The sequence below is a fragment of the Oenococcus oeni DSM 20252 = AWRIB129 genome (assembly GCF_000372485.1).
Lineage (GTDB): Bacteria > Bacillota > Bacilli > Lactobacillales > Lactobacillaceae > Oenococcus > Oenococcus oeni.
Map to the genome: position 1 here is coordinate 115,343 of NZ_AQVA01000002.1, position 57,671 is coordinate 173,013.

Sequence of the window (57,671 nt, forward strand, 5' to 3'; positions counted from 1 at the left end):
CCTGGATAATCAAAAATACCCATGCCTTTATGCAATTTCAGGATAAGGCAACAACTTTTAAAAGCGCTATAAATAACTTGTTGATGATAGGCGCAGCGCAAGTATTGATTATCGTTGCTTTTCTTTTATTTTCTTAAAAAATATATTGCGAAAATCAGAAAAACAAATATTAAGCATGCTATCCAGTCATTCACTTTAAATTTTAATCGATTAAATTTTGTTCTTTTAGCAGCTCCGCGATAACCGCGTGATTCCATTGCCGTTGCCAATTCATCGGCTCGATTAAAACTGGCGATAAATTGGGGAATAAAAATCGGTACAAGCGATCTCATTTGTTGGAAAATATTTCCTTCGCCGAAATCAACTCCGCGAGCTCGTTGGGCATTCATAATTTTACCTGTTTCATCCATTAGAGTTGGTACAAATCTGAGGGAGAGGGCAAGCATTAGCGATATTTCATCGATGGGGAGATGGAAAAATTTTAATGGTTTTAAAAGACTGGATAATCCGTTTGCCAAATTTGTTGGCGAGGTTGTCAAAGTCAATAATGTTGAAATAAAAATAATTAAAACGAAGCGCAAAAAAACGATTATTCCAGAATTGATACCGTACTGTGATATTGTCAACCACCCCCAATGCCAGTAAAGGTGTCCGCCGGTTAGGAAAAGAACCTGCATCATAACTGTGAAAATGATCAGCCAGAGCATCGGCCGTAAACCGTTTAAAAAAAAGCCAAAGCGAATTTTTGCAATCAAAACACAAAAAAAGATGAAGGCAAACAGTAATAGATTGGATTGCCAATTATCAGCGAAAAAAGTTAGAAAAATAAAGGCCAGTGTGATCACTAATTTTACCCGTGGATCAAGTCGATGAATCAGTGTTTTTCCAGGCAAATATCGGCCAATTAATAAGCGGTCAACATTCATTTTTTATCCTTCTCAATTTCAAACTGCTTTTTAATTTCTCTTAACAGCTCTCGCTTATTTTTGATTGAAACATTAATTGGAAAACCAACTTTTTTCAATTGCTTGGCAAAATCGATTGCCGAGGGTAAACGCAATTTTTCTTTGCGTAAATAACTTTCATCGGAAAATATTTCTTCCGGACTACCGACTTTTGAAATCCTGCCAGCGTTTAAAACGATTATTTGATCGGAATAATCGGCGACATCATCCATTTCGTGACTTACCATTACAATCGTTTTTCCCTGCTGGTTGAGTCTGCTAAAAAGATTCATTATTTCATCCTTGCTGCCCGGATCCAAACCAATGACCGGTTCGTCAAGCAAAAGCAGCTGCGGATCGGAAATTAGAATCGATGCAATCGCGACCCGTCTCCTTTGGCCGCCGGAAAGGTCTAGTGGTGATTTTTGCAAAAATGATTCCGGTAAATTAACAATTTTAAGAACTTTCCGCGCTTTTTCTTTGGCGATTTTTTCTTCGACGCCAAAATTTTTTGGTCCGAAAATCAAATCTTTTTCAACCGTTTCCTCAAATAGTTGATTTTCGGAAAACTGAAAAATAAAACCGACATTTTTCCGGAATTTCTTTAAATGCTTTGCATTGCTGCCGGAATTCATTTGAAAGCTTCCAGCTTGTATGTGACCTTTTTCTGGGATTAGAAGTCCATCGATAAGTTGAAGAACTGTCGATTTGCCACTACCCGTATGTCCGACAATAGAGGTGAAGGATCCATCTGGTATATCGAAACTGACATCTTTTAAGGCAGCAGTCGAAAATGGCGTATTTAATTGGTAACTAAAACTTACGTTCCTGAAATTGATTTCCATAGAAAATTAACCAGCTCCCTTTGATGATTGTATTCTTGTGTAAAATTGATTCCACTTTCACGCAAATCTTTTTGCAGTTGTTGCAAAAAAGGAAGTTTAAGATCGTTTTTTGATAGAAGCTCACTATCAGAAAAGAGTTGGTTAATTTTTGTATCAGCGGCAATTTTTCCATCATTTAACAAAATTACTCGATCGGATAAATTAAGTTCATTCAAATCATGGTTAACTGATATGACGGTCAAATTTTGCTGTTCTTTTAATTTTTTGATTGTCTGCCAGACTTCATCGCGTCCATCCGGATCAAGCATACTGGCCGCTTCGTCCAAAATTAAAATTTTCGGCTGAATTGCCAAAACACCGGCGATTGCTACTCGCTGTTTTTGTCCACCTGACAGGCGAACTGGCGATTTTTCGGCAAAATCGATCATTCCGACAGTTTTTAAAGCCTGTTGAGCACGTACCAACATTTCTTCTTGTGGAATTTGATAATTCTCCATTCCAAAGGCAACATCTTCTATCACGCTACCGGACACAAATTGATTATCGGGATTTTGAAAAACGATTCCAATTTTTTTGCGAATTTCCCAGAGAGTTTTTTCTGAAAGGGTTAGTCCATCGATGATTATCTTTCCTGAATCAGCTTTAAGCAAGCCGTCTAAAAGGCGAATCAAGGTACTTTTACCGGAACCGTTTTTCCCGACTATCGTTATCCATTCACCATCTAAGACAGAAAAATTAACATTCTCGATACTTCTTATCGATGACTGAGTGTAACTATAATTTAAATTTTTTGTTTCGATTATTTTCATTTCAGGATTGCCGATCCAATAATTCCCTCGTGATATCGATTAAAGCTTTCTTTGCAGGTTTGTCAGGAAGATCATTAATTTGTATAAGTGCTTTTTTTGTATAGGTTTCAGCATATTTTTTGGCCTTTTTAATCCCATCGAATTCGATAACCAGCTTAGCAATTTCTTCAGTATCATGATCAGTCATTTTGTTCTTCTTTTTCAAAAAAGGGAAAAAAAGATCTTTATGTTGAGCCATCGCCAGAATCAAAGGGGCTGAATAAACACCTTCACGCATGTCGTTATGAACCGGCTTGCCGATCTGTTGGCTATTATCGGTATAATCCAAAATATCATCCATTAATTGAAAAGATACGCCGATATTCAGGCCGATTTTTTCGGCATTTTTCGCGAATTTAATTTTATTTCCGCTTTCGTAGGCACCGAGAAAAGTTGCTAGGGAAAATAATTGCCCGGTTTTTCCGGAGATTTGTTTAAAATACTGGTCAATGGAAATGTTTAGATCATAACGCTCGACCATCTGTGTCATTTCACCATTTAAAATCGCATTCATATGGTGACCGTATTGCTGAATTCCACGGAAATCGCTGGCGTATTCGGCTAACAAGTTAAAACATACAACAAACAAATAATCACCGGAATAGACAGCTGTACTTTGTCCGAACTGTTTTTGAATCGATGACATTCCCCGTCGAGTTGGCGACTCATCGATTACGTCATCGTGAATCAAAGTCGCCATATGGAGAATTTCAATCGCTGCTGCCAAGGCAATAATTTTATTGCGATCGGTTTTTTGGAACATTGAAAACAACAATAAATAAGCTGGCCGGAGCAATTTTCCGCCGGAATTAATCATCTCCAAAATCGCTTTTGAAACGGGCTCGTTGTCAGTTTTAATATTTTTTTGCATCAAAGCTAAAGTAAGCCCCAACTCATGTTTGATAAGCGGATACTTATCCCACATCGGATTTATTTTCATATTTTTACTCGTTAAATCCTTTCTTTGACATTTGAATACTCAAAACGCAGACGAGACAGTGTACGGACATGTTCGAAGAGAAAATTAGCTGCGATGCCAACGGCAATTCCGGCTAAAATTCCAATGAAGGAAAGAATCGGCATATACAGCATTACAGTCCAAGAGCCGGCAATCCAACTTGCAACACTTAATTGGCCAATATTAAACAGTATTCCTCCAGCAGCTGAAATCCCAATCATAGAAACGTGTTTTTCTCCAAGCTGTTTGATTAAGAGCATCCCAAGCCAAGAAAGAAAAGAACCGGCAACAGAATACATAAAAGTCGACATTGTTCCACCAAGCAGCGTCGTTAGAACCAAACGCATCAGCATCAATAAGAAACTTTCCGAAACTGGGAGGGTATAAATCGATACGATTGTAATAATGTTGGCCAAGCCTAATTTTGCTCCTGGCGCGAAGGCGAAGGGAAAAGGAATCATTCGTTCAATGAGGCCGATGATAACTCCTTGAGCACAAAGCAGGGAAATATAGACATATTGTCGTGTCTTTTCCGAAGAATAATTCAATTAACAATTCCTCCGAAGGTACGCCCATCACTGGATTTTATTTCGACGATTAATTTATGTGGCAGGCAAACGATCGATTGTCCTGCTTTGCCAATTGCCGCATGCTGAACGCAAATCTGATCCGGACAGTTAGCTTCGACGATTTTAACTTTTTTTCCTGTTGCAACTACCACGTTGTATGCTTTTCCATTCGTAAAACGATACTTTGTTGTTCCAGTATGTCCTGTTAATTTGATTTTGTGGACAACTTTTCCTTTATGAGTGATCACGGCAGTTAATATTTCCTGGGCCCCCGCTGATTGTTCTTTTTGTTCTTGAAGCGAGAAAACTCTCAAGGGTGCAAAGGAAAGTAAGATCAAAAGAACCACAATCATCAGATCAAGAGGTTTGATCATCTTCAAATATTTTTTTGCAGCAGCAGAAAGTCTCATCTTTTATAATTTCCAATTATTTGTAAATTGATTTTTCTTTTCCATACCACCAATTTACAAAATGTTCTCTAATCCATGGAATTATATATTTGTCAAGGCCGAAAATTCTGCCAGCACCGTTCATGGCTGCAATCGCCATTGGGATCATCCATATATTTGTCCAGTAAAACATCGAGCTCAAAGAAAATATTGCAACGAAGGCAACCGAGGCAGCGGATGCCAGCCAGGTGAATAGGCCGAAGACAAGCGCCAATCCGATTAATAATTCAAAAATAGTCATTGCTTTTTGCATGAAAAAAGCAACATCGGTATTTGGAATCATGAATTTAGTTATATTGTAATACCATTTCGGCATGTGTTTGAAGATCAACATCGGCTGGTTGCCATATTCATAGGAGAGAGAAAAAGTCGCTTTGGCTGTTGTTGCAGTCGAAGAAGTTGCATCGCTTCCGGCTGCCGAAGCTCCGGACGTCGTATTGGCTACCAACCAGTCAAAGCTCGTCAGCCGCAGCTTGTTTGCAAACCAGGAACCTTTTCCACTAATTTTTTGGGAAACATCGACAAGCCAGGTTGTGCCAAGGAAGAGGCGGGCCGGAAGCGACCACAGTACGTTTCCTTGCCTGCTTATATAACCGTGGAACATGTTTCGTTCATTTCGAGTATTGAAGAATTCATGTCGTAGATACCTAAGGAAATAATAAGCGTTTGTAATCTGGAAAAAATACATGAAATTGATCATGTGTTTAACTGCTTGAGCAAAAAAACCACTTAAATGAGTATTTTTGCCGAGATGGGCAACGGCGTATTTCGAACCAATCGATACAACAAAACCGGAATATTTTCCTTCGAATTCAGCTGTTGTCTTTTGCCCGGAAATTGCGAGGGCAATATTTTTCGCTGCAACTTTCGAACCGGCCTCGGCTCCTTGAACTGTTTGTGGTTGGCCTTTTCCTGAACCGTCTTCATCAGTTAACGAGACGTCGCCAAGAACATAGATTTTTTCGTCATCGAGAGACTGGCCTTGTTTGTTGACTAAAATCCTTCCGCCGCGTCCCTGTTGTAAACCAAATTTGTTTACTTGATCCGGCGCTTTGATCCCGGCTGTCCAGATCAAAGTCGAAGTTGAAAATTTACTGCCGTCTTTGAAATCGATTGAATCATCCCCGATACTAACCACGCTGGTATTCTTAAGGATTTCCACACCGTGCTTTATTAGATATTTTTCTCCTTTATCGGCGTCTTTTCGATCGAGCATATTCATCAAAGTTGGAGCCATTTCGATTAAGGTTAATTTAATTTCCGATGGATCGATCTTGTTTTTTTGCAAGAATTTTCTTCCAATCGATTAATTCACCGATCATTTCAATTCCGGTAAAACCGGATCCAACAACTGCTAGAGTCAACAGGCTTTTGCGTTTACTTGAATCTGTTTCGACAGCGCCAAGGCGAATATGCTCTTCGATTGCATGCTTCAATTTAATAGCTTGTTCCAGTGAACCAAGGGTATAACCATATTTTTCGACTCCCGGTGTTGAAAAACTGTTTGGTTCTGATCCGGCACTTAAAACCAGATAATCATAAGGGTAGCTACCGTTTTTTGTAATAACTTGCTTGTTTTTGCGATCAATATTCCTTACTTCGTCGGTCACGATATTGACATTTTTTCTATGACAAAACAGTTTTTGCAAATCGTATTGAATGGCATCGGCATCCACGCGATCGGCAGCGACTTCATATAATTCAGTCATATAAGTCATATATGAATTCTTATCGATTAAAGTAATTTTTACGCCGGAATTCTTTTTGAATTTCTTTGCGAGGTTCTTAACGGTATAAATTCCCCCGAAACCACCTCCGACAACGACAATGTTGCTATCTGACATTTTGGCAACTCCTCCAAATTGTTATGAATTTAACTAACTTCCTAATTGTAAGCCTTTTCATGTAAGCTTGTCTAGCTATTTTTTTGAAGACGAAATAATTCTTTGTAAAAAAATATTGTATTTTCCGGTCTTTTTAAAAGATAAAAAATTGCTTATTTTATAGTTTGTATCAATTTACTCATAAAAAAAATGAACAAGTAGAATGGAGTAATGAAGCAATTTAATTTAATCGCAACTTCCGGACAGGGAATCGAAGCACTCGTTGCCAAAGAACTGAATAATTTAGGTTATCAAACACGAACCGAAAATGGGTTTGTCCGCTTTTCCGGTAATCAAAGAGATATCTTGAAAACCAATATTTGGCTGAGAACAGCCGATCGGATCAAAATTCTTGTTGGAGAATTTCATACCTTGCGTTTCGACGATCTTTTTGAATCGGTTAAAGCGCTCCCTTGGAGTGAACTCATTAACTGGGATGATCAGTTCCCGGTAATGGAAGCTCATAGTCGCGATTCGCAGTTGTTTAGTGTACCTGATATTCAACGAATTACTAAAAAAGCGATTGTCGAGGCTTTGAGATCGCAGACTGGCCACGAAGATCTTCCTGAAACCGGAAAGCATGTCGGTATTGACATACGAATTGATAAAAATAACGTCCGAATTATGATCGATACAAGCGGCGAATCACTTTTTAAACGCGGCTATCGTACGGAACACGGTGGGGCTCCATTGAAGGAAAATTTTGCTGCCGCTTTGGTTTTATTGACGAACTGGTTTACAGATAATCCCTTCGTTGATCCGGTCTGTGGATCGGGAACGATTCCGATTGAAGCGGCTCTGATTGGAAAAAATATTGCACCAGGGATTAATCGAACTTTTGAAATCGAGTCATGGGCTTGGTTTGACAAAAAACTCAGTCAGGATGTTAGAGAAGAAGCTGATATTCTGGCAAAATACGATCAACCTTTGGATATTAGCGGCTATGACATTGATGGTAATATGATCAGAATTTCCAAAGAAAATGCAAAAAAGGCCGGACTTTATAATGACATTGCCTTTAAACAGTTGGCAGTCAAAGATTGGCAAACTGATAAAATTAATGGAATTTTGGTAGCTAATCCGCCCTATGGCCAAAGACTTGGCGAAATCGAGGATGCACGACAGATTTATCAACAAATGGGTTCGATATATAATCAAATGTCGACCTGGAGCAAATATATTTTGACCAGCGATGAGAAATTCGAACAATTTTATGGTAAGAAAGCGACGAAGAAAAGGAAATTATACAATGGTCCGATTCGAACAGATTTATATCAATATTGGGGTAAGAAGGTTCGCTGATTTATAATAGATGAAATGAGAAGTAAACACTTAATAACTTATTATCAGGACTTAACTTTTAAAGGACAAATTACCTTGATTTGGTTGGCGATCTTTGGGCTTTTTGCTTTGGTTGTTCAGCTGGAGTTCTCACGCCTGGCTCTTGGTGCCTTCATTGTTTGGGGCCTGTTTTTGTTTACAGTTGTTTTTTATGTCTTTCGTTTACGTTTGTTATTGGATGACGACCGTATTCTTTTTCAGGGAGTTTTTTTTGGCAGCGATCTGGATATTGAGATAAAAGACATCAAAATCGTTAAAATATTTCCAAAAAAACGGTTTGTCGAGTTTACTTTCGATAATCGAAATTATCGAATACTTACAAGCAAAAAAGCAGTTAAGTATTTCCAAAAGATAAATGACGGTTCAAATGAAAAATAAGCAAATTTTAGAAAGTACAATCGTCAATCAAAGTGGAAGGTTAGACAAAATTTTAGCAACCGATTTTTCTGCTTTTTCTCGAAATCAGATCAAAAAATTAATTGATCAGGATAGAGTGATTGTCAACGGAAAGCCTGTTCTTGCAAAGTATCTTGTTCAAGATGGAGATCATGTCGTTATCAAAGTTCCACCTGTTAAAAAAACCGAATTGTTGCCTGAAAAAATTCCACTCGATATTGTCTATGAAGACGACGACCTTATTGTTGTAAATAAGCCTCAGGGAATGGTCGTCCATCCGAGTGCCGGCCATTCGGAACATACACTTGTTAATGCTCTGCTTAGCCATGCCCCCTTATCGACCATCAATGGCGAGTTCCGTCCTGGAATTGTCCACCGAATCGATAAAGATACCAGCGGATTGTTAATGGTAGCTAAAAATAATTTTGCTCATGAACATCTGTCGCTTGATTTGAAATCTCACAAAACGGGACGAAAATACTTAGCAATTGTTCATGGGAATTTTTCTGAGAAAAGAGGCACGATTAAAGCACCAATCGATCGTGATCCAAAAAATCGTCAAAAGCAGGCCGTCGTCGCTAACGGCCGGGAAGCAATAACGCACTTTAAGGTTTTGGAAAGTTTTTCAAATTATTCGTTAATCGAAGCTGTTTTGGAAACCGGTCGTACCCATCAAATTCGAGTCCATATGGCTTATATTGGCCATCCGGTCGCTGGCGATCCTTTATACGGACCCCGAAAAACTTTGCCCGGCAGGGGACAGTATCTTTTTGCAAGCAGCTTATCTTTGACACAGCCGCATACCGGAAAAGAATTAAGTTTTAGTGCGCCTTTACCTGATTATTTTCAAAAAATGCTTTTAAAATTGCGGAATCTAAATGAGTAAAAATTACGAAAAACTTAGCCGAAATTACTATGACAAAATTGCCGGTCACTTCGATTTCTCGATCTCGGGCTTTTTTTCCTATCCATTTAAACGTTTAATAAATCACAACTTAAAATTAAAAGATAACGATCGTTTGTTGGATATCGGTTGTGCCAATGGCCGTTTACTAGGATTACTTGGAAAACAAGCCAATATTATTGGTGAAGGGATTGATATATCGGGAAAAATGGTTTCTGTCGCCAAACAAAAATATCCTGATTATCGTTTTGTCTGTGCTTCTTCAGAATCAATTCCATTCAAAAATGAAAAGTTTGATTACATTATTTGTTCTGCATCTTTTCATCATTTTTCAGATCCAGACCATTTTTTGAATTCGATCAAACATTTTCTAAAAGCAGACGGCCGTTTAATAATAGCCGAAATTAATATTCCGTTTTTCCATAATCTTTATAATAATCTGATCGTATCCCAATCCAAAGAGGGAGATGTCAAAGCCTATAAAACGAGTGAATTAATAAATTTATTTCAGGAAAACTCTTTTAAAATTTTAAAAAAAGAAATTATTTTCCAAATTCAATATTACGAACTAAGCCTTTAATTCTTCAACTAATTTTCGGTTCGGAGTAACGTAAATTGTTTGCTGACCTTCAAAAACGACAAAACCAGGTTTCGACCCGTTTGGTTTTCTTAATCTGCCAACGGGAAGATAATCGACAGCGACATTGGCCGAATTTTTCGCTTTGCTGAAATAAGCTGCTAATTTGGCGGCTTCAATGAGGGTCTTATCACTTGGGTTATTGGAATGAATAATGACATGAGAGCCTGGAATCTTTTGTACATGAAGCCAAATATCATCCTTTTTAGGATTTTTCATACTTAGTTGATCATTTTGAAAATTATTTTTGCCGACCTCAATTAAAGTACCATCATTAGCAATAAAACGATCAGGTTTGGCAACTTTAGATCTTTTTTTGGCAGGTTTTTTATCGCTTTTTTTATCTTTTAAATATCCTTCTTTGAGCAATTCGATTTTAATTTGATCAAGATCTTTAGGCGAGGCATTTTTTAATTGCTCTTCGATATTTTCAAAGTAATCCAGCTCTTTACTTGCCAGCCTAATTTGTTCATCGAGATATTTAACTGATTTTTTTAGTTTTTGATATTTTGTAAAATATTTTTGAGCATTGGCATTTGCCGATATTTTTGGGTCTAAAGTAATTTCGATTGCTTTCCCATCGTAATAATTATTCAAGCTAATCGAGTTGTTGCCGCGAATTACTTTGTTTTGAAAAGTTGTTAACAATTCGCCCTTGATCCGATAATTATCGGCTCCTTTTGTTTTGATCAAATCATTATTTAAGTTTTGTAATTTTCGGCGGTTCCTATGTAATTCGTTTTTCACAATTTGATCAATTTGCGATGAAAGTTCGTGGACTCGCGACTGATTAGCCGATTGAGCATAATAGGCATCCAAAAGATCTGATAGTAAAGGGAAGAATGTTTTTTCGCCTATAACGCTTTTATAAGGAAAAGCCGTGAATTCGGATTTTTTTTCATTGATTTTTGTCAGCGTTGCCTGAGGTTGATCGAATTTCTTGAACCAATCTGTCAAATATTCGGCGTCAGCAGCTTCTCTTGCCGACACCATTGACATTCCTTGATAATGGTCCGCCAGTATCCGTGGATCATTTGAAGTAAATTCGCTTGATTCGAAAGGATTAATTAAATCCTGCTTTGGCGGTCTTTGGTATTGAGCGCCGGGAAGCAGGATGCGAACGCGATTCTCAAAGGCCGGAACATGTTTTATCAGCTCGATGATTTTATTTTCCGAATCAAGGAAAAATATATTTGAATGGCGGCCCATGATTTCAAGTACGATCTTATATGAAACTGCGTCGCCAATTTCATTTGCATTGGCAACTAAAATTTCCAGAATTCGATCATTTGCAATTTGTCTGAAGGCTAATATCTTGCCGCCTTGAAGATAACGTCTCAGTACCATGACAAAGTTTGGTGCTGTAATAGGGTTTTCGAAATCAACTTTTGTAATTTGTGCACGAGCCATAACGGGATGAGCTGAAAGTAAAAGTTTTCGGTTTTTTCGAAAAGAGCGAACTGTCAAAATAATTTCGTGTGGAAAAGGGAAGGCGATTTTTGTGATTCTGCCTCCGGCCAATTCCTTATTTAATTCTTTTGTCATTGAATGGAGAAAAAGTCCGTCGAAAGCCATAAATCCAGTCTAGAACAAATTTAGAAGATTTTCTGAAAAGAATTTTTTTGCTCTCTTGTATAGTACAATTACTTTGTTTATAATTTATTGCAGTATACAAGAGTTTATTTATGAAGACAGCATTGGAAAGTTTAAGAAACGCGAGCGCGCTATATAACGAAAAACTCGTCAAATTGATGAAGTCTTTTGGTATGACAATTGCCGAGCATCGCCTTCTTTTATTGATTGAGTCCGGTCTTGACACTCAAGAAAAAATATCTCTGGCAACAAAACTTGATACTTCGACTCTTAGCCGGCAACTTAAATCTGCAGTAAGAAAAGAACTTTTAGACAAAGTAGCGACTGGTCGTGATAAACGTCAATTGATTTATTCCGTTACCGAAAAAGGTCAAAGCGATTTAAAAGGAATTGCAGCCGAACTTGCCAGGATCGACGCGAATGTCTTTTCCGATTGGAACCAAAACGATCGAGCACTTCTGGACCAACTGCTTGATAAATTGGAAAAATCAATCTAGCTATTTTTTCTCCTTATTGGTGACAGTTTTATTTTTATTTTTCGGATCTTTTTGGCCAAGAGCTTTTTTCCTCGAGTTTTTTGTCTGTTCGTCCTCGGGCATAATGAAGAGATCGTCTAATTTTTTATATGGATCATTTTCCATTTTTTGAATTTTTGCCATTTTTTCCTCTTTTTCCTCGTTAGTTAAATTTTATCGGATTTTGCCGAAACATCAAAGATTAGATAAAAGAGCCAGTATAAAGCGAAAGTCATTGTTGAAAAGAGAACAACAAAACCCAAGGTATGGGAATTGATCTGATCCAATGCAATTTTGAATAAATAGTCCGGACGCCTGATAATATCCCATGAATTAAATCTTGGGAAACGTCCGAGGAAGACACCGAATCCTGACAGAAGGCTTACAATCATCGAGAAAATCCAGGCCGTTATAGTACCAGATTTTTTTCTAATTATTTGAGAAACCAGGTAAAAAGAGAGCATACCCATTAAAACGCCGGTGATAATCGAAAAGGTTGCAAAAAGAACACCTAACCAAGCCGAATGGAAGGTTGAAATATCGAGTCCATAAGAAACATGATATAAATTCAAATGGGCCAAATCAGTCACCATATAGGGTGAATTGGGAAAAAGAATCAACCAAATTATTCCGATCAAAAGAGAAAGAAACTGATTTTCTTTTTTATAGAATAAAAAGTCAATTAAAAGAGCACATAAGAGAGGCAATAGAGCAAGGAAAATATTCCAGATGTAACCGTTGGCCAATGGTATATATCTATGGAAAATTATCGAAACGACAACCAGAATGGTATAGGTGAAAATCAGACCGATTGTCAGGCGATATATTCGATTGTTATTCATGTCGGACACTAAAACTCATTTTAACTTAGATTCGTTTATAATTTTATCGTGGCATCAGAGTTAATTGAACAAAAATTGGCTTTATTGCCTTCCCAACCTGGTTCTTACCAAATGAAAGACAAAAACGGCAAGATCATTTATGTTGGTAAAGCAAAAAATCTGAAAAATCGCGTTCGTTCGTATTTCAAAGCCGAGCATACCGGAAAGACAGCCGAATTGGTTGCAAATATTCATGATTTCGAATTTATTGTGACTAATTCCGATAAAGAAGCTTTTCTTTTGGAAAATACTTTGATTAAACGTTATCGGCCTTATTTTAATATTCGTTTAAAATTTTCCGGTTCTTACCCCTATATCGAGATTACGAATGAACGTGATCCGCGTTTAATATTGGCAAATACTTTAAAACACGATCACGGAACTTATTTTGGACCGTATCCGAATGTATACGCCGCTTCGGAAACTCTGCATTTTTTGGAAATGACTTATCCTTTGCGTCGATGCAACGGTTATCAGGGACGTCCTTGTTTGTATTATTCGATGGGTCAATGTTTGGGAGCCTGCTGGCGAACCGTTCCACAAGAGGAATATCAAAAAAACATTGATGCAATTACTCGTTTCTTAAATGGTGAAACCGGAAAAGCGATTTCCGATATTAAAAAGAAGATGAAAAGAGCTTCTGATTCGACGGAATATGAATTAGCAGCCGATTTCCGCGATCGTTTAAAATTCATCGATCAAACGGTGGAAAGTCAACGTGTTTTGCAAAACGACCATACTCCAAGGGATTTGTTTAATTTCTATATGGATAAAGGTTGGATGACTATTGAAATATTTTTCCTGCGTCAAGGTCGGCTCTTGCGCCAACAAAAGGAGACACTTGCTTTAGCGGATTCCGTTAAAGAAGAGCTGGAATCATATATTCAACAATTCTATAGCCAGAAGAATGCTCAGAAACCTAAAGAAGTATTGGTGCCCAAGAATGTCGATACAAAGCTGCTTGCGGAGACACTTGAAATCCCAGTCAGAACTCCGGTTCGAGGTGAAAAAAGAGATTTGCTGAAACTGGCTGCCAAAAACGCTCGAATTACATTGGAAGACAAATTCCGCTTGATGGAATTAAACGAAGAGAAGACGACGGGTGCCATGAAGGAAATAACCGATGCTTTAAAAATCCCTCATGGATATCGTTTTGAGGCTTTTGATCATTCCAATACACAAGGAAGCAATTATGTCTCTGCTTTGGTTGTTTTTGAGGATGGGCTGCCGAATAAAAATCTTTACAGGCGATACAAACTGAGGACGCCGACAGGACAGGACGAAGCGAAAGCTACTTTCGAAGTAATCACTCGGCGCTATACTCGTTTAAGAGATGAAGGTCAGATGTATCCTGATTTAATTTTAATGGATGGTGGAGAGATTCAGTTGCATTCTGCTGAGGCAGCTTTGAGGAAATTAGATATCGATATTCCAGTAGCTGCGATGGTAAAAAACGACAAACATCAAACAGCCGATTTACTTAATTCAAGAGGTGAGAATCTTTTCTTAGATCCCCATTCTCAGGGATTTTATCTACTGCAAAGAATTCAGGATGAAGTTCATCGTTTTGTAATTACTTTTCATCGGCAACTGAGAACGAAAACTAATTTATCATCTAGATTGGACGAAATTGCCGGAATCGGGCCTAAATCCAGAGTGAAATTGATGCGCCGTTTTGGATCGCTGCCAAAAATTGCCGATGCCTCGATTGAGGATATTGAGGCCTTGGGAATTGGCGAGAAAGTTGCAACGCTCGTTAAAGTATCTGTTTCGGCAATGGTAAAATCCGAGAATAAAAAAATAATCGCCAAGCGAAAATTTGAAAAAGAATAGACCTGTATAATAGATTGGATGGCATTTGTAGATCAAGCGACAATTGAAATGAAAGCCGGTAATGGCGGTGATGGGATAATTTCTTTTCGGCATGAAAAGTTTGTTCCTTTAGGTGGACCCTTTGGCGGCGATGGCGGAAAAGGCGGCGATATTTATTTTATTGTCGATGAAGGTTTAAGGACATTAATGGATTTCCGTTATAATCGTCATTTTCGTGCCAAACATGGTGAAAAGGGTGGTACAAAGGGGATGACTGGTGCCTCGGCCGACGATCTTTATGTCAAAGTTCCGGCTGGCACGATTATTTCAAATGCAGATACCAATCAGCAGATTGTTGATCTGACTGAAAATGGTAAAAAGTTTTTGATTGCTCATGGCGGTCGCGGTGGCCGCGGCAATATGCGTTTTGCCACACCTTCGAATCCGGCTCCGGAAATATCGGAAAACGGCGAGCCCGGAGAAACTTTGAAGGTTAAATTAGAGTTGAGAGTTTTGGCGGATGTCGGCTTAGTTGGTTTTCCGTCAGCTGGAAAATCTACCTTTTTGTCGGTAGTAACGGCTGCCCGTCCAAAAATTGCTGCTTATCATTTTACAACGATTGACCCAAATTTGGGAATGGTTCAATTACCAGACGGTCGCGATTTTACGATTGCTGATTTACCTGGTTTGATTAAGGGTGCGTCAAAGGGCGTTGGGCTTGGTTTTGAGTTTTTGCGTCACGTTGAGAGAACTCGGGTTCTCCTCCATATGATTGACATGAGTGAAGAGTCTGGTCTGGGCATTAAGCCATTTGAAGCTTATTTGCAGATTAATCAGGAACTGAAAAGCTATGATCCTCGTTTACTTGACCGACCGATGATTATTGTTGCTACGAAGATGGATTTACCGAGTTCAAAGGCAAATCTTGAAGATTTCAAACAAGAACTTGCCAATCGCCAGATCAATATGCCAATTGTGGAAATTTCCTCGGTGACACAGACCGGCACGAAGCAGTTGTTATTAAAGGTTGCCGATTTATTGGACAAGACTCCGCGAATGATTGAAAGAAAAGAAGAACAATCCACGGATGACCGACTTTATGAATTTAAAGATGATCATCAATCGACAGATTTTCAAATTGAGCATGAAGGCGATGACTGGATTATTGTTAGTGAGCGCATTTCTAAATTGGCAAAAATGACAAATAAGACGACTGATGAGTCTTTGCGTCGTTTTGCTCGTCAGCTTCGTTCTTTTGGCGTTGATGACAAGTTAAGAGAAGCCGGTGCCAAAGACGGCGATATGGTCTATATAGATGGTGCTGATTTTGCTTTCGAGTTTGAAGAATAAATAATTATGGAATTAGAATTTTTAGGAACTGGTGCCGGCCAACCCAGCAAACAGCGTAATGTTACTTCAATTGCTCTGCGGCTTTTGGATGAGAGAAACGAAGTGTGGCTGTTTGATGTCGGAGAAGCTACTCAACATCAATTATTAAAATCGAATACAAGGTCCAGAAAAGTTACGAAGATCTTTATTACACATATGCATGGAGACCATATTTTTGGCTTACCTGGTTTTCTGACTTCTCGAAATTTTCAAGGTTCCGAGTTAATTGATGGTGGTAAACCGACTGATGTAACAATTTATGGACCTGCTGGTTTGCAGCAATATGTTTTTTCTGTTTTGCGTGCAGCTCAAGTTCGCTTGCAGTATCGAATTAATTTTATTCAAGTTCGACCAGGGATCATTTTTGAAGATCAACAATTCGCTGTTTCGGCATTTCCTATGAATCACGGAATTGAAGATTATGCCTATCGAGTAGTCGAAAAAGATACTGTCGGGCAACTACAGGTTGAAAAACTGCTTAAATTGGGTCTGAAGTCCGGCCCATTATTTGGAAAAATAAAGGCTGGTGAAATTGTTAAGCTCGAAAATGGTTTAACAATTAATGGGAAAGACTTTCTCGGCCCGGATCGTCCGGGACGAATTATTGCGATTGTTCTGGACACCAAAGATACACCGGAAATCATTAAAGCCGCTGAACAGGCCGACGTCCTTGTTCATGAAGCTACTTATGGGGCGGAAAATTCTATTATGGCTAAGAGGCATGGACATTCGACTTCCTTGCAAGCGGCTGAACATGCTAGAGCGGCCCATGCTCATCAACTAATCCTAACCCATATTTCTGCTCGTTATCTTGGAAAAATGGCTGATCAGTTAGTTAAACAAGCCAAAAATGTTTTTCGTCGTACCTATATTGCACATGATTTGGAAATTTTTGATATCCCAGCAAAGAAAAGTGAAAGGAAAGACAAAATCGATGTTGGATAATCAATATTTTTGGTTTAAAAGAAAGACTGATAAGCAATTTATCCAGAAAATCGAACAGCATTTTTCGCTTGACAGACTGACGAGTACGGTCCTTGCCGGGCGGTTTTCTTCGGTTCCGCTGATTGAGGATTTTTTTAGTTCGGATTTGAATAAATTAGTTGATCCGAGTCGTTTGGACCAGATAGAACTTTTAAAAAAACGCTTGATTAGCGCAATTGATAATCAGGAGAAAATCACGATATACGGCGATTATGATGCTGACGGGATTACAAGTACTTCGATTTTATTAAAGACTTTGCAAATACTTGGGGCTCGGGTGGATTATTTTATTCCGAATCGTTTTCGCGATGGTTATGGACCGAATAAGTTTGTTTATCAGCAGCTAATCGATACGGGAACAAAATTGATTTTTGCGGTCGATAATGGCATTTCCGGTTTTGACGCGGTCGATTTGGCAAATCGAAACCAAGTCGATGTCCTGATTGCCGATCATCATCAGTTGCCGAAAAAATTGCCAAACGCCAAAGCGATTATCCATCCTGATTTATCGGATGATTATCCTTTTAAAAACTTGTCTGCTGCCGGTATCGCTTTTAAAGTGTCCAAATATTTGTTGGGAACTCAAAAGGCGCGCCAATTCTTTCCCTTGGTTGCAATTGGTGAAATTGCCGACGTAATGCCCTTAATCAATGAAAATAGAATTCTGATTCAAACTGGTATCGATTTAATAAAGAGTGGCGAAAATAAGGGCCTTCAGGAAGTGATTAAAAGAGCTGATTTGAAGCTCGAAAGTCTTACAGCCCAGGATATTGCCTTTAAAATAGCTCCGCGTCTTAATTCTTTGGGAAGAATGGCTGATGCCGGAATCGGTGTTGAATTGCTTACCACTGATGATTCCGATAAGGTATCTGAGATTGCCAAGCAGGTTGAACACTTAAACAAACAGCGGCAAAAAGAAGCCGATAAAATTTATCGTATTGCCTCAAGGCAGGTTTCTCCTCAAGAAAATAATATTATTATTGTTTCTGGTGAAAATTGGCATGAAGGAATTATCGGAATCATTGCCGGCCGTTTGTCGGCATATTTTGGCCGTCCGGCGGTTGTTTTCTCGGTCAAAAACGGTATCGCCAAAGGATCTGCCCGTAGTACCGGAGATTTTGATCTCTATAAGGTTTTAGATCGAGCTCGTGATCTTTATATTTCTTTTGGTGGGCATAAACAAGCGGCCGGTTTAAGTCTCAAGGCCAGTGATTTGGATCGTTTGGACAAAATATTGAATGCAGACGACTACCATTTTTCGGTTGGGAGACTTGCGATCGATGCGGTTATAAAAGCAGGGGATTTATCAATCGATTCTTTTAAACAATTGTCAAAACTTGCTCCTTTTGGTGAGGGAAATCCAGAACCGATTTTTGATTTGGATGATGTCGAATTAGTCAATTTGCGGATTTTGGGATCGGATAAGAAACATTTCAAGTTAAAAGTAAATGGTTTTTCGGGTGATATTTTGTTTTTCAATCGTCCTGATTTAATTGGAAAACTTCAATTAGGTGAAAGGTTGTCGATTGTTGGAACTCTTTCTCTAAATGAGTGGAAGCACAGACAGTCTCTGCAAATTATCGGCAAAGATATCAGAAGCGAGAATCGAATTCCCGACCGAAATTCCTTCTCTCGGATTTATCACTATTATTGTGCGAAAAATGTTTTATACTCTCCAAATGATTTCTTCCAAAAAGTTTTTTTGGAATTAGGATTTGTTAGAATTGTAAATGGTGTTGTTTTTGTCGTTCCTGAAGCAAAGCATGCTGAATTATCTCAATCGTATACATATCGAAAGCGAGCGGAAAATGGATATTGATTTACATGATTATATTGCGACTACTCCTGATTTTCCTGAAAAAGGAGTAATGTTTCGAGACATTAATCCTTTGATAGGTAATGGCCCCGCCTATCGACAGGCAATTAATGAATTGATTGATTTCGCTCGTCCGTTAAAACCTGATATTATCGCAGGTCCGGAAGCCCGTGGTTTCGTCGTTGGATCACCGATGGCCTATGCATTGGGAATCGGTTTTGTTCCGGCACGCAAATACGGAAAACTTCCTCGAAAGTCTGTTAGTTCCAGTTACAGCTTGGAGTACGGAAAAAATGAATTGCAGATGCATGTTGATTCTATCAAACCGGGTCAGCGGGTCTTTATTGTCGATGATTTGCTGGCAACTGGAGGAACGATCACAGCGACAATGGATTTGGTTCGCCAATTGGGTGGCCAAGTTGTCGGAACAGGCTTCTTTATCGAGTTGGCGGATCTTCAGGGCCGAAAAAAGATAATGGAAGTTGAAAATGTTCCTTTTAAGTCTTTGTTGGAATATTAATTAAAACCAGTCATTCGGCTGTTTTTTTAGTAGGCTAGATTATATGAAGATTGTTGACTGCAAATTAGCTCACTATTCAGTTTCTCTGAAAACGACTTTTAAAACCGCCTTGCATGCACAAAATTTTGCAAATGGGTGGATCGTTCGCTTAAAATCAGAAATGGGTAATTATGGTTATGGCGAAGCGATTCCTTCCTTAAGAGTCACGGGCGATAGTGATGCTAGTATTTTTGGAAGCTTAAAAGAGATTATTTTTCCGGCAATTATTGGTAAAAACTTCGAAAATATTGGAAAATTCGATGATTTTGTTTCCAAACTGATTACGCAAAATTCAGCTGCTAGAAATGCTGTTAGCGAAGGAACTTTGGATTTGTTTATTAAAGATAAAGGAACGAATTTGGAGAGTTTTTTTAATCTAGGCAAGGGGAAGAAAGTTGAGACAGACTATACCTTGAGCATTAATAACGAATTGAATATGCTGAATGAAGCAAAAAAACTCAGTAAAAAAGGCTTTTCGACATTAAAAATAAAACTTGGATATGATCTAATTGAAAAAGAAGTTCAAAAATTAGTCTATTTGAACAATCATTTGGAGAACATTTCTTTTCGGATCGATGCAAATCAAGCTTGGAATCTTCGCGGAAGTTTACGATTTGATCAACTGGCCTTTGAAAATAGATTGCCGATCGAAACAATCGAACAACCGTTACCTATCGGTTTTGAAGATGAATATTCATATTTAATCGGAAAATTTCATTTTCCGATTATTTTGGATGAGTCGGTTCATGAATTTAATGATGCACGCAAATTGAATCCGGGGGTCGATTTTAATGGTTATAATGTAAAACTTGAAAAAAGTGGTGGCATTTCTCAAGCTAAGGCCCTGCTCGATTATTCGGAATCGCTTGATAAAAATACCATGATCGGCTGCATGATTGAATCGAACATTGGCATTGCTTTTGCAGCTGCTTTAGCAAAGGCATATCCAATTGTTAAATTTATTGATTTGGATTCTCCTTTAATGTTTACAGATGAAATTTTCAAAGGTTGGCTTAATGACGAACAGACAGGATTCTCTTTTAATTCGCAATTCGTTGAAACAGATGCTTTAAGAGGTCTTTCATGGCAATAAGTTTTAACGAAGTGAGCCAGGAAATCGAGGACATTTTAAAAAGCCTGGACAAACAGCTGCAATTGTCTTTTTATCTATCAAACAGTGAAAACTGTTTTAGCTTTCACGGTAATCGAGTTATGCCAAGTGCCAGTTTAATCAAACTTATGATTGCTGACTATTATTGTTCTAATTTTTCGCTTGCCGATTTACAAAAACAAACGCAAAAAATTAGTCAGGGTGTCGGCGGATCGGGTGTGATCCAAATTTTGGATCAAAAAGTTCTTTCACTTTCCGATTTGATTTCGATGATGCTAAGTCTTTCCGATAATACTGCAGCAAATACATTGATCGATATAGTTGGATTAAATAGTTTGTCTGTTTGGATAAAGGGGCACTATTCTGCAACGAGTCTTTCCAGAAAATTTATGGATTTCAGCCAAAAAAAAGATAATCTGACTGACGCTAACGATGCTGCCTATGCTTTGAGAAGGCTGATTGAATTTCCTTTGACAAAAAGAGCTCTTCTTAAGCAACAATCAACGAATAAATTCGAATTGAATTTCGTTGAATCGAATAATCAAAAAATATATTTTTATAATAAAACAGGTGAAGGTAGTGGTATAGATCATGATGCTATCATTTTTCGTTATCAAAATCGGCAGATTTTGGCCGTTTTGATGACGAAATACGATCCTGCAATCGAAAGTCGTTTGGAAATTATTAATTTGTTCAGTGAAATTGGGGATCTGTTAAAGGAGTCTATTTTATGATTAAATTATCGGCAGTCGCCCAGTCATCGCTTTTTGCTGAACTAAACGGAAAAATTATATCCAAAAAGAACGTTCGAAAAACATTTCCGATTTCGGACTTAAGTCGCCTGGTGCTTATCTATGAAGTTTTATCGGCAATTAGATCTAAAAAGATTTCATTGGATACCCCACTAATTGTTTCGGAAAAAATTAGTCTTTTTTCAAAAAAAGACCGATCGGCGGCAATGCATTTCCAAATTGGCGAATTTTTCACCGTTAAACAAGCAATTGAAATCCTTCTGATAATGTCTGAAAAATCTGCTGCTTACTTGTTGATTGAAAAAATTTTTGGCAATTTGGAAAAGTGGCGAAGCGAAACGGCCCGTTTCTTGAAACAAGAAAAGATCGATGGCCTTATTTATGAACCGGTCGGATTAATGAGTGGGGAGGGTCGAGAAAACTTGCTAAGCGCCATTTCGATTTTGAAAGTCATTAATAAATTAGTGAATGATTTTCCAAAAATACTCGCAATGACACAAAAAAAGCAATTTATTTTTCAATCAGACCGACAAGTACAGTTTTATAGAAATCCAAGTTTTAAACAGCGAATAAATAATCTTCAAATATCAGCTTTTTTTGCGGAAAAATATCAAAAAAGCAGTAATTTTATCTCCGTTTTCAAAATAAAAGATAAGCTATACCTATCAGAATTGTTGGCGGTTGATAACACTTTTTTTAATCGTGAAGAAACGGCTGATGCGCTCATAGATAATCAATTTTTAGAGGTCGAAAAACAATTATGGCAAGAATAAAACATAATCTACCTAACAGTGCTTATTTGGATAATCCATTATTAAGGCTTGTTAATCGAAAACATAAATTACGTGCGGAGATTGATTTTAAAAAATTCAAAATCGGGCGAGAATCTTTCGACATTATCATTCTCGATAATTTGTTGAGATTTTTATCGGATGCTGAGAAGAGAATGTTTAAACTGACGCTTGTTTCCGGTTATCGTTCGATTGACTATCAAAAAAAGCTTTTTAACCGTGCTTTGAAAAAATATCAAAAGAAGGGTCTGACAGAAAAAGAAGCCAGAGAAAAGGTTCTTGAATATCTTCAGGCCCCAGGTGCTTCTGAACATCATACAGGTCTAGCTGTCGACATTATTGATAGCAGCTTTCTCAAAGAGAAAGGCGATCTATATCCTGAAGTCGATCAATTACAATCACAGGAATGGTTAATCAACAACGCACCCAAGTATGGTTTTATTTTGCGTTTTCCAAAAGATAAAGAAGCAGAAACCGGGGTTAAATACGAGTCATGGCATTTTCGCTATGTTGGCGTTGAGAATGCAAAATTTATTCATAGCGAAAGAATCTCTTTGGAAGAGTATATTAAGTTATTAAAAAAGGAAAAGCGCAATAAGATTTTTATTCGAACGCAATATAACGCATGAAACATAAAACGAAAATTTTACATTTGAAAAATGGTTATGATCTTTGGGGAGCCAGTTTTGGTGATCCGAATTCACCAATTAAAATTTTGGCTCTCCATGGTGGTCCTGGCGATGACGCAGATGAGTTTATCGTTTGGGCCGATCAGTTGAAGAAATTCGCTCGAATCGATGCAGAGGTTTTTGTCTATGAACAACTTGGGTCTTTTCACAGCGAATCGCCTGATTTTTCCAAAAAGGAAAATGTCGACAATTATTTAAATTATAACTACTACATAAATGAAGTTGAGGAAGTTCGTCAACTCTTTGACTTGGACAACTTTTATTTGGCTGGCCATTCATGGGGTGGGATTCTGGCATACGAGTATATGCTTCGTTCGGAATATCGGCAACATCTGAAAGCTGGAATCGTTTTCTCGATGAACGATAATATTGACGATTATGTAAAACAAATTAATAAAGAATTACTGGATATGTTTGGCGAGCAAGAATTCAAATATATGAAAAGAATAGAAACTTCCGGGGATTTTTCTCAAAAGCATTACCATCAGAATTTGATCGAATTATACAAAGAACATCTAAATAGAGACCCAAATTACAATCCCGATGATGGAATGAAAATGATGGCAGAAGATGTTTATCATCATTTTCAGGGAAATAACGAATTTGTGGTCACTGGAGAAATGAAAAATTGGAACGTATCCAGCCGCTTACCAGAAATTGATATTCCTGTTTTAGAAACAGTGGGAGAGTTTGATACGATGTCGGTCGAATCTGCAAAAAGATCAGCTCGAAAATTGCCGCGAGGTCGTTTTGCTCTAACTGAGAACGGTGGACATTCTCATGCTCAAGACCACCCTAAAGAATTTTTTGAACATTTGGGAAGTTTTATTAAAGATGTTGAGGCAGGAAATGTCTGAAGATGAATTCATTGAAAAAAACTACAATCAATGGCTAACTGATTTTCAAGAATTATTGTCGATTAATTCGGTTCGCGATGATCATTTGGCCGATACAGTCCATCCCTATGGTCCGGGACCAAAAGCTGCTTTAAAGAAAATGATTTCCTTTGCAATACGTGATGGTTTTACAAGGTTCGGTGTCATAGATAATCGGGCAGGTTACATCGAAATTGGTCCAAAAGATGCCCGGCAGACTGTAGGAATTTTAATCCATGTGGATGTCGTTCCGGTTGATAAGGAATTATGGAATTATGAGCCTTTTGCCGGTACGATTGTCGATGATCGTTTGTATGGTCGCGGATCCGAGGATATGAAAGGCTCCGACATGCTCAGTTATTATGCTTTGAAAGCTCTAAAGGATCGATCTTCTACTTTTAAAAATAAAGTTAGGCTCATAATTGGTACTGATGAAGAAAATGATTGGCAGGATATGGAAGCTTATTTTACTGCCGAGGGTCGACCAGATTTGGGATTTTCTCCTGACGGCGATTTTATTGTTGAGAATGCCGAAAAGGGAATTGCTCATCTGGATTTAATATCCGATAGTAAAATTTTAAATCCTTCAAATGGACAATTGCTTTTTTTACGGGCCGGAAAGGCCTCTAACGTTGTTCCCGGTGTCGCTCGAGCAGCGGTGAAAAATGTTGCTTTTAATCGGGCACAAGAAATTTTTCAAGACTTTTTAAAGAAAGAACAGTTGACTGGTCAAATAGAAGAAGATAGTGATGGTTTTAAAATCATTTTGAATGGTTTTTCAGTTCACGGATCAACACCCGACGAAGGAAGAAACGCTGCGACTTATCTAGCTCTTTTCTTGTTGAATTTCGATTTTGATGAGCGAACAAACCGTTGGCTGAATTTTCTTGCCAAAACTATTCATCAGGATTATTTTGCAGAAAAACTGGGTATTGGTATCACTACTCCGGAAATGGGAAAAACGACTCTTAATGCCGGAATCGTGGACTTGGAGATTAATAAAACTGCAAAAATTAATTTGAATTTGCGCTATCCGATCGGTTTTAGCGGTCTAAAGGCGGTAGAAATTATTGAAAATAATTTTCCTTGGATCAAGGCTTATCTCCGAGATGATGGTCTAAAACCACATTTAGTTCCTGCAGACGATCCGGTAGTTACTAATCTGCTATCGATCTACAAACAAGTAACCGGAAAAGAAACTCATTTGAATGTATCCGCCGGTGCTTCTTTTGGTCGATTAATGCCGCGGGGTGTTTGTTACGGAACCCGTTTTATTGGCCAGCAGTCGACTGCTCATCAAATCGATGAATATTTTAATTTACAAAATTATCAGCCGGCAATGAGGATTTTAATTAAATCAATTGAAGCCCTGGCTAATTTGGATTGAGGATAGTTTATTTTCGATGACGAAATATTAGAAACGGATTGGACCAATGTACGGACGACTTTTTACTTATGGACGTAAAAAACTTAAATACGGATTAATTGAGGCTTTTTTCACTTGGCTTGAAAGTCTGGAAGTTTTATTATTCCTTTGGGCTTTGGCCGATTATTACAATAGCCATCGACTTGGATTTTTTTCTATCTGATTATCCCAGTTATTTTTCTGTCGATTATCGTTTATAGATTTCTTTTTTTCGAAAAAATTGTTCAAGTATGGTCAAATTCGGCTATCAAAGAGATTCAAAAAGACTTTTTAAATGTTTATTTAAGAAAAAATAATTTTAATCAAAAGATCTCTGCTTTAATTCAGCGTGATTTAAAAGCGATTACCGATTTAAATTCTTTTTACGCTTTAATTGTGCCGACACTTATTAAACTGTCTTTGACCGGTTTGCTGCTGATAATTTTTATTATAATCTGGCAGCCTCTTGCTATATTTATTCCTTTTTTGTCAATTATATTGATAGGTCTCGGCATGATGGCTTTAGCTAAACATGGCGATAAAGAAAATGCGCGTTATATAAATAGTTTTGTCCATATGGGTGAACGTTTTCTAGATGATTTTTTTGAAATGAACGCAATTATTATGTATCGAAGGGACAGAGCTTTCTCTGCTGATTTTCATCGTGATTCGGAAAATTTCAGGAAAAGAACAATGGCTGTTCTGGCCTATCAATTACAAACGCTGAATATTTTGGATTTTGCTATATATGGCGGCATTGGTGCTTTTGCTTTATTTTTGTCTTTTGGAACGGCGCAGGGCAATTTATCGGTTGTGCAAGCAATAATTTTATTCGTATTAGATGCTGATTGGTTCATTGAATTTCGAAAGTCTGGCTATTTCATTCATGTAATGAAACAATTAAGTCCGACTTTAAAACATATTTTTGCTCAAATAGATGATAAGAATTCTTTTTCGCCTCAGAAAAAACAAAGAACGATTGCGAATGATATTCCAAAAATTTTGGAAATAACGATCAATAATCTCTCAATTGGTTATGATAAACCATTAATAACACAATTATCATGGTCTTTAAAAATCGGCCATCTTTATGCTTTATCTGGTCAAAGCGGTTCAGGTAAAAGTACTTTGGCAAAAACTTTAATGGCTCAGCAAAAATCTCTGGCAGGAGAAATTTCTTTTTCCGATAAAAAATTAAGATTTGACGCGAATTTTCGACATGATTGGCTTAAAAGAGCGATTTATTTAGGCAGCGAACCTTATTTGTTTAGCGGTTCGATTATTGATAATTTATTGTTTGCCAGCAAATATAATCGAAAAGAGCTAATAAAAATTTTTGATAAATTTGGTTTGTGTTCTTTTGTTTCTAGCTTGCCTGGCCAATATGATAGTCAGGTTGGTGAAAATGGAAAATGGCTATCGCCTGGCCAACGCCAGCAAATCGCCTTTGGGCGAGCTGTTGCAGCCGACAAAAATTTTTATATTTTTGACGAAGTCACTTCAAATATTGATCATGAGAACGCAGGGATTATTCTCCGGGCTATGAAACGTTTGGCTAAAGAGAAAATCGTTTTAATAATTACGCACAAAATAGAAGACTTGAAACAAAGCGATCAAATTGCTTTCATCACTGAAAAAAAGGCCGTAATCGGTCCTTATGAATCATTATTAAAAAATTCGCCTTCCTTCAAGAACCTTATCAATCAACAATTTCTTTTGTTGAAAGGAAATAAGCAAGATGCTTAAACGACTACTTATTCAAACACATCGATTAAATAATTTACTTCTAGCAAGTATTTTTTGTGGTGCGATTTCCACCTTACTTCAGATTTTTATTATTGCAGCGGCTTTTTACTTAATTATTCAACATCAATTCAGTTGGACTTATGCGCTAATTTTACTTTTTGTGGCTTTGGCTTTGGGTTTTTCGCGATTTGGTGAACAATATTTGGGACATTTTATTGCTTTTCATTTGCTGGCAGATTTAAGAACGCAATTATATGATCATTTATTGTCGTTGGCTCCAGCCAAATTGGATGACAAAGAATCCGGTAAGATATTAAAGTTACTGGTTAAGGATATTGAACAAATCGAGGTTTTTTACGCACATACAATCGCACCAGTTGTGATTGCTGTTCTTCTTTCATTTTTACAAAGTTTCCTGATTTTTTTGTTTTCGCCATTGATGGGGACCTTGGCATTACTGTCTTATTTTTGGATTGGGTTTGTCCTTCCTCTTTTCAGAAAGAAGAAGATTGAAAATACGAGTTCATCTTTATCAAAATATGAAACTGAAAATGATCAGTTATTGAGTGAGACTGTTAACGGAAAAAGCCTTTTGCAACAATTTCAAAAAATCGAACAACGAATCTCTCTTTTAGATAAACAGCGGGATTTAATAGGTAATACAATCAAAAAAGGGACTTTTAGCGATTCAGCCGCTGCCACGGCAACTCAATTAAGTTTATTATTTTTCTCGATTGCAATGGGATATTTGGCTTTTAATTTCTCTGTTGGGAATACTTTATGTTGGGTAATTGCTTTTACTTTTCCATTTTCTTTTGGCAGAGTTCTCGCCTTAGCCAATCTTCCAAGTTCTCTAGGCAATGCTTTACTATCTGCTAAGAATATTTTTAAAATTCTCGATGAAAAAGCAGTATCCAATTTATCTGAAAATCAAGAAATTTCTTTGATCAAACAAAGTCGTTTTGTAGATGTGAATTTTTCATATCCTTTGCGTCCTAATAAAACCGTTTTGAAAGATGCTTCTTTGATTGGAAAAAAATCGGAAGTCATCGGAATTATTGGCGAAAGTGGAGAGAGGAAGAGCACTTTGATGAAGCTTTTGATGAAATGGTATCAACCAAAGAAAGGCTTAATAGAAGTATATAGTCATGATTTGCGGAAAATAAAAAAATCCGGCCTTCGCAAACAAATTAATTATGTTGCCCAAAATCCTTTAATTCTTTCCGGTACGATCCGAGAAAACATAACTTTAAAAAATAATAGTTTTTCTGATTCAAAAATTTGGGAGTCTTTAAAGAAAGTTGAATTGGATAAAACCGTCAAAAAAATGCCCAAAGAGCTTGATACAAAAATCAGTCGTTTAGAGCAGCGTTTTTCTTCCGGCGAATTGCAAAGACTGGAAATTGCCAGAGCATTGCTGTACCCGAGTTCAATATTGATTTTAGACGAACCGACAAGCAACTTGGACACCCTTAATGAAGCAATTATAATTAATAGTCTGCAGAATTATTATCGGGGACTAATATTTATTGTGATTCACAGGCCAAGTTCACTTTCCTTCACTGAACGGGTTTATCGTTTAGCTGGTGGAGAGTTAGCCGAAATTAAGCAATAAAAAAGTTACTATTTTCGAGTAACTTTTTTATTGCTTATTTTTTTATTTTTTGCGTTCCTGAATTCAGCAATTGACCAACGACTGGAAGCTGACCGAAACTGCCGACTTGATCGTTTGAAACAACAATTGTATTGGTATCCGATTTTGCCAATTCGGTAAAGGCATTGATGCTTTGGTTTTGAAAGTATTTGTTATCGGCATTTTTCAATCCAGTTTGAACAGTATCAATTCGATATTTCTCAGCTTCAGCCCGTGTTTTTGTGGCATCAGCTTGAGCTTTGGCTGTTGCCACAATTGCATCGTTTTTAGCTTTGGTTGTTAACTCAATCGACTTTGCTTCCCCTTCGGCTTGAGCAATTGTTGCAACACGTTCTCGATCAGCTGTTAACTGTTTGTCCATTGCTTCTTGGATAGCTCGTGACGGAGTTAACTCATCAATATTGATTCGATCAACGTTAATCCCGTAAGTATTAGTTAAATCACCAATAGCCGAAGCTAATTCCTGGTTTATTCTGGCTGTCGCGCCTAAGGCTTCATTTAAATCCAAACGACCTATAATATCACGTAAGTGACCACGAACTAATTGAGCCATTGATTCTACCGAGTCGGTGTTTTCGTATTCGTATTTTACAGCATCAGTTACATGATAATTTAAAGTAACGCTGGCAGATACATCCGCGTTATCCTTCGTTATGACTGAATAGTTCGGCAACTTCAAAGGGCTCATTGCCAAGGTGACTTTCTTTATTCCTTGAAAAAAGGGAATGTAAAAATGAATTCCCGGATCAACACTTTTTCGATATTTTCCTAATACTTCGACTAATCCTTTATTGTTTTGTGGAACGATCTTAAAAAATAGTGCCATTTTCTCTCCTAATTTGCCATTTCCATTTTTCTCAGCGTTAAGACATTGCCATTGGCTTCAAGAATAACGTAATTAGCTGTTTTATCGACTTTTTGGTTATCTTCAATTAAATAGCGGTAATAGATTCCCGAAACTTCAACGAGACCATTCTTGTCGTTAATTCTTTTTCCGGGTATCAGTGTACCAACGAACTGTCGATCCTCGAAAGAATTATTTTTAACATCTTTTTCAAGAATTTTTGTGATATAAGAATTTACACTTCGATTGTCAGCGGCAGCTAAGCGCGTGATTTTTTCGTGTAATTCAGGATCAATTCGTAATGCTATATTTCCGGATTTTTTCGTGCTCGTAAGTTGCCCCCAATTTCTATAACTCCATCTGGACAATGATCATGATATCACATTGATATATTTTTTATATTAAAGTTTCTTTAATGTTTAAATGCTCAAGCATAAATTACTAAGGGTTTTTAATCGTGAAAGGCCGCTCTGTTTAATTCCAGCGTATAATATGTCTTGCGTAGATTGAAATATTATTGAAACTTATTCAAATAATATTTTCAGTTACTTGTAGCTTTAATCAACTGACTATTATTCAACCGGATGGATAAGTAAGAGAGGAATTTTTATTAAATTGAATTACACTAAATAATATGAAAGCTGAGAATTTGTAATTTAGAGACAAGCAACACAGAAGAATAATTTGTCTTTTTTTAATGAGTTACGAATAAATGATTTTGAATTGACGCGCCGGATTTTTAATTTAGACGTACTGAACTTAGAAGGGATGAAAGATGACTGAATTTAAACATTTTTTTGAAACATTTCAACCGGAACATTATGAAATTTTTTTGGATATCAATCGAGAAAACAAAAAGTTTTCTGGTAAAACAACAATTAGCGGCAATGCAAAAAACACTAAAATTGCCATCCATGAAAAGGATTTAACAATTAAATCTGTTCAATCTGATGGACATGACTTGTCATTTAATATTGATCCCGAATTAGATGCGATTAAGATTGAATTACCTCAGACCGGTAAAACAAGTTTGACGATAAGTTACACAGCAACTTTAACCGATAGTATGATGGGAATTTATCCTTCATATTACGAAGTTAATGGCGAGAAAAAACAAATTATTGGTACACAATTTGAAACGACCTTCGCTCGGCAGGCTTTCCCTTGTATTGATGAACCGGAAGCTAAAGCAACTTTTGATTTGGCAATTAAATTCGACGAAAAGCCGGGTGAAACGATTTTAGCAAACATGCCGGAAGTACGCGAAAAAGATGGCGTGCATTATTTTGATACGACAATGCGCATGTCGACTTACCTGGTTGCGTTCGCTTTTGGGGATTTACAAAGTAAAAAAACATCAACCAAGAGTGGTGTTGAAGTTAGTGTATATAGTACTAAAGCCCATCCAATTAAGCAACTTGATTTTGCCTTGGACATTGCCAAACGTTCAATTGAGTTTTATGAAGAATTTTATCAAACCCCCTATCCGTTACCGCAGTCCAATCAGTTGGCTTTGCCTGATTTTTCAGCCGGGGCTATGGAAAACTGGGGACTTGTGACTTACCGTGAAGCTTATTTGCTGCTTGATCCGGATAACACAGCCCTTAATACGAAACAGCTTGTTGCTACAGTGATTGCGCATGAATTGGCGCATCAGTGGTTTGGCGATTTGGTTACGATGAAATGGTGGGATGATTTGTGGCTAAATGAAAGTTTTGCCAATATGATGGAGTATGTTGCCGTAGATGCCATTGAGCCAAGCTGGAATATTTGGGAAACCTTCCAGACTTCTGATGTACCATCTGCTTTGCAACGTGATGCAACCGACGGTGTACAATCTGTTCATGTGCAGGTTGAACATCCGGCAGAAATCGATGCTTTATTCGATGGTGCAATTGTTTACGCGAAGGGCGCTCGTATGTTGGTTATGGTGCGAGCATTGATTGGCGATGACGCCCTGCGTAAGGGCCTGAAAAATTATTTCGCCGCACATCATTACGGCAACGCAACAGGACATGATTTATGGTCCGCTTTGGGCGATGCTTCCGGTATAGATGTCAGTGCTGTTATGAATTCATGGCTTGAACAGCCAGGCTATCCAGCTGTAGCGGCTGCTGTTGTAAATGGTAAATTGACTATCTCGCAACAGCAATTCTTCATTGGCGAAAATCAGGAAGCAGGACGTCTTTGGCAAATTCCTCTGAATAGTAATTATGATTCAGTACCTGCTATTTTTGCTGATAAGAATTTAACAATTGGTGATTATTCCGAATTACGCAAAGCAGCCGGTGAGCCTTTTCGATTGAATATTGGCAATAATTCGCATTTCATTGTCAAATACGATAAAACTTTGCTGTCAGATATTTTAGATGATATTAATTCATTTGATTCCGTTTCCCAACTTCAAATTTTGCAGGACTTACGTTTATTGGCAGAGGGTCGACAAGTCCTGTACGCCGATATCGTTCCTTTGTTAATGCGTTTTTCAAGTAGCAGGTCGATGCTTGTTAATGCTGCTCTTTATCGTGTTGCCAACAACCTGAAAAAGTTTGTGACGCCAAAATCTGATGAAGAGAAGGCGCTGAAAGTACTCTTTGAAAAATTGAGTTCTAAACAGTTTATACGTTTAGGTTGGAAGCCTAAACCATCTGAATCAAACGATGATCAATTGACTCGTCCATATGTTTTAAATGCGGCACTGTATGCCGAGAATGACGATGCGATTTCATCGGCGCATGATTTATTCGTCGATAATGCTGACAAATTGTTGAGTTTGCCGGCAGGCGTCCGCGTGTATGTCTTGGCGAACGAAATGAAAAACTTTGCTAATACAGCACTATTCGATAAATTATTAACTGCTTATCATGATTCTTCGGATGCCAGTTTTAAAGAAGACCTGCGTGTAGCTATCACTAGTGTAACGGACAGCTCTCTTATTGCACACTTAATTGAAAAATTCGAGGATGCCGATGTGATCAAACCCCAAGATCTGCGCGGCTGGTTCTATAGTCTTTTGGCCAATAATAATGCTCAGCAAGCAGCTTGGGATTGGATTCGTAAGGATTGGGATTGGTTGGAAGATACTGTTGGCGGCGACATGGAGTTTGCAACTTATATTACAGTTATTTCGATGGTTTTTCGTACACCGGAGCGTTTAACAGAATTTAAAGAATTCTTCGAACCGAAATTGAATACACCTGGTTTAACCCGTGAAATCAGTATGGATATCAAGGTAATTGCAAACCGTGTTGATTTGGTTGAAGCAGAAAAAACTTCTGTCATTGCAGCTATTTTGGAAGCAGGTAGATAAAACTTATTCTCAAGCAGGAGGATTTATTTCTTTTTACTAAGCGCCTTGATGGCGCTTTTTGTTTCGAACCGTGATATAAAAAATATTAAGGATTGATATTTGTTTATCTAGCATCATTAAATATGAAATTTCGATTAATTATTTATTAATCTCAATTTTATTTTGTTTAAAGTTGACATACTTTTAACAAGTGTTATATTTTAGTGCATAGATTTCAAACGAATTGATCTGGAAAGTACTTTTCCAGTAATGTCTAGAGAGTCGGTACTAGCTGTAAGCCGATCTTTACTAAGAAAAGGAAAATGGCCGGTGATTGGTTGATACGAACGGTTTACCGAAAGTATCAAACGGAATGGTCCTCGTTATCGGACACGCCATTGCTGTTAGCCCATCTGCTAACAAAGATGGTTAGTAAGGTTTATTTGTGCAAGCAAAGAAACAAATCAGGATGGTAACGCGACAAGTCGCTTCTGTATTAATTTACAGGAGCGATTTTTTTGTCGGGAAAAGGAAATATATGGAAACAAAACAAACAAGATATTCATTGCTTAATGATCAGGCGCAGTCTTTGTTGGACGGTGAACATGACTTAATTGCCAACATGAGCAATTTAGTTTCGTTGATTTTTAATTCTGACCAAAATATTAATGGAACAACTTATTATCGTCTAAAAAATGGAGAACTTATATTAGGACCTTTTCAAGGCAAACCAGCTTGTGTGCATATACCTTTAGGAAGAGGAGTTTGCGGTACAGCAGCTGCTCTTAAAAAAACAGTGATCGTTTCGAACGTTCATAAATTCGAGGGTCATATTGCTTGTGACAAGGATTCAAATTCTGAAATTGTGGTTCCGATTTTTTCAAAAAATGAATTTTGGGGTGTTCTCGATCTGGATAGTACAAAATTCAACTATTTTGATAAAAATGATCAAGAATATTTGGAAAAAATCGGGAATTATATATTTGGTATTTAACCATTTGAAATATAAAAGGAAGGAGAACTTATGGCTGCCTTTATTAATAGCAAAACCAATATCATTGACCTAAAAAACATCACCGTTCTGTTTAAAAATCAAAGAAAAGAAGTTAGAGCAGTCGATAACGTAAATTTGGCTGTAGAGCGAGGCGACATTTTCGGAATTATAGGTTATTCCGGAGCCGGCAAGAGTACTCTTGTGCGAACAATAAACTTGTTACAAAAACCGACAAATGGATCTGTAATTGTTAATGGCATCGACATTAAAAAAATAGATGAAAAAAAATTACGTGTGGTAAGGCATAAAATTGGTATGATTTTCCAACATTTTAATTTAATGAGTTCGCGTTCGGTTCTTGGCAATATCGAATATCCATTATTAGATCAAAAAATTAATCGGAAAAAACGTCAGCAACGTGCACTGGAACTATTGAAGCTGGTTGGACTTCAAGAATATGTTTCAGCATATCCCTCGCAATTGTCCGGCGGGCAGAAACAACGAGTCGCAATTGCAAGAGCTTTGGCCAACCGTCATCAGTTTTGATTACTGTTTTGAGTGGACCACAAAGATATTGAAGGTGCTCAAAAATGCGATCATTGTAGGGATCATTAAAAAGAGCAAATCTTTGTTTTTGAAGATCTTCAATATTAATTTTTTGTTTTTTAACAAGCTGATTATCTGGAGAAAGGAACAACTTCAGGTGCCCAACATGAACTGGCTTAAATTCCAAACCATGAATTTCCGCTTTATTCGAATCGTTGATAGCGATAAATCCTAAATTTATTCGATGACTACGAATTCCATCAATAATCTGGGTTACAGTCTCTTGAGAAATTTCCATGTTAAATTTTGTCGGTACATCTTGATACATTGCCAAATACTCGTTGAGGAATGGTTTCAACATCGTATTAGCATAAGCAACACGTACCGTTTCGATCTGTCCAGATTTCCCAAGATTATGAGCTTTTTTAGTTAGAGAAACGCCTTGGGATAGCATCTGCTTAATTAATGGTAACAATTCTTTTCCTTGAGCTGTGAGTTTGGATCCATAACGGGTGCGCTTAAACAACTTGACTCCCAGTTCATTTTCTAATTGGGAAATTGATTGACTAAGACCAGATTTACTAATGTGCAGAAGGTCGGCGGTTTCTTGGAGAGTTTGATGATTAGCTAATTCTACGGCGTAAAGGAGCTGTTCGAAAGTCATTAGTATTTTCCTCAGATATCTTTTCTGCACCATTGGAAAGCATAATGATAATAATTATTCGAGAGTAAATATTCGGGAGCGACGCTTGGGCTCCGGGAATCGTCTCCGCCAACTCCCATACGATAGCCATCAATCGACAGCCAGACACCATTTTCTGCTTGTAAAAGATTTCGATGTGAAATCCTGGCTAATTGCTGCTTACTAAAACGACTCAAATTGAAAGAAAAGTTTTGCTCATGATACGCTGAAATTTTTTGCTTGCCAAATTCCAATTGACTAACTTGACCACGTGAACCGTTTTCACTTGGAAATATATAAGGCGTGTAAAGATCATCCAATTCCATTTGCCAATGGCCGTATTGAGCCGCCGATTGACGGTCGGGATAATTTTCAAATGGGCCCAGTCCCGTGTATGAAACATCAGTTATTTGGTCAGCTAAGTGACAAGTTAAACCTATTCTTGCAGGGAACGGAATTCCCTGAGCCAGTGAAACATCGACTGTAACGGTCATCGTCCCGTTAGCATCAATTCGATAAATTTTCGAACTCTTGAAAAGAATCTGGAAATGATTTGAATAACTGTGTTATGTTCGAATAAGAACAGCTCGTTCGAGTTGTTCGGCATCAATTGAAACAAGATTGGTTTTTAGATTATACATTCCTGCGGATTTCCAACGTTCATACCATGCATTTGGATCGATATGGTCGACTTTACTAACACCAATGTCGTTATCAAGCGGTGCACGTGTAAATTGATCACGTAACGCGTCCAATAAATTCTCATTGCCTGATTTGGACCAACTCACTAACAAACCGGAATTTTTAGCAAACTGCCACTTTTGATCGTCCAATTTGATTTCAAAAGTGTTGGTATCTTTGTTTTCGATTAAAGAAATCTTATTCGTTGCTGCCGTGACGGCGTTAGTTGGCCCAAACTTTTTTGCTAAAACATATTGTTCACTGGCAATTTTAAAGCCGCTTGGAGCCCAAGAGTTTCCCTCGATAAGAGAGATATCTATATCAAGCAAAGAACTGGTCGAAGATCGACCCTTCGGTAATTTTATTAATAAAGATTCACCGGGATTAAGCACTAGATCAATATATTTATCAATAACGATTTCGTTTTCGCTTTTAATCTGGTAATGTAATCGTTCATTACTGCTCTTTTTAAAAGAATAATCATTGGTGACAGTGAAACTTTCAGCCTGTCCAAGTGGGTTTCGCTGCAAATTAAACAAATAATATTGTTGCCAATATTTGACTTCATGCATCGCCGGCTTCGGTGTTCGATCGGGAAAAAGCAAACCGTCCAAACAGAATTGACGATCATTTGGTTGATCTTTAAAGTCGCCTCCATAGGCATAAAAGTCATTACCGTTTACATCCTTCTTCAAAAGTCCCTGGTCGACCCAATCCCAAATAAAACCTCCCTGTAATCGTGGATACTTATGAAAGGCTTGCCAATATTTGCCGAAGCCACCCAAACTGTTGCCCATATCGTGGGCATATTCGCAAAGAATTAGCGGGCACGTTTCTCCGGGAAGACCAATCCACTTCTTTAAAGACCATTTTGAATTAACTGATTCTATTTGATCTTGCTCAACACGAGCATACATTGGAACAATAATGTCAGTAACTGCTGTATTGGCGCCGCCTCCTTCATATTGTACCGGCCGACTCAGATCACTTTGTTTGATCCAGTTGTATAAAGCGGCATGGTTGCGGTCGTATCCGGATTCATTGCCTAAAGACCAAATTATAATTGATGGATGATTGCGATCGCGTGTAACCATTCTCGTCACACGATCCGACATTAAAGGCAAGTACACCGGATCATTTGTCAAACGATTCATTGGCACCATTCCGTGGGTCTCGATATTCGCTTCGTCGACAACATAAGCCATACTGATCACAAAGTTCATACCATCGACGATTATTAGGATAATGCGAGCATCTGACAGCATTAAAGTTATTTCGCTTCATGGCTTTAATGTCCTGAATCATGGTCTCTTCATCGACGGCATAACCTTTCTTGGAATCAAATTCGTGTTTATTGGTTCCTCTAATCAACAAAGGCTTTCCATTTAGTTTTAAGAGGCCATTTTTGATCTCAACTTTTCGGACACCGATATTTACTTTTTCAACTTGTAGTATATCACCGTCATCTGTAAGCAATTCGATGACAAGCTGATAAAGATAAGGGAGTTCGGCCGACCACAAATATGGATCTTTTAAATTTAATTCGGCAATAAATTGGTTGTCTAAAGGCCCCCGTTCGTCAACTGCCCTTGTTGACAATCTGCTGCTTTGGTCGGCAACTTTTTCATTGGCAAAATATAGTCGGGTTCGTAATTTGTTCTGTGAAAAATTTTTGCCGGCAACTTGTGCTTTGATTGTAATTTTTGCTTGATCAAGATCATCGTCTAAATCGGTTTGAAGCTGATAGTCCTGCAAATATGTTGCCGGCAGATGTTTAACTTCGACATCGCGGAAAATTCCCGACATCCGCCACATGTCCTGATCTTCAAAGTAACTGCCTTTGCTCCAGCGGAGAACCATCACTGAAATTCGATTTTTACCTGATTTTAAATATTTTGTTAAATCGAATTCGGCTGGTAAACGACTATCTTCCGAGTAACCGATCCATTGGCCATTCAACCACAGATGAAAAGCTGAACCCACACCATTAAAAATTACATGATTTTGGCCTGATTGAAGCCAGTCATCATTTAGTTGGAAAATACGACTGTAACAAGCCGTTGAATTTTCCTCTGGCAAATAAGGTGGATTAGCTGGAAAAGGGTAGGCAACATTCGAGTAAATCGGTTGATCGTAACCATGCAATTGCCAATTCGATGGCACCGGCATTATGTTGCTTTTTGTTAAAACTCGATCTGCCCAATTTTCAGGAACATCGGTAACTTTAGAAAAATAACTGAAACACCAATTTCCATTAAGAGACTGGATCGTTTTTTGCTTGTCCTCATTAAGGCTTTTAGAGTAATTCATTTCGGTATGGATCGGTAAACGATGCCAGTTGGTTATAACAGGGTTTTCCCAATCTTTTCTATTGATGATGTCCCGGAAAGAAATTTTATTAGTCATTAAGCTGCCTCGATCCTAAATGTGTATATTAAAATCGTAAGCGCTCACATGATAAAAATAAAACCTCAATTACTAAAACAAGTGAACAAAGTTTTTAATGACTAAAAAATGAAATCGTTTACATTAAATTATGAAAAATGATACAGTACTTATATTTAAAATATTTTTTAAAAAGGAGCTTAATAATATGAGTCAAAGATTAAAAAATAAAGTTGTAATCATCACCGGTGCTGCTTCTGGTATGGGAAAAGCAATTGCTGAATTGTTTGCCCGTCAAGGAGCAAAAATAATCGCTGGTGATCTAAATGAGGATGGTGTCAAGTCGGTTGTAGAAAAAATTAAACAAGCTGGTGGGGAAGCCATCGCAGTCAAAGCTAACGTTGCTAATCAGGCTGATATTGATAATTTATTTAGTAGTGCTTAAAATAGTTTTCATGGTTTGGATATTCTCGTAAACAATGCCGGAATCATGGATAATATGGAACCAGTTGCCAATGTTACAGACTCAGAATGGGAGCGCGTTTTCTCAGTGAATACTGTCAGTGTTATGCCACAAGTCGAATCGCGGTTAAACTTTTTTTGCCAAAAAAGCATGGGGTTATTTTAAATATTGCTTCAGTTGGCGGTATCCAAGGAGCTCGGGCTGGAGCCGCTTATACAGCTTCGAAGCACGCCGTGGTCGGATTAACTAAAAATACTGCGTATATGTACGAAAAAGAAGGTATTCGTTGTAACGCAATTGCACCCGGAGGAATAAACACCAATATTTCTTCAAGTATGACGAATATTGATAAATTTGGTATGCAACGTCAGCAAACCGGAATGACAACCATGCCTGAACCGGGAAGCGCTGAAGATATTGCCAATGCCACTTTGTTTTTGGTTTCCGATGAGGCAGCTTATGTAAACGGAGCTGTTTTACCGGTTGATGGTGCTTGGACAGCTTACTAATTGTTGAAAATAAAAATCTTTTTAATAATGAAATTTCAAAAAGTACCTCAAAAAAATTATTTTTGGGGTTATTTTTTTGCATTTTAGCAATTATTTTAATTATTGCTTATATTTTTATATCTCGTGATAATATTTACACTACATTTTAATTGCAAAGGGGATATTAAAATATGAATTCATCATCAGTAGTAAAAGCAGTTGAAGCGTTGAAGAAAGGAAAACTAATTATTGTTGTCGACAATAACGATCGTGAAAATGAAGGCGATCTATTAGGCTTAGGGGCTAAAATGACTCCTGAAAATATGAATTTTATGGTGACCAATGCCAGAGGATTGGTTTGCGTACCAATAACTTCAGCACTTGCTAAACGTTTAGGGCTGAAGGCAATGGTTGAAAAAAATACAGAGACTAATAAAACAGCTTTTACCATTTCGCTTGATGGTACAAATGAAATAGGTGGAATTACAACTGGTGTTTCCGCCTATGATCGCACAGCTACAATTAATAAATTAAGCGATCCGAATTGTGAAGCCAGGGATTTTGTCCATCCCGGACATATGTTTCCATTAATAACTAAAGATGGAGGCGTTTTGGAACGCAATGGGCATACCGAAGCAGCAGTCGATTTGGCTAAATTATGCGGAGTTACTCCAGTTGGCACGATTGTTGAAGTATTACGACCGGATGGACACATGGCTAGAAGAGATTATTTATCGCAAATGTCTAATGAATATCAACTGCCAATGCTATCAATCGATGAACTATCAGAATTCATTCGTGAAAATGGTTTAGATCCGATTGATTTATGATCTTATATAAATAAATCGATAGTGTTGTTTGGACATTACGAACAATAAGAATTTTTAAAAATATAAACATAGAATCCTAATAATGACTTAATTTTTTGACACTACTAGAATTTTTGAATAATAAAAATCCTTTTGGATCAAAACTTTCATGTTTAGTCAATTTTAGTCAATCTCAAATTATATTCAGAATACATTAATACAAACGGTAACCAAAGTATTTTTTTGGCTTAATGTTAAAAGACATTTGAAGCAAAAAAATATGTTGAATTCCACTCACAAATATCAATGAAGAGAAGCGTTAAGATAAAGATCCTTAATCATGAAGTAGAACCTAACTTGTTGTTTTTTAGAACTTAGGTTCTATTTTTGTTTGTCTGGAAAATCTTCAGGAAGATAAAATAAGCTTTTTTAATTTTAGTTAACATAATATATATTATTCAAAGCTATTGATATTCAGCATAAATATTTGATTTTGCTTATGACCTATTTTTTAAATTAGATAAAATTAAATCCCGGCTGCTTGCTGTTAATAAAATAAGTCTTGTAAATATCCATATTTTGGAAATCAGAGAAGATATCGACGGTATCCTGCAACTTACTTTCATACATGAAAAAGATCTCCTTCAAGCCGAAAAAGTATTGTCCGCAGGTAACTACGTCACGTTAAGAAACAATTGAAAATATCGTCTCTTGAATTAAGGCATTAAAAGCGGTCTATTTAAAATATTTTTAACTCTAAAATCAACAATCTTCGTTAACTCATCAAAAAATATGATTTATTTTTTGAAAAACGCTTGACATTTATCCAGCACAGTTTTAGAGTTACAAACTATTAGAAATAAATGAGAACAGACATTGATGAGGAAAAGTAATTTATTACTGGGAATTAGCGAGTTTTGTTAGGTGAAAGGAAACATCTCGGTAATAAACGAAAATCACCTTGGAGTTATGACACGAAGATTTCAGTAACCGTCATTGGGCGCAACCATTATCTTGCTAACGTATCGAATAATGGTTTTTATTCCGTACGCGATGAGATATGTTGCGCGAGCAGCATATGAATTTTGGGTGGTAACACGATTAATCGTCCCGCAAAGTGGATTTTCTGCTTTGCGGTTTTTTTATTATCATCTTTTGTTAAACGTGCTTATTTATTTCTAAAAAAAGGAGATATTCTTATGTCAGACACAGATGTACTTACTGCAAAAAACGATACAGAAAAGGAAGTTGCAAACGATCTTTATCAGGCATTGGTAAACAAGCGGCCCTTAAAAGTAACCGAATACGAAAAAAAAGTTACCGAGTTCAACACGCCTTCACAGAGTTAAAAAAAGAACCCCTTGGAGGTTACAAGGTCAGTTTAACGTCAGAACAGACACAACGAATGTTTAATTCAGACTCGCCATTTTACGGTGCTGAAACAGCAAGTGCTTGGTTAGAAAACGACGCCAGTCTTCAACTCAGTGATTTAATGGATCCCTTGCTTGAAGTCGAAATGGTCTTTACTGCTAAAGAAAACCTATTGCCAAGTGATTCATTGGCCGAACTGCTCGATAAAGTTAGCGTTTCAGCTGGTGTTGAGCTTCCCGATTCACGCTTCAAGGATTGGTTTCCGAGTTTACCAAAATATTTGGTTGTTGCTGATGGAGCTGTTGGCGGCCGCGTTGTCTATACTAAAGCAACTGGAAGGGAGGTTAGTGTCGATGACTTAGCAAACGTGGCCTGCACTTTAACTCTCAACGGCAAAGAACTTGGTAGCGGAAAATCATCAGAAGTTTTGGGAAATCCCTTAAACTCCCTGCAATGGCTGGTTAAAAAAATACTGTTAAGCAACTCGGTTTGCAGGGTGTGATCGATTGGCCATGCCAACTAAGAAAAAATGGAATCAATTCAAATTCAAAATGTCTTCATTGTTTTTGACTGGGAAAGACAAGTAATCCGAGTGAGAGAGCAACTTTTCAGTCAGGGAAACTTTTCTGATTCTTTGATTTCCATATGTTGCAAAGTAATACGATTGAGTTTGTGCAGACATATAGCTGCTATAACAAGTGTAATCTGATTTATTTTCTTGAGTAAGGACAATTCCTTTGGGAATACTGACTGATTTTAAAATATTAGCCGCGGCGTTAATCGTCTGAATCTCATCCTTCGGTTTTTCGATGAAATTCTTAAGGAAAGCTGCCCGAATAAACCTGGAGGTCGGTGTGTAATCGCCTGGTAAACCAAATGATCCGGAGCCCTGACTGAATGGTTGCAAAGTCTTTCCAAGCCAATTAACTGTTTGGTATTGATGAGGGTTGATTGAAAGATAATTCCTTAAATTATTTTCATGCCAAGGATAATCAGGACTATTTGTCATCACTCCGATTGAGTGATCATAAATTTTGATTCCATTTTCGGTTGGTTCGACAATTAAACTATTTCCACTTTTATCCATAAAAATATAATGCAGTGGTGTTGTTAAACCAAGTACCGGATTTGGACGGTCAACTATTGTGATATCCGTTTCAAATGCTCTTCTAACTTCTTGATTTGTTTCACAATTAGCCAGAGCAAAACTGATAATTTTGTCGGGTGAAACAGCCAGCCTATTTTCTTCCTTTACTTTTTTATATGAAGCATAACCTGGAAAGTAGAGGGTTGCGGCGGTTAAGCCAGCTTGATTTACACCGTCAAAAGTAACTGGTCCATCAGGCATTTGCATGCCCATGCCGATAAAAGCCAGTTTACTGATATAAAAGCTGTCTTCTCCGTAGCTGGAAGTTATTTTCTTCTCTTTTGGCGTATAGATAACGTTTTCAGCCATTTCGATCGTAAAGTCCATTGTTCTGGCGAGGACACTTGTTTTGTCCGAAGCATTTAAAACCAAACTAGTGCATCCGATCATTTTTTTAAAATCTCCTTTTTCATTAACATCTTTTAAATCAAGTATACTAAAAAAAATACCTCCACTAAAAACTGAGCGAAAGTATTTGTAAAATATTATTTGTTTTCTTTGGTTATTTTCACAAAATATTCATGAAAACGTGTATCCCCGGTTAATTCAGGATGAAAGGCACAGGCCAAAAAACGGCCCTGACGGCAAGCGACAATATGCTGATTGTAAGTTGATAAGATTTCGACGCCTGGTCCAACTTTTTTAATATACGGTGCTCTGATAAAAACACCATCAAAAGATTCAGCAACATGGTCGATTTTTAAATCACTTTCAAAACTATCTACCTGACTGCCAAAAGCGTTCCGTTTAACATCAATATCAAGTAAACCAAGATGGGGTCCCTTTCGGCCTTCTATTTCCTTAGCCATCAAAATTAATCCAGCACAAGTTCCAAAAATTGCCTTTTTCTTGGCAAAGATTTTAATCGCATCAAACAAACCGTATTTATCCATCAAACGACGCATCGTCGTACTTTCGCCACCTGGTAGAACCAAACCGTCTAACTCTTCCAATTGGCTGGCATCTTTCACGGCGATTGTTTCGGCACCAGAATCTTTTAAGGCCTTTATATGTTCACTGACTGCTCCTTGAAGAGCAAGAACTCCAATTTTAACTGTCATATTTTTATTGCCATCCCATCAAATACCGCGTTCCTGCATATGCTCGGCTGGTTGAAGAATACTCATATCAATGCCTTTCATTGGTTCACCAAGCCCTTTTGATAATTCGGCAATTCGAGGGTAGTCTTTGTAATAAGTAGTCGCTTCGACGATCGCTTTGGCAAATTTGGCTGGATTTTCCGATTTAAAAACCCCTGAACCGACAAAAACGCCGTCAGCTCCTAATTCCATCATTAAAGCAGCATCAGCTGGAGTTGCGACACCACCGGCAGCGAAATTAACAACCGGTAAACGACCACTTTTTTTGATTTCCAGTAAAACATCGTAAGGAGCACCCAGTTCCTTAGCGAAGACCATAATTTCTTCCGGAGACATTCCTAAAACTTTATTAACCTGATTGTTAACCAAGCGCATATGGCGAACAGCTTCGACAATATTTCCTGTTCCAGGTTCTCCTTTGGTTCGAAGCATTGCTGCTCCTTCGCCGATTCTTCTTGCCGCTTCGCCTAAATCTCGGCAACCACAAACGAAAGGAATGGTAAATGCTTTTTTATCAATATGATAAACATCATCGGCAGGAGTCAATACTTCACTCTCATCAATATAGTCGACTTTCATCGATTCAAGTACCCTCGCTTCAATGATGTGCCCGATTCTTGCCTTAGCCATTACTGGAATTGAAACAGCGTTTTGTACTGCTTCGACAATTGCGGGATCAGCCATTCTGGCGACGCCACCGGCTTTACGAATGTCCGAAGGCACACGTTCTAGTGCCATAACAGCTGTCGCGCCGGCCTCTTCAGCTATTTTCGCTTGTTCAGCATTGACAACATCCATGATGACGCCGCCTTTTTGCATTTCTGCCATCCCTCTTTTAACTAGGTTCGTTCCTTTTTCAGCCAATTGATTCCTCCGTCAAGATTTTCATCTTAGATACTAATAAAATAGCGTTTTCGATCGTTCTTTTGTATCGGTTAAAATAATGAATTATCCATAAATTCATTAAAATTAATTCTAATACAGTCTGTTCAATAACGATCAGAAAAAAGCTTTTCAGTAATTTAATTGATGACTAGTACGAATGAGATATCTAATAGTCACTCGTTTCCCTTCTTAAAATAGTGGGACTTCAGTGACGAAATTTTGAGTTGTTTCTTGTCCAAATTGTTGGATAGATTTTACTAGACTACAATTGGTTTGTAGTGGTTATTATAATCACGACGTTTTTAGCTAAAAAATGAGAGAGGAGAATTTTTTATGCATTTAATTTGGGAATTAATCGTTGGAGCTATTATTGGAGCGATTGCCGGAGCCTGACCAGTAAGGGGCAAGCCATGGGATGGGTCGCAAATATCGTTGCTGGTTTGGTCGGCTCCTGGCTCGGAGAAAGTTTATTAGGAACTTGGGGACCGGTTGTTGCCGGAATGGCTTTGATCCCATCGATTATTGGTGCTGTTATTGTCGTTGTAATTGTTTCTTGGATTCTCAGCCGTTCACATAATTGATTTATTTATTGATCAACTAGTAAAAAATGGATTTTAAAAACAACTGTATTTGAACAGTTGTTTTTTTAGACTTATTTAATTATCGATACGCCAGGAAAACAACAATCAAAGTTAAAATCGACGGTAATCCCTGGCTAAATATAATTTTTTATTGGCAGTCAAAGATCCGAAAATAGCGGCAATCACAATAAAACCAATAAACAACATTAAACCAGGAAAAATTATATTTGTAGGAGAATAATATCTAATTAATAAGATTGAGACTCCGAGAAAACCATTATAAAGACCTTGATTGGCCATTGAAATTCGAGCTTCTTTTTGCAATAGATATTTTTGCTTCAAGTTAAAGACGTTTCTTGCTAATTTTGTTTGTGTACCGAACATTTCCAAAAGCATAATAAATAATGACTCCAACGCCACAACGATTATCAAAATATCTGCGAACAATTTCATTTTAGGATCTCCTAGCTAAAAATACAGTCATCCTCGTCCAATTTCCACAAACCAAATTCCAAACCCTGATTATATCCTAATTTAAAATGGTCTTTATCTGATTGATTAGCAAATTTATTCCGACTTGGTTACTCTCACCTTCCGGAATAATTACGTCGGCATACCTTTTTGTTGGTTCGACAAACTGATGGTACATTGGTTTCACGGTTTTTAAATATTGATTAATGATCGAATCGGTCGTTCGACCACGTTCGGAAATATCTCTCTTCAATCGTCTGATAAAACGAATATCATCATCAGCGTCTACATAAATTTTTATATCCAACAAGTTTCTAATTCGCTGATCGACAAATAATAAGACACCCTCGACAATGATAACTCTTGCCGGATTAATTAAAATTGTTTTTTTAGAACGAGTATATTTTTCATAATCGTAAATTGGTAGTTGGATTTTTTGCCTATTTTTTAATTTTAATAAATCGTTATAAAACAAGTCGCTATCAAAAGAATCCGGATGATCGTAATTGATCTTCTTTCTTTGCTCGATCGACATTGATGTTTGGTCGTTATAAAAGGCATCTTGAGGAATAATAGCCACAGATTGTTTTTTTAATTGGTTGTGAATATCTCGAGCGATCGATGTTTTTCCGGAACCCGACCCACCTGTGATTCCGATGATGATTATAGGCTGATCTTTATCATTTTGCATTACTTGTCTATTTTTCTATTCTCTTGAGTAAGTGTCAAGAAAAAAATTGTAAAACAAAAAAGTTCTGCTTATCAGAACTTTTTAAGATAAATCTTCTCCATTAGAAGCAATAACTTTTTTAAACCAATAGAAGGAATCTTTTTTAATCCTATCCAGAGTTCCTTTACCACCGTCATCTTGATCAACGTAGATAAAACCATAGCGTTTAGACATTTCTGAAGTCGAAAAACTTATTAAGTCAATCGGTCCCCACATTGTGTATCCCATTAGATCGACCCCGTCGCTGATGGCTTCTTTCATTTGTTCAATATGTTGACGCAGGTAGTCTATTCGGTAAGAATCGTGAATGCGACCTTATCCAGTACTCCAAAAATCTAATTTTTGTTTATTCTCTTCTTTCGTTTGCATTAGTTGCCTGCCCTTTTGACTAGGTCTTCAAACAACTTTAATTGATCAGGAAAAACCTGCCACATACTTTCCGGATGCCATTGAACCGCTAAGATTCTATCGGAATTCTTTGATTCTATTCCTTCGATCACGCCATCACTGGAAGTTGCCGTAATTTTCAAATTTTTTCCTAAATCTTTAATGGCTTGGTGATGGCGAGAGTTAACAAAACTCTCATAACCGACTATTTTTGCCAGTCGACTATCTTTTTCAACTTTAATTTTATGAGTTGGGAATGATCCCTCGGTTGGAGATTGACGATGCTTAATTTTTAGATTTGAATATTGCTTCGCTAGATCTTGATATACATTGCCACCACAAGCAATGTTAATCGCTTGGATTCCCCGACAAATTCCTAAAATCGCTTTGCCGTATTTTTGAGCTTCTTGGATCAAAGGTATTTCAAATTGATCTCGTTCGTAAAAAGTAGCTCCGATTTCTGGAATAGCTTCCTCTTTGAAAAATTTTGGATCAATATCCGGACCACCGGGAATCAAAAGACCATCAAAAGTACTAAGCAGAGCTTCAAAATTTGTATCTTCGACATATGTTGGCGAAGGCAAAATTATTGGAATTCCACCAACTTTATAAATAGCTCGTATGATGTCTCTTGGGGCATAGTCGATTGCTTGGTCATTGGATGACATTGAGGAAAAACGAGAAATATCTGAAGTGATTGCAATTATTGGTTTTTTCATGATTCAGGCAATTTTAACAAAACTTCTAAAAAAAATAAACTAAAAGCACTGAAAAACAAAATCCAGTGCTTTTAGTCTATTAGTTCATTTATAAAAAACAACAAAAATTTTACCAACTAGCTTTTCTAACACCAGGAATTTGTCCCTTGTGAGCTAACTGACGGAAATTTAAACGACTCAGTCCAAAAGCACGCATATATGCGTGAGGACGGCCATCAGTCAAATCACGATGATGAGCACGAACCGGCGATGCATCGCGAGGAAGCTTTGCAAGGCCCTGATAGTCACCAGCAGCTTTTAAAGCCGCGCGTTTTGCAGCGTACTTTGCAACAGTTGCTTCAATTCTTTTTTCTTTTTCAATCTTAGACTTCTTAGCCATTACTTCACCTCCTTAAACTCAACAACTTTATGTAGCTTTGGTGAGTATTTTTTCAAAACAAGACGATCAGGTGTATTACGGCGATTCTTACTCGTCAAATAAATACGTTCACCTGTTTGATCATTGCCAAGAATTACGTGATCCCTTTGTCCTTTACCTGCCATGTTTTCTCCTAAATAGTATATTAATCAAAGTCAATTCAGTACAAATAAACATTATACACAAGCATAAAATACTTGTAAAGTGCAATTTGTATATTTATCAGTGAAACAGATCAGTTAAAGGTGGGACAATCTGTTTCTTTCGTGAAACGACCCCTGGAAGATCAATCGAATCGTCCACAAATTTTCCGTTAAAAGCAGAAGCAATTTTATCAGGCTCTGAACCATAATAAAGAGCTTTTGAATTTGAATTAAGAATATCGGTAATCACAAAAAGAAAACCATCGAAACCTTGTTTTTCGTTTTCGGCAATTATTGCTTTTTTAAGAGCTTCTTTACGTTCCAGTACACTTGGAATATCAACCGTATTGACTTGGCCGATCCTGAAAGTTTTTCCGGCAAATTTAAAGGTCTTGGCATCTCCGTCGATCAAATCCTGTTCACTTTTCTTTGATAGATTAGTACCGGCTTTTAATAAGTTAAGGCCATAAGCATTTACATCGTCGACTCCAGCAATTGACGCTAATTTTCCGATCACATCGCGATCAACATTAGTTGTTGTTGGACTTTTCAATAGCAAAGTATCTGAAATCAATCCGGAAAGCATTAAACCTGCAATCTTTTTTGGAATCTCGATTCCATCTTTTTTGAAAAATCCATACAAAATAGTCGAAGTAGAACCAAGCGCTTCTGCGTGGTAAAACAAAGGTGAACTCGTTTTGAAATCAATTTTATGATGATCAAAAACATGAGTAACAGTCAAATCTTCAATATTCGAAACGGACTGAGCTGTTTCATTATGATCAACCAAAACAACTTCTTTAGTATCTGCTTTTTCAATCACTCTCGGAGCTTCTACAGAAAAATAATCGAGAACAAAATTTGTTTCGTCGTTTGTTTTTCCTAAAGCAACTGCTTCTGTATCCATTCCCTTTTGATTTAAATAATAAGATGCCGCGATAGCAGCGGCAATAGCATCCGTATCGGGATTTTGATGCCCAAAAACTAATTCCTTAGCCATTTTCAATTACCTCTTGTTTTAATCTAACCTTTACAATCATACTATTTTTATTAACTTTGACCTTGCGTTTGAATTCATCGTCCAATCCGGAAATATTATTCGGATTAACAGAAAAATCAATCACTTGGTTATCATTCGTTATTGCTTGAAGTTCGCTTTTTTTTGATCGGGAAATTGCCTGTGTCCCACCGATTATTTCGTCGGCCATAAAAATCGTTTCCGCTTTTTGAACCGAGTTCACTGTTGAAATAGGTATCTCAAGCGGATTAATAATTTTGGAATGCCCGCGATCACTCATAAGTACCATTAAATCTTCCGAATCAATTAAATCCATTGAAACAATTCTATCTTTTTTTGAAATTTTTGCAGGCTTAGCTCCGGATGATTTGGCTGTCATTAAGGCTATCTCGCCAATTGGAAACTTATAAAGATATCCTTTTTGAGTAGCCATAACAACCAAATGATTTTGTGAAGCAGCAAAAGCAACAGAAACCAAAACGTTTTTTCCTTTTATTGCAATTGCCTTACTGGCTCTTTTTTTATAATATTTGGTCGGATTTAATGCATTTTTATCAACTTGCTTAACAAAAGCATCACTGCTGGTAAAGACAAAGGTTCCCGTTTGTTTTAGATCCTTAAAATCAAAAACTTTGATTACGATTTCATCTTCGGCCAATCCGGAAATTTCTTGTGATAAGTGTTCGCCAACATCTTTCCACTTAGTATCAGCAAGTTCATAAACCTGACGATAAATCAGATTACCCTTATTGGTAAAAATAAATAGACTGCTTAATGTATTAACTTTAGCCAAATAGACCGGATAATCATCATCGGTTAATCCATTATCATCAGTAGCCTTGTATGAGCGAAAAGAAGCTCTCTTTGCGTAACCATTTTTCGTGATTTGAACAATCACGTCCTCGTTGGCAATCATTACGGCAGTATCGATTTTCAGTTGACTAACCTCTGTTTGTATTTGGCTTCGCCTTGGATTGGAATATTTTTTTTCAATCTCCTTTAATTCGTTCCTAAGGACCTTATTCAATTCTTTTGTTTCTTTTAGAATTGAATTGAATTCGGAAATTTGCTTCGTCAGCCGATCGTGTTCATTTTGTAAGGCAACGACATCCGTATTCGTCAAACGATAGAGTTGTAAGGTAACGATTGCTTCAGCTTGAGGATCGCTGAATTGGAATTTTTTGATTAAATTCTCTTTGGCATTTTTGCGACTTTCAGACGCTCTGATAGTTGCAACAACTTCATCGAGAATACTTAACATTTTAATCAAACCCTCGACAATTTCTTGACGAGCTTGAGCTTTTTTTAATTCAAACTCGGTTCTTCGACGAATAACTTCTTTACGAAAATCCAGAAAAGCCGATAGAGCCTGTTTGAGACCAACAGAAACAGGTCTTTGCTTATTGATAGCAGTCATATTAAAATTGTAGGCAATTTGCAAATCGGTTTTTTTAAACAAATAATCCAAAATGCCTTCAGCATTAGCATCTTTTGAAAGCTCAATTGCGATTAACAAACCTTCACGACTTGTATCATCCCGTACTTCCGTAATTCCGTTAACGTCTTTGTTAAGACGAATTTCATCTATACGGGCAACAAGTTCCGATTTATTAACCTCATAGGGGAGCTCAGTAATCTCAATTTGTTTCTTACCGGCTCTAAGCTGTTTTATTTCTGTTTTGGCTCGCAAATAGACTTTTCCTCGACCAGTTGTATATGCATTTTTGATACCGTCCAATCCCTGGATAATACCTCCGGTAGGAAAATCTGGTCCACTTACATATTTCATCAAATCCTCTAAAGAAGCAGCGGGATGTGATAATAGGTAAATCAAAGCGTTAATTACTTCGCCTAAATTGTGAGGCGGAATTTCAGTTGCATAACCGGCGGAGATTCCTGAAGCGCCATTAACCAGTAAATTTGGGATTCGGCTTGGCAGAACGGTCGGCTCGTAGCGCGTGTCATCGAAATTCAGTACCATATCAACAGCCTGTTGATCAAGATCCGTTAACATATCGCCGGCAATCATGGAAAGTCTTGCCTCGGTATAACGCATGGCTGCAGGCGGATCATTGTCGATCGAACCATTATTGCCGTTCATATCAATTAAAGGTTCCCGCATTTTCCAGTTTTGACTCATGCGGACTAAGGCGTCATAAATCGATGAGTCACCATGTGGATGGTAATTACCCATTACGTTGCCAACTGCTTTCGCCGATTTTCTATAAGCATGTTGATAGGTGTTGCCATCTTCATTCATAGCAAAAAGAATTCTTCTTTGAACCGGTTTTAAACCATCTCTGATATCCGGTAGAGCTCTTTCTTGAATGATGTATTTTGAATAGCGGCCAAAACGCTCACCCATAACATCTTCAAGGCTTAGTTCTTGAATTCGTGACTCGTCAGTCATTAGTTCGCCTCCTTTTTATCTAATCCCGGATGATAAGTGCCATCGTTTCCGTTTACTGTATCGAGAATTGATCCGGCTTCATCCAAAGAAAACGCAACGTTATCTTCGATCCATTTGCGGCGCGGAGCCACTTGATCGCCCATCAGAATTGTGACTCTTTTTTCGGCCAAGGCCGCATCTTCGATTTTGACTCTGATCAAAGTTCTTTGATCCGGATCCATAGTTGTTTCCCACAAAAGGTTTGCATCCATCTCACCAAGTCCCTTATAACGCGTAATCGTATATCCCCGCGCAGCTTTTTTTGTTAATTCAGCGAGTTCTTCGTTTGTCCAGGCAAATTCCTCTTTTTTATTTTTCTTCGCCCCTGAGGTGACTTTATATAAAGGCGGCAATGCAATATACACTCGACCAGCCTCAACCAAAGGACGCATATATTTATAAAAGAAAGTCAATAACAATGTCTGAATATGAGCACCATCATCATCAGCATCGGTCATAATGATGACTTTATTATAGGCAGCATCTTTGATGTTGAAATCTGTACCGACACCGGCACCAATTGTATAAATCATTGTGCTGATCTCTTCATTTTTTAAAAGTTCTTCCAAACCGGCCTTTTCTGTATTCAGAACTTTTCCGCGAAGCGGCAAAACAGCCTGAAATTTTCGTGAACGCCCTTGTTTAGCAGAACCGCCGGCAGAATCACCTTCGACAAGAAACAATTCTTTTTTTGAAGCATCCTTTGACTGAGCTGGAGTCAGTTTTCCGGAAAGCAGGAATTCTTTTCCTTTTTTCTTTTTACCGGATCGCGATTCGTCGCGAGCTTTACGAGCCGCCTGCCTTGCTTCACGAGCCCGCAAAGCTTTTCGAACGAGATTTTGAGCAAAGTCTCCGTTCTCCATTAAATAGCGACCAAGTTGTTCCTCGATTACAGAACCAACGGCTGATCGTGCTTCGATTGTTCCAAGTTTTTCCTTCGTCTGGCCTTCGAATTGAAGAATATTTTCAGGAACTCGCAAGTTGATCACAACCGAAAGACCTTCACGAACATCCGAACCATCGAAATTGGGATCTTTTTCTTTTAAAAGACCGGCTTTTCTGGCATAGTCGTTAAAAGCCTTTGTCCAAGCAACTTTCATTCCTGTTTCATGAGTTCCGCCATCAGGAGTCCGGACGTTGTTAACAAAAGAAAGTAGTGTTTCTGAATAACCATCATTATATTGGGCGGCAACTTCAACCTCAATGCCTTGTTGTTCCCCGTCGAAATATATAACTTTGCCGATAACAGCTTTACCCTCGTTTAAATAGTCGACAAATTCCTTAATTCCATCTTTATACTGGTATTCTTCAATAATTTGCGGATCCGGTCGTTCATCAATCAAAGTTATTTTAATTCCCTTAAGGAGAAAAGCCGATTCCCGCAAACGATCAGCGATAGTTTGAAATTTATAAACAGTTGTCGAAAAAATTGTTGGATCCGGCTTAAAAGTGATTGTTGTTCCAGTTTGATCCTTGGTTTTACCAATTTTCTTTAAGCTTCCGACCGGTTTTCCACCGTTTTCAAAATTTTCTCTATATTTGTAGCCGTCACGATTTATTTCAACAGTCAAACGTTCTGAAAGTGCATTCACGACAGATGACCCGACGCCGTGAAGGCCACCAGCCGTTTTATAACCACCTTGACCAAATTTTCCTCCGGCATGGAGAACGGTCAAAATAACTTCGGGAGTCGGCTTACCTGAAGCATGCATACCAACCGGCATACCACGGCCGTGATCAACGACTGTAATTGAATTATCCTGATGGATTATTACTTTGATTGAGTCACCATAACCGGCAAGAATTTCATCAACAGCATTATCGACAATCTCCCAAACCAAGTGGTGAAGTCCACGCGTATCTGTTGAACCGATGTACATGCCTGGGCGAACCCGAACAGCTTCAAGGCCTTCTAAAATTTTTATATCTGATTCATTGTAAGAAATTTCTTTTTTTTTCGTCATAAATAAAATCCGGGCGAACATTCATTCGTCTATCAGTCTGTAAAGATACACTATTTAAGCTCTTTTTTGCAAGTCTACTGTCTTGAAAGCTATAATAATTAAGTGGTTTTTAAAACGATTATATTTATTATTCTTGCCTATTTAATTGGATCGATGATGTCCGGCTATTGGATTGGCAAGTATTTATATCACAAAGATATTCTCGATCTCGGTTCTGGAAACGTCGGCACGACCAATGCATTTCGAACTCTCGGTGTAGCTCCAGGTATTCTGGTGATGTTTCTCGATATTCTTAAAGGCGTGGTTGCAACGTTATTACCTGTTTTTTTTGGCTTTACAGCAATTAATCCATTATTCATCGGAATTTTTGCGGTTCTTGGCCACTGTTTTTCAATTTTTATGCATTTTCATGGAGGCAAAGCAGTCGCAACATCGGCTGGAGTGATTCTTGGCTACAACTGGCAATTTTTCCTGTTTTGCCTAGCAGTTATATTAATTACGCTTTTGCTTACTTCAATGATGAGTGTTGCTTCAATTACTACTTTTGTTCTCGGAACTTTGTATGCCTTCTTTTTTCTCGGCGACTATTTTCTTTCGATTTTTGGAATAATTTCAACTATTGTTATGCTTTATGCTCATCGCGAAAACTTGAAAAGAATTAGAAAAGGAACAGAATCAAAGATACCCTTTGGCCTTAATTATTGGTTTTCAAAGAAAACTCATTGAATATTCAAAATTTTCTTTTTGTCCCGCTGACAGCGAATTACTACCAAATTTATTCTCTAATCTTTGGTTGCTGTTAATTGTATCGGCAACCCCCCACCATGGTTCAATTGCAACAAAATCAGCCTTTTCATCATTCTTCGACCAAATACAAAAAAACTTTAAGTTCTTTCCGGCAACAGCAATTCGTGTGCTGCGCTCCAACTGTTTTTCGTCTGATTCTGAATCGGGAACATTCGTCTGAAGAAATAATTCGGTCAAATCTTTATCGGCTTTCAATATAAGTGCATCATTAAGAAAATCCGATCGAGAGATTTTATGAGCATATGAAAAATTAATTTTTCCAATCGGTGAAGGATTTAAATAATTGCCGTTTAAAGTATAACGATCAAACTCCCTTTGATTAGCGGAAATGCTTGTATTTTTAAAATTGGCATTAAAAGCAGGATGACCACCGATTGAAAATATCGTTTTTTTATTGTCTGTGTTTTTAACTATATAGTTAACTTTTAATTCAAAATTTTTTAATTCATAAACAGCCTGAAGGACGAATTTAAAGGGATATTTGGATAAAGTATCTTCATTAGATTCTAGTTGGAAAATCAATTTGCTGCTGCTTTTATCGATTAAGTCCCATTTCATATCGCGAGCAAAGCCATGTTGAGGCAAATGATATTTGACACCATTAAAGGTATAAGAATCATCTTTTAAGCGACCGACGTTTGGAAACAGAATCGGTGCATGTCTTTTCCAAATTTTTGGATCAGCCTGCCATAAGTATTCATAGCCGCCATTATTTGCTTTGACCGATGTTAACTCGGCACCAGTTTCCGTAACGGTTACGGTTAAAAATTTATTAGTAATTTTGTAATCATTCATCATGTCTAATTTTAGCCCGATCAAAGAATTTTTTGTAGTTTTCCTGGAGATTTTCAGTCGTGATATGCGTGTATATTTGCGTTGTCGATAAACTTGCATGGCCCAGCAGTTCTTGGACGGTTCTGATATCGGCACCGTTATTCAATAAATGGGTTGCAAAGGAGTGCCTAAGCATATGAGGATGAATGTTGGCGGTTAGTTTAGACCTTTTTGATACCTGTTTTAAAATATACTCGGCACCGGTTTCAGTTAATTGTCTGCCACGGGTATTTATAAAAATATAGGAGTGCTTTTCCGAAAATTTCTGCATTGTCTTCTCACGCCAGGGAAGATATTGTTTTAGAGACGCCAGGGCTGGTTTTCCAAAAGGAATGATTCTTTGTTTCTTCCCTTTTCCTGTAATGTCAACGATTTGGCTATTAAAATCTATTTGAGAAAAAGTCAAATTTGTAATTTCAAATATTCTCATCCCAGTCGCATATAGTAACTCTATTAAGGCAGAGTTCCTAAGATGCTGATCATTTTGCGGGTCGGCTGCTGCTCTGAGGTATTCGATAACTTCCGCTGGATATAAAAATTCTGGCAACTTCTTGTTGCTAGAACGAAATTCAATGTTTGCAAATGGATTTTTTTTGGCCAAACTGTTTTCGATCAAAAAATGATAAAAACTTCTTAAACTTGATATTTTTCGTGCTATAGATGTTTTAGCTAATTTCCTTTCGTATAAATTATTCAAATAAATCCGGACATCAAATCGATCAATAGCCGAAAAATCCTTGAATCCGCCATTCTGAGAAAAGAAATTAACAAATTCGTCTATATCTTCGCGATAAGCTTTGAGAGTCAGAGTAGAGTATTGGCGTTCTGCTTGCAGATATTCTTCATACTTCTTCATTGTTGAAGTAATCTGATTCATATTTTAAGTATAGTTTTTAGATACGAAAAACCGCAGGCTGAAGTATTATCTTATAAATTCATAAAAACATTTAAACGTTCTCTAATATCATATTTGGTCATCATTCCTCATTTAGACTGATTTTTAAAGGAATAAAATGGAAAAAAGATCAATTATCAATCCAATTGAAAATATTCGTCTGAGCAGCGAACTTTGGCGAGAAAATATTCAGGTTGTTTTAACGAATTTGAGGCGCTCGCTCATTAATTTATGTGATCGAATTTTAATTAGTCAAATCAACTTTATCGATAGAATGAAAATAAATGCAGAAATTTCTGCCAATTTGTCTACAAAAAGAGTCTCCAACAATAAGGCAATAAATATGAAAAAAGGACAAACTCCCTTCACTTCCAGAACCATGAACAAATAGCTAAGAAATATTTACAAAAAATTCTGTTTTGTTCCACAAACAGAATTTTTTTACTTTGTTTCATTGTTTTCTTCAGTTTCTTCGTTTTTTTTAGGTTTGGTCCAACTTGCAAAATCACAATCCGGATAACGAGAACAACCATAAAAAATGCGTCCCCGTTTTGTCCGTTTGATAACAACTTCGCCAATCCCACATTTTGGACATTTCATGCCGATTTCTTCAACGATTGATTTTGTACCGTGACAATCAGGAAAACGAGAACAAGCATAAAATTCTCCTCTTCTCGAACGACGTATAACCATTAAGCTGCCACAAATATCGCATAACTCAGGTGCAATTCGATCATAAATTGGAACCTTTTCAAGATTTTCTATAGCTGCATCAACCTCTTTGCTGAATGGCTTGTAAAATTCATCAATAACTTTTTGCCACTTAACATTCCCGGTCTCAACCTTATCCAGTTCGTCTTCTATCTTTGAAGTAAATTGTTTGTCTGTTACCTCTGGAAATGATTTAACAACAACATCCTGGACAATATCTCCCAAATCAGTCGGTACAATTTTCTTTTGATCGAAACCGATATATCCTCTGCGTTGAATTGTATCCATTGTCGGAGCGTAAGTCGACGGACGCCCTACTCCAAGTTCTTCCAATGCTTTGATTAAACTAGCCTCAGTATATCGAGCCGGTGGCTGAGTAAAATGCTGTTCCGGAAGATTATTCACCATTTGAACGAGATCACCAATTTTAAGTGCCGGCAAAATATTATTTTTTGTCGAAGACGTTTTTAAAGCCATTGTCCATCCTTCGAAAAGAACCTTAATTCCGGTAGCGCGCCAAACAGTTTTGTTTTGTTCAATCATCAGAGATTGATTTTCAAGTTTTTGTTCAGACATCTGGCTGGCGATAAAACGAGACCAGATTAGATTGTATAAACGATATTGATCGCGAGTCAGAATTTCTTTTAACGATTCCGGTGTTCTTTCGGCATCTGTCGGCCGGATCGCTTCATGCGCATCCTGAACATTTTCCGACTTTTTAACAACATTATGGCGATGATAATATTCTTTGCCGAATTTATCGACAATGAATTTTTTGGCCATTTCTTGAGCTGTTTCCGATAGTCGAGTTGAATCGGTACGCATATAGGTGATTAAACCAACGTGACCGATTTTTGGCAAACTAATACCTTCATAAAGTCCCTGAGCTATCTGCATTGTTTTTCGCGCATGATAATTCAATTGCGAGTTGGCTGTTTGCTGAAGAGAAGAAGTTGTAAATGGATTGGGAGCATTTCGCTTTGATTCTTTTGTAGAAATATCGGTAATCTTAAAATCTTTGCTGCTATCGATTCTCTTTAAGATTTTGGAAACCGATTTTTGATTATCTAATTTAACCTTTTTCCCATCGGTACCGTAAAATTCGGCTGAAAACTCATGTTTACCAGCTTTGAAATTGGCATTTAAACTCCAATATTCCTTTGGAACAAAAGCGGCTATCTCTTTTTCTTTATCAAGAATCAAGCCGAGCGCAACTGATTGGACACGGCCTGCCGATAGTCCCCTTTTGACTTTTTGCCATAAAATCGGACTAATCGAATACCCAACCAAACGGTCCAAAACACGACGTGCCTGTTGGGCATCTACCAAGTCCTGTTCGATTCCGCGGGGATGTTTAAAAGCTTCTTTGACGGCTGGTTTCGTTATTTCATTAAAAGTTACTCGGTTTTTTCCACCATCGGGTAAACCAAGAATATGTCCCAAATGCCAAGCTATCGCTTCACCCTCTCGATCCGGATCAGAAGCTACATAGACAGCCGAGGCTGATTTGGCGG

The 57,671-nt window shown here is 37.6% G+C and carries 51 protein-coding genes, 7 pseudogenes and 2 other annotated features (2 of these 60 running past the window's edge); of the genes and pseudogenes, 29 read left to right on the top strand and 29 right to left on the bottom strand.

The window, feature by feature from the left end; all coding sequences use genetic code 11:
* Positions 1–137 carry the 3' end of a prenyltransferase gene (locus A3G9_RS0102295; protein WP_002821318.1) on the top strand. Its footprint begins 829 nt before the window's first position, so the window shows 137 of its 966 coding nt (coding positions 830–966); the start codon falls outside the window, past its left edge; it ends in the stop codon at positions 135–137.
* Here the strand turns inward: A3G9_RS0102295 and A3G9_RS0102300 are convergent.
* From A3G9_RS0102300 to A3G9_RS01000000109395, 7 genes and pseudogenes are all read right to left on the bottom strand, one after another.
* A complete protein-coding gene (locus A3G9_RS0102300; protein WP_002821317.1) occupies positions 126–926 on the bottom strand; it encodes an energy-coupling factor transporter transmembrane component T family protein in 801 nt (266 codons plus the stop codon). The genes A3G9_RS0102295 and A3G9_RS0102300 overlap by 12 nt on opposite strands.
* On the bottom strand, positions 923–1,789 hold the full coding sequence (locus A3G9_RS0102305) for an energy-coupling factor transporter ATPase (RefSeq protein WP_002821316.1): 867 nt from the start codon (positions 1,787–1,789) through the stop codon (positions 923–925). Before A3G9_RS0102305 ends, A3G9_RS0102300 begins: the two co-directional genes overlap by 4 nt.
* Complete coding sequence (locus A3G9_RS0102310; RefSeq protein ID WP_002818898.1) at positions 1,765–2,598, bottom strand: energy-coupling factor transporter ATPase; 834 nt, start codon at positions 2,596–2,598, stop codon at positions 1,765–1,767. Before A3G9_RS0102310 ends, A3G9_RS0102305 begins: the two co-directional genes overlap by 25 nt.
* A 1-nt stretch (position 2,599) precedes the next feature.
* Positions 2,600–3,577: a polyprenyl synthetase family protein gene (locus A3G9_RS0102315; protein ID WP_002821315.1), complete on the bottom strand. Its 978-nt coding sequence runs from the start codon at positions 3,575–3,577 to the stop codon at positions 2,600–2,602.
* A gap of 11 nt (positions 3,578–3,588) precedes the next feature.
* On the bottom strand, positions 3,589–4,143 hold the full coding sequence (locus tag A3G9_RS0102320; RefSeq protein WP_002821314.1) for a Gx transporter family protein: 555 nt from the start codon (positions 4,141–4,143) through the stop codon (positions 3,589–3,591).
* Positions 4,140–4,574, bottom strand: a complete 435-nt coding sequence (locus A3G9_RS0102325) for a NusG domain II-containing protein (RefSeq protein WP_002817186.1) — start codon at positions 4,572–4,574, stop codon at positions 4,140–4,142. Before A3G9_RS0102325 ends, A3G9_RS0102320 begins: the two co-directional genes overlap by 4 nt.
* Positions 4,575–4,590: 16 nt before the next feature.
* Positions 4,591–6,457 (bottom strand): annotated as a pseudogene (locus tag A3G9_RS01000000109395) (NAD(P)/FAD-dependent oxidoreductase).
* A gap of 210 nt (positions 6,458–6,667) precedes the next feature.
* Here A3G9_RS01000000109395 and A3G9_RS0102335 point away from each other — a divergent pair.
* From A3G9_RS0102335 to A3G9_RS0102350, 4 genes are read left to right on the top strand one after another with little or no spacing between them, the layout of a single operon-like run.
* Entirely contained in the window at positions 6,668–7,798 is a 1,131-nt protein-coding gene (locus A3G9_RS0102335; protein ID WP_002817187.1) for a THUMP domain-containing class I SAM-dependent RNA methyltransferase, read from the top strand.
* A gap of 15 nt (positions 7,799–7,813) precedes the next feature.
* Entirely contained in the window at positions 7,814–8,215 is a 402-nt protein-coding gene (locus A3G9_RS0102340) for an EbsA family protein (RefSeq protein ID WP_002817188.1), read from the top strand.
* On the top strand, positions 8,205–9,119 hold the full coding sequence (locus A3G9_RS0102345) for an RluA family pseudouridine synthase (protein ID WP_002818886.1): 915 nt from the start codon (positions 8,205–8,207) through the stop codon (positions 9,117–9,119). Before A3G9_RS0102340 ends, A3G9_RS0102345 begins: the two co-directional genes overlap by 11 nt.
* Positions 9,112–9,717: a class I SAM-dependent methyltransferase gene (locus A3G9_RS0102350; protein ID WP_002817190.1), complete on the top strand. Its 606-nt coding sequence runs from the start codon at positions 9,112–9,114 to the stop codon at positions 9,715–9,717. The genes A3G9_RS0102345 and A3G9_RS0102350 overlap by 8 nt, the downstream gene beginning before the upstream one ends.
* On the opposite strand, the gene A3G9_RS0102355 is transcribed toward A3G9_RS0102350, so the two are convergent.
* Positions 9,706–11,349, bottom strand: coding sequence for an Rqc2 family fibronectin-binding protein (locus tag A3G9_RS0102355; protein WP_002817191.1), 1,644 nt, complete (start codon positions 11,347–11,349; stop codon positions 9,706–9,708). The genes A3G9_RS0102350 and A3G9_RS0102355 overlap by 12 nt on opposite strands.
* Positions 11,350–11,459: 110 nt before the next feature.
* On the opposite strand from A3G9_RS0102355, the gene A3G9_RS0102360 reads away from it, so the two are divergent.
* On the top strand, positions 11,460–11,864 hold the full coding sequence (locus tag A3G9_RS0102360; protein WP_002817192.1) for a MarR family winged helix-turn-helix transcriptional regulator: 405 nt from the start codon (positions 11,460–11,462) through the stop codon (positions 11,862–11,864).
* Here A3G9_RS0102360 and A3G9_RS1000000110205 read toward each other — a convergent pair whose 3' ends face one another.
* Both A3G9_RS1000000110205 and A3G9_RS0102370 read right to left on the bottom strand, forming a co-directional pair.
* Complete coding sequence (locus A3G9_RS1000000110205; RefSeq protein WP_002817193.1) at positions 11,865–12,026, bottom strand: hypothetical protein; 162 nt, start codon at positions 12,024–12,026, stop codon at positions 11,865–11,867. It abuts the gene before it with no gap.
* Between the two features lie 23 nt (positions 12,027–12,049).
* A complete protein-coding gene (locus A3G9_RS0102370) occupies positions 12,050–12,724 on the bottom strand; it encodes a DUF1361 domain-containing protein (protein ID WP_002821313.1) in 675 nt (224 codons plus the stop codon).
* 48 nt (positions 12,725–12,772) lie between these two features.
* On the opposite strand from A3G9_RS0102370, the gene uvrC reads away from it, so the two are divergent.
* From uvrC to A3G9_RS0102440, 13 genes are all read left to right on the top strand, one after another.
* Complete coding sequence (gene uvrC / locus A3G9_RS0102375; RefSeq protein WP_002817195.1) at positions 12,773–14,596, top strand: excinuclease ABC subunit UvrC; 1,824 nt, start codon at positions 12,773–12,775, stop codon at positions 14,594–14,596.
* Positions 14,597–14,614: 18 nt separating this feature from the next.
* The gene (gene obgE / locus A3G9_RS0102380) at positions 14,615–15,925 is read left to right on the top strand and encodes a GTPase ObgE (protein WP_002817196.1); all 1,311 of its coding nucleotides are present in this window, start codon (positions 14,615–14,617) and stop codon (positions 15,923–15,925) included.
* A gap of 6 nt (positions 15,926–15,931) precedes the next feature.
* Positions 15,932–16,909, top strand: a complete 978-nt coding sequence (gene rnz / locus A3G9_RS0102385; protein ID WP_002817197.1) for a ribonuclease Z — start codon at positions 15,932–15,934, stop codon at positions 16,907–16,909.
* The gene (gene recJ / locus A3G9_RS0102390) at positions 16,899–18,767 is read left to right on the top strand and encodes a single-stranded-DNA-specific exonuclease RecJ (protein ID WP_002821312.1); all 1,869 of its coding nucleotides are present in this window, start codon (positions 16,899–16,901) and stop codon (positions 18,765–18,767) included. The genes rnz and recJ overlap by 11 nt, the downstream gene beginning before the upstream one ends.
* Complete coding sequence (locus A3G9_RS0102395; protein WP_002821311.1) at positions 18,757–19,284, top strand: adenine phosphoribosyltransferase; 528 nt, start codon at positions 18,757–18,759, stop codon at positions 19,282–19,284. Before recJ ends, A3G9_RS0102395 begins: the two co-directional genes overlap by 11 nt.
* Positions 19,285–19,327: 43 nt before the next feature.
* Positions 19,328–20,416 (top strand): dipeptide epimerase, encoded by a 1,089-nt coding sequence (locus A3G9_RS0102400; protein ID WP_002821310.1) that lies wholly within the window; start codon positions 19,328–19,330, stop codon positions 20,414–20,416.
* Positions 20,407–21,168, top strand: coding sequence for a serine hydrolase (locus A3G9_RS0102405; protein WP_002817199.1), 762 nt, complete (start codon positions 20,407–20,409; stop codon positions 21,166–21,168). The genes A3G9_RS0102400 and A3G9_RS0102405 overlap by 10 nt, the downstream gene beginning before the upstream one ends.
* Positions 21,165–21,959, top strand: a complete 795-nt coding sequence (locus tag A3G9_RS0102410) for a serine hydrolase (protein WP_002818871.1) — start codon at positions 21,165–21,167, stop codon at positions 21,957–21,959. The genes A3G9_RS0102405 and A3G9_RS0102410 overlap by 4 nt, the downstream gene beginning before the upstream one ends.
* Positions 21,947–22,606 carry a M15 family metallopeptidase gene (locus tag A3G9_RS0102415; RefSeq protein WP_002818870.1) on the top strand — a complete coding sequence of 220 codons (660 nt, stop codon included), beginning with the start codon at positions 21,947–21,949 and terminating at the stop codon, positions 22,604–22,606. The genes A3G9_RS0102410 and A3G9_RS0102415 overlap by 13 nt, the downstream gene beginning before the upstream one ends.
* A complete protein-coding gene (locus A3G9_RS0102420) occupies positions 22,603–23,523 on the top strand; it encodes a proline iminopeptidase-family hydrolase (protein ID WP_002817201.1) in 921 nt (306 codons plus the stop codon). Before A3G9_RS0102415 ends, A3G9_RS0102420 begins: the two co-directional genes overlap by 4 nt.
* A complete protein-coding gene (pepV, locus tag A3G9_RS0102425) occupies positions 23,501–24,928 on the top strand; it encodes a dipeptidase PepV (RefSeq protein WP_002821309.1) in 1,428 nt (475 codons plus the stop codon). Before A3G9_RS0102420 ends, pepV begins: the two co-directional genes overlap by 23 nt.
* Positions 24,929–25,342: 414 nt before the next feature.
* Positions 25,343–26,692: an ATP-binding cassette domain-containing protein gene (locus tag A3G9_RS0102435; RefSeq protein WP_002821307.1), complete on the top strand. Its 1,350-nt coding sequence runs from the start codon at positions 25,343–25,345 to the stop codon at positions 26,690–26,692.
* A complete protein-coding gene (locus tag A3G9_RS0102440; protein WP_002821306.1) occupies positions 26,685–28,307 on the top strand; it encodes an ABC transporter ATP-binding protein in 1,623 nt (540 codons plus the stop codon). The genes A3G9_RS0102435 and A3G9_RS0102440 overlap by 8 nt, the downstream gene beginning before the upstream one ends.
* Before the next feature lie 34 nt (positions 28,308–28,341).
* On the opposite strand, the gene A3G9_RS0102445 is transcribed toward A3G9_RS0102440, so the two are convergent.
* Positions 28,342–29,172 carry an SPFH domain-containing protein gene (locus A3G9_RS0102445; protein ID WP_002821305.1) on the bottom strand — a complete coding sequence of 277 codons (831 nt, stop codon included), beginning with the start codon at positions 29,170–29,172 and terminating at the stop codon, positions 28,342–28,344.
* Positions 29,173–29,180: 8 nt separating this feature from the next.
* Positions 29,181–29,558, bottom strand: coding sequence for a type II toxin-antitoxin system antitoxin (locus A3G9_RS0102450; protein WP_002817204.1), 378 nt, complete (start codon positions 29,556–29,558; stop codon positions 29,181–29,183).
* Between the two features lie 407 nt (positions 29,559–29,965).
* Between A3G9_RS0102450 and A3G9_RS0102455 the strand changes: the two genes are divergently transcribed.
* The 3 genes and pseudogenes from A3G9_RS0102455 to A3G9_RS1000000109780 all read left to right on the top strand — a co-directional run.
* Entirely contained in the window at positions 29,966–32,500 is a 2,535-nt protein-coding gene (locus A3G9_RS0102455) for a M1 family metallopeptidase (protein WP_002820125.1), read from the top strand.
* A gap of 214 nt (positions 32,501–32,714) precedes the next feature.
* Positions 32,715–32,975: a binding site (T-box leader), on the top strand.
* A complete protein-coding gene (locus tag A3G9_RS0102465) occupies positions 32,949–33,473 on the top strand; it encodes a GAF domain-containing protein (RefSeq protein WP_002821091.1) in 525 nt (174 codons plus the stop codon). Its footprint overlaps the feature before it by 27 nt.
* 30 nt (positions 33,474–33,503) lie before the next feature.
* Positions 33,504–34,004, top strand: a pseudogene (locus tag A3G9_RS1000000109780) (ATP-binding cassette domain-containing protein); the annotation flags it as partial.
* On the opposite strand, the pseudogene A3G9_RS0102470 reads toward A3G9_RS1000000109780, so the two are convergent.
* Together A3G9_RS0102470 and A3G9_RS01000000109405 are read right to left on the bottom strand one after the other, a co-directional pair.
* Positions 34,000–34,683 (bottom strand): annotated as a pseudogene (locus tag A3G9_RS0102470) (LysR family transcriptional regulator); the annotation flags it as partial. The pseudogenes A3G9_RS1000000109780 and A3G9_RS0102470 sit on opposite strands and share 5 nt — an antisense overlap.
* A gap of 11 nt (positions 34,684–34,694) precedes the next feature.
* Positions 34,695–37,788 (bottom strand): annotated as a pseudogene (locus A3G9_RS01000000109405) (beta-galactosidase).
* A 187-nt stretch (positions 37,789–37,975) separates the two neighbouring features.
* Between A3G9_RS01000000109405 and A3G9_RS01000000109410 the strand changes: the two are divergent.
* The 4 genes and pseudogenes from A3G9_RS01000000109410 to A3G9_RS0102505 all read left to right on the top strand — a co-directional run bounded on the left by A3G9_RS01000000109410 (position 37,976) and on the right by A3G9_RS0102505 (position 41,400).
* Positions 37,976–38,739 (top strand): annotated as a pseudogene (locus A3G9_RS01000000109410) (SDR family oxidoreductase).
* A gap of 170 nt (positions 38,740–38,909) precedes the next feature.
* The gene (ribB, locus tag A3G9_RS01000000109415) at positions 38,910–39,548 is read left to right on the top strand and encodes a 3,4-dihydroxy-2-butanone-4-phosphate synthase (protein WP_002821764.1); all 639 of its coding nucleotides are present in this window, start codon (positions 38,910–38,912) and stop codon (positions 39,546–39,548) included.
* A gap of 846 nt (positions 39,549–40,394) precedes the next feature.
* Positions 40,395–40,643: a binding site (T-box leader), on the top strand.
* Between the two features lie 83 nt (positions 40,644–40,726).
* A complete protein-coding gene (locus A3G9_RS1000000110340) occupies positions 40,727–40,876 on the top strand; it encodes a hypothetical protein (protein WP_226489918.1) in 150 nt (49 codons plus the stop codon).
* A gap of 56 nt (positions 40,877–40,932) precedes the next feature.
* Entirely contained in the window at positions 40,933–41,400 is a 468-nt protein-coding gene (locus tag A3G9_RS0102505; protein WP_018025217.1) for a hypothetical protein, read from the top strand.
* A 33-nt stretch (positions 41,401–41,433) separates the two neighbouring features.
* Here A3G9_RS0102505 and A3G9_RS0102510 read toward each other — a convergent pair whose 3' ends face one another.
* The 3 genes from A3G9_RS0102510 to pdxS all read right to left on the bottom strand — a co-directional run bounded on the left by A3G9_RS0102510 (position 41,434) and on the right by pdxS (position 44,009).
* Positions 41,434–42,435 (bottom strand): choloylglycine hydrolase family protein, encoded by a 1,002-nt coding sequence (locus A3G9_RS0102510; RefSeq protein ID WP_002821765.1) that lies wholly within the window; start codon positions 42,433–42,435, stop codon positions 41,434–41,436.
* Positions 42,436–42,530: 95 nt separating this feature from the next.
* Positions 42,531–43,106 carry a pyridoxal 5'-phosphate synthase glutaminase subunit PdxT gene (pdxT, locus tag A3G9_RS0102515; RefSeq protein WP_002816429.1) on the bottom strand — a complete coding sequence of 192 codons (576 nt, stop codon included), beginning with the start codon at positions 43,104–43,106 and terminating at the stop codon, positions 42,531–42,533.
* An 18-nt stretch (positions 43,107–43,124) separates the two neighbouring features.
* Positions 43,125–44,009: a pyridoxal 5'-phosphate synthase lyase subunit PdxS gene (pdxS, locus tag A3G9_RS0102520; protein ID WP_002820425.1), complete on the bottom strand. Its 885-nt coding sequence runs from the start codon at positions 44,007–44,009 to the stop codon at positions 43,125–43,127.
* A gap of 354 nt (positions 44,010–44,363) precedes the next feature.
* Between pdxS and A3G9_RS01000000109420 the strand changes: the two are divergent.
* Positions 44,364–44,611 (top strand): annotated as a pseudogene (locus A3G9_RS01000000109420) (GlsB/YeaQ/YmgE family stress response membrane protein).
* Positions 44,612–44,722: 111 nt separating this feature from the next.
* Here A3G9_RS01000000109420 and A3G9_RS0102530 read toward each other — a convergent pair.
* The 9 genes and pseudogenes from A3G9_RS0102530 to parE all read right to left on the bottom strand — a co-directional run bounded on the left by A3G9_RS0102530 (position 44,723) and on the right by parE (position 52,931).
* The gene (locus A3G9_RS0102530; protein ID WP_002821767.1) at positions 44,723–45,064 is read right to left on the bottom strand and encodes a DUF1304 domain-containing protein; all 342 of its coding nucleotides are present in this window, start codon (positions 45,062–45,064) and stop codon (positions 44,723–44,725) included.
* 76 nt (positions 45,065–45,140) lie between these two features.
* Positions 45,141–45,773: a uridine kinase gene (gene udk, locus A3G9_RS0102535; protein WP_002816360.1), complete on the bottom strand. Its 633-nt coding sequence runs from the start codon at positions 45,771–45,773 to the stop codon at positions 45,141–45,143.
* An 81-nt stretch (positions 45,774–45,854) separates the two neighbouring features.
* A pseudogene (locus A3G9_RS0102540) lies at positions 45,855–46,127 on the bottom strand (family 1 glycosylhydrolase); the annotation flags it as partial.
* 53 nt (positions 46,128–46,180) lie between these two features.
* Positions 46,181–46,918 (bottom strand): gamma-glutamyl-gamma-aminobutyrate hydrolase family protein, encoded by a 738-nt coding sequence (locus tag A3G9_RS0102545; protein ID WP_002820430.1) that lies wholly within the window; start codon positions 46,916–46,918, stop codon positions 46,181–46,183.
* A gap of 109 nt (positions 46,919–47,027) precedes the next feature.
* On the bottom strand, positions 47,028–47,297 hold the full coding sequence (gene rpsN, locus A3G9_RS0102550) for a 30S ribosomal protein S14 (RefSeq protein WP_002816321.1): 270 nt from the start codon (positions 47,295–47,297) through the stop codon (positions 47,028–47,030).
* A complete protein-coding gene (gene rpmG, locus A3G9_RS0102555; RefSeq protein WP_002820431.1) occupies positions 47,297–47,461 on the bottom strand; it encodes a 50S ribosomal protein L33 in 165 nt (54 codons plus the stop codon). The genes rpsN and rpmG overlap by 1 nt, the downstream gene beginning before the upstream one ends.
* A 97-nt stretch (positions 47,462–47,558) precedes the next feature.
* Positions 47,559–48,479: a manganese-dependent inorganic pyrophosphatase gene (locus tag A3G9_RS0102560; RefSeq protein ID WP_002820432.1), complete on the bottom strand. Its 921-nt coding sequence runs from the start codon at positions 48,477–48,479 to the stop codon at positions 47,559–47,561.
* The gene (gene parC / locus A3G9_RS0102565) at positions 48,472–50,907 is read right to left on the bottom strand and encodes a DNA topoisomerase IV subunit A (protein WP_002821769.1); all 2,436 of its coding nucleotides are present in this window, start codon (positions 50,905–50,907) and stop codon (positions 48,472–48,474) included. Before parC ends, A3G9_RS0102560 begins: the two co-directional genes overlap by 8 nt.
* Positions 50,907–52,931, bottom strand: a complete 2,025-nt coding sequence (gene parE / locus A3G9_RS0102570) for a DNA topoisomerase IV subunit B (protein WP_002821770.1) — start codon at positions 52,929–52,931, stop codon at positions 50,907–50,909. Before parE ends, parC begins: the two co-directional genes overlap by 1 nt.
* A gap of 81 nt (positions 52,932–53,012) precedes the next feature.
* On the opposite strand from parE, the gene plsY reads away from it, so the two are divergent.
* A complete protein-coding gene (gene plsY, locus A3G9_RS0102575; RefSeq protein ID WP_002820435.1) occupies positions 53,013–53,636 on the top strand; it encodes a glycerol-3-phosphate 1-O-acyltransferase PlsY in 624 nt (207 codons plus the stop codon).
* Here the strand turns inward: plsY and A3G9_RS0102580 are convergent.
* Together A3G9_RS0102580 and xerC are read right to left on the bottom strand one after the other, a co-directional pair.
* Complete coding sequence (locus tag A3G9_RS0102580) at positions 53,619–54,512, bottom strand: aldose 1-epimerase family protein (RefSeq protein ID WP_002820437.1); 894 nt, start codon at positions 54,510–54,512, stop codon at positions 53,619–53,621. The two genes, plsY and A3G9_RS0102580, sit on opposite strands and share 18 nt — an antisense overlap.
* Positions 54,505–55,428 carry a tyrosine recombinase XerC gene (xerC, locus tag A3G9_RS0102585; RefSeq protein WP_002821771.1) on the bottom strand — a complete coding sequence of 308 codons (924 nt, stop codon included), beginning with the start codon at positions 55,426–55,428 and terminating at the stop codon, positions 54,505–54,507. Before xerC ends, A3G9_RS0102580 begins: the two co-directional genes overlap by 8 nt.
* A 136-nt stretch (positions 55,429–55,564) precedes the next feature.
* Between xerC and A3G9_RS0102590 the strand changes: the two genes are divergently transcribed.
* Positions 55,565–55,837: a hypothetical protein gene (locus A3G9_RS0102590; protein ID WP_002820440.1), complete on the top strand. Its 273-nt coding sequence runs from the start codon at positions 55,565–55,567 to the stop codon at positions 55,835–55,837.
* Positions 55,838–55,887: 50 nt separating this feature from the next.
* Here the strand turns inward: A3G9_RS0102590 and topA are convergent, their stop codons facing one another.
* Positions 55,888–57,671 carry the 3' portion of a type I DNA topoisomerase gene (gene topA, locus A3G9_RS0102595; RefSeq protein ID WP_002821098.1) on the bottom strand. 226 nt of this gene lie beyond the right edge of the window, so 1,784 of the gene's 2,010 nt are visible here — the last part of the coding sequence; its start codon lies beyond the right edge, outside the window — the gene reads right to left on this strand; its stop codon occupies positions 55,888–55,890.

Excerpts from the sequence above, each read along its gene's own strand:
- parE (WP_002821770.1), bottom strand. The coding sequence starts at position 52,931 with ATGTTCGCCCGGATTTTATTTATGACGAAAAAAAAAGAAATTTCTTAC.
- pepV (WP_002821309.1), top strand. The coding sequence starts at position 23,501 with ATGTTGAGGCAGGAAATGTCTGAAGATGAATTCATTGAAAAAAACTAC.
- A3G9_RS0102400 (WP_002821310.1), top strand. The coding sequence starts at position 19,328 with ATGAAGATTGTTGACTGCAAATTAGCTCACTATTCAGTTTCTCTGAAA.
- A3G9_RS0102455 (WP_002820125.1), top strand. The coding sequence starts at position 29,966 with ATGACTGAATTTAAACATTTTTTTGAAACATTTCAACCGGAACATTAT.
- A3G9_RS0102465 (WP_002821091.1), top strand. The coding sequence starts at position 32,949 with ATGGTAACGCGACAAGTCGCTTCTGTATTAATTTACAGGAGCGATTTT.
- parC (WP_002821769.1), bottom strand. The coding sequence starts at position 50,907 with ATGACTGACGAGTCACGAATTCAAGAACTAAGCCTTGAAGATGTTATG.
- A3G9_RS0102325 (WP_002817186.1), bottom strand. The coding sequence starts at position 4,574 with ATGAGACTTTCTGCTGCTGCAAAAAAATATTTGAAGATGATCAAACCT.
- A3G9_RS0102410 (WP_002818871.1), top strand. The coding sequence starts at position 21,165 with ATGATTAAATTATCGGCAGTCGCCCAGTCATCGCTTTTTGCTGAACTA.
- A3G9_RS0102510 (WP_002821765.1), bottom strand. The coding sequence starts at position 42,435 with ATGATCGGATGCACTAGTTTGGTTTTAAATGCTTCGGACAAAACAAGT.
- recJ (WP_002821312.1), top strand. The coding sequence starts at position 16,899 with ATGTTGGATAATCAATATTTTTGGTTTAAAAGAAAGACTGATAAGCAA.
- xerC (WP_002821771.1), bottom strand. The coding sequence starts at position 55,428 with ATGAATCAGATTACTTCAACAATGAAGAAGTATGAAGAATATCTGCAA.
- A3G9_RS0102335 (WP_002817187.1), top strand. The coding sequence starts at position 6,668 with ATGAAGCAATTTAATTTAATCGCAACTTCCGGACAGGGAATCGAAGCA.
- A3G9_RS0102415 (WP_002818870.1), top strand. The coding sequence starts at position 21,947 with ATGGCAAGAATAAAACATAATCTACCTAACAGTGCTTATTTGGATAAT.
- A3G9_RS0102300 (WP_002821317.1), bottom strand. The coding sequence starts at position 926 with ATGAATGTTGACCGCTTATTAATTGGCCGATATTTGCCTGGAAAAACA.
- A3G9_RS0102395 (WP_002821311.1), top strand. The coding sequence starts at position 18,757 with ATGGATATTGATTTACATGATTATATTGCGACTACTCCTGATTTTCCT.
- A3G9_RS0102305 (WP_002821316.1), bottom strand. The coding sequence starts at position 1,789 with ATGGAAATCAATTTCAGGAACGTAAGTTTTAGTTACCAATTAAATACG.
- rpmG (WP_002820431.1), bottom strand. The coding sequence starts at position 47,461 with ATGGCAGGTAAAGGACAAAGGGATCACGTAATTCTTGGCAATGATCAA.
- udk (WP_002816360.1), bottom strand. The coding sequence starts at position 45,773 with ATGCAAAATGATAAAGATCAGCCTATAATCATCATCGGAATCACAGGT.
- A3G9_RS0102420 (WP_002817201.1), top strand. The coding sequence starts at position 22,603 with ATGAAACATAAAACGAAAATTTTACATTTGAAAAATGGTTATGATCTT.
- obgE (WP_002817196.1), top strand. The coding sequence starts at position 14,615 with ATGGCATTTGTAGATCAAGCGACAATTGAAATGAAAGCCGGTAATGGC.
- A3G9_RS0102360 (WP_002817192.1), top strand. The coding sequence starts at position 11,460 with ATGAAGACAGCATTGGAAAGTTTAAGAAACGCGAGCGCGCTATATAAC.
- rnz (WP_002817197.1), top strand. The coding sequence starts at position 15,932 with ATGGAATTAGAATTTTTAGGAACTGGTGCCGGCCAACCCAGCAAACAG.
- A3G9_RS0102310 (WP_002818898.1), bottom strand. The coding sequence starts at position 2,598 with ATGAAAATAATCGAAACAAAAAATTTAAATTATAGTTACACTCAGTCA.
- rpsN (WP_002816321.1), bottom strand. The coding sequence starts at position 47,297 with ATGGCTAAGAAGTCTAAGATTGAAAAAGAAAAAAGAATTGAAGCAACT.
- A3G9_RS0102405 (WP_002817199.1), top strand. The coding sequence starts at position 20,407 with ATGGCAATAAGTTTTAACGAAGTGAGCCAGGAAATCGAGGACATTTTA.
- A3G9_RS0102355 (WP_002817191.1), bottom strand. The coding sequence starts at position 11,349 with ATGGCTTTCGACGGACTTTTTCTCCATTCAATGACAAAAGAATTAAAT.
- A3G9_RS0102545 (WP_002820430.1), bottom strand. The coding sequence starts at position 46,918 with ATGAAAAAACCAATAATTGCAATCACTTCAGATATTTCTCGTTTTTCC.
- A3G9_RS0102560 (WP_002820432.1), bottom strand. The coding sequence starts at position 48,479 with ATGGCTAAGGAATTAGTTTTTGGGCATCAAAATCCCGATACGGATGCT.
- A3G9_RS0102315 (WP_002821315.1), bottom strand. The coding sequence starts at position 3,577 with ATGAAAATAAATCCGATGTGGGATAAGTATCCGCTTATCAAACATGAG.
- A3G9_RS1000000110340 (WP_226489918.1), top strand. The coding sequence starts at position 40,727 with ATGTCAGACACAGATGTACTTACTGCAAAAAACGATACAGAAAAGGAA.
- A3G9_RS0102505 (WP_018025217.1), top strand. The coding sequence starts at position 40,933 with ATGTTTAATTCAGACTCGCCATTTTACGGTGCTGAAACAGCAAGTGCT.
- A3G9_RS0102340 (WP_002817188.1), top strand. The coding sequence starts at position 7,814 with ATGAGAAGTAAACACTTAATAACTTATTATCAGGACTTAACTTTTAAA.
- pdxT (WP_002816429.1), bottom strand. The coding sequence starts at position 43,106 with ATGACAGTTAAAATTGGAGTTCTTGCTCTTCAAGGAGCAGTCAGTGAA.
- ribB (WP_002821764.1), top strand. The coding sequence starts at position 38,910 with ATGAATTCATCATCAGTAGTAAAAGCAGTTGAAGCGTTGAAGAAAGGA.
- A3G9_RS0102350 (WP_002817190.1), top strand. The coding sequence starts at position 9,112 with ATGAGTAAAAATTACGAAAAACTTAGCCGAAATTACTATGACAAAATT.
- A3G9_RS0102530 (WP_002821767.1), bottom strand. The coding sequence starts at position 45,064 with ATGAAATTGTTCGCAGATATTTTGATAATCGTTGTGGCGTTGGAGTCA.
- A3G9_RS0102580 (WP_002820437.1), bottom strand. The coding sequence starts at position 54,512 with ATGAATGATTACAAAATTACTAATAAATTTTTAACCGTAACCGTTACG.
- A3G9_RS0102590 (WP_002820440.1), top strand. The coding sequence starts at position 55,565 with ATGGAAAAAAGATCAATTATCAATCCAATTGAAAATATTCGTCTGAGC.
- A3G9_RS0102370 (WP_002821313.1), bottom strand. The coding sequence starts at position 12,724 with ATGAATAACAATCGAATATATCGCCTGACAATCGGTCTGATTTTCACC.
- A3G9_RS1000000110205 (WP_002817193.1), bottom strand. The coding sequence starts at position 12,026 with ATGGCAAAAATTCAAAAAATGGAAAATGATCCATATAAAAAATTAGAC.
- A3G9_RS0102440 (WP_002821306.1), top strand. The coding sequence starts at position 26,685 with ATGCTTAAACGACTACTTATTCAAACACATCGATTAAATAATTTACTT.
- A3G9_RS0102345 (WP_002818886.1), top strand. The coding sequence starts at position 8,205 with ATGAAAAATAAGCAAATTTTAGAAAGTACAATCGTCAATCAAAGTGGA.
- A3G9_RS0102445 (WP_002821305.1), bottom strand. The coding sequence starts at position 29,172 with ATGGCACTATTTTTTAAGATCGTTCCACAAAACAATAAAGGATTAGTC.